The organism is Mesorhizobium sp. WSM4819 (assembly GCF_055811215.1).
The window spans coordinates 1-53,712 of sequence record NZ_JBVVQO010000045.1 but is presented as its reverse complement, the minus strand read 5'-3'; the positions used below and the strand labels follow the sequence as shown (position 1 = coordinate 53,712).

Genomic DNA, 53,712 nt, shown 5'->3' with positions numbered 1-53,712 from the left:
TTACCTGCAATTCGGAAGCCTGAAAAGTAGACTATTCCTATGCGATATCAGCGGCTTCCGTATTCTTCACGGCCGACTAATATAGGTCGTGGGGTACTGGGATGACGACCCGGTTCAGGCTCTTTGTCCAGCCTCCGTTCGAGGACGCTCGAGCGTGCCCTGAAATCGTCACGGTTTCATCGCCGCTCGGAAGCGTCGGTGTCGGCCCGTCGGACGATCGAATGTATGTCGTGGAGCCGGTCGGCAAGACCAGGCCCTATGGCGTGAACCGCGCGCCCTTGGGAACGCCGTTTATCTATCTGCCGCCCTGGACAGGAAATATCCTCGCGCCGGCAGTGCCCGACGAGCGCGGCAATTTCGATCACTACCAGCCATCGATGCCCGGCTTCGAGGCCGCATCTCTTCGGCTCCGTGCGGTTCACGCTCGATGTGTGGGAACGCTATCTCGGCCAGTCGGTTGCATGGCATTTCCGCGATCATCATGAGCGTCTGGAAATCTCGATCCTGCCGACGTGGAACAATGCGCAGTTCGGCTACGGCTATCTCGAAGTGGGCAGCCAGTTCGAGACGGACGGAAGTATCCTCCCTTTCAGCCTCGACTTCGACATCATCGCCCACGAGGTCGGCCACGCTATAGCCTTCGCCGTGCTGGGCGTGCCGGGCCTGGGCAAAGAGTTCCCCGAATATGTCGGCTTCCAGGAAGCCTTCTCCGACTGCGTGTCGCTGATCGCCGCCATGCATTTCCCGTCGGTGATCAACAATGTGCTGGACGAGACGCGCGGCAACCTCTATCTCGCCAACCGTCTCGCGCGCTTTTCGGAATTTTCGCCGCATAGCCAGATAAGGTTGGCAAACAACCAGCGGACGATGGCCGAATTCGTCCACGGTTGGAAGAACGAGCATGACCTGTCGGAGCCGCTCACCGGCGCGATATTCGACATTCTGGTCGATATCTTTCACGAGAGTTTGGTGGCCCGCGGCCTGATCTCGTCCGAGATCGAGAATCTCGCCGATGTCGCCGAAGCCGATCCGGCTGCCCGGGCGCCGCTGCAGGACGCCTTCGACCGCGCTTTCGCCCGCCGGACCGACGGCTTCCGCGAGGCGCTGCTCGATGCGCGCGACGTCGTCGGGATGTATCTCGCCGAAACGCTATGGGCTTTGGGGCCCAATTTTCTGGACTATGGAGATGTCGCGACGGCGATGCTCGCCGTCGATGAGGTCGAGACGGGGGGTGAGTTCGCAAGGCTCATCGATCGCAACTTCAGGCGTCGGGGCATCGGCGAGCTGCACGCTGGCAGGCGGATCAACAATAGGCCGCGCCGCGGCCATTCCCATTCGGCGCGCACCTTGCTGCCGAGAGATATATCCAATTTTCCGAAGATGACTTATCGAGAAAGAGTTATGTTAGCAAGGTCGATGTCTACCTAGATAATAATAAGTGGAGAGGAAAATGTCAGATAATGAAACACTACTTGGCGTATCGTCTGTATATCTGTTTGGTCGGTTGCTTGAAGACGTGATTTTGAGAGGAGGCGGCATATACGATAACTTGCAGGTACCAAGACCAGGAAACAACAATTTTCTGCGGCGTCAGCTCGAACATGTTGTTGGAACTGCTCCGAATCAACGCCCCGATGCGCGTCTGGCACGGATTTTTTCTTTTTCCTTCGAGGGAGCATTTTATGAACTGGCTCCGCCAGCGATTTTTCTCGTCCATGGGGCCGGTCTTGACCCCGACGATCCCTCCCCAACCAATGCCGACGACGTAGTTGAGTACAAAAGACTGTCCCGGGCTCCCGGGTCCAGTGCGCGAACGGGCCTCGGCTTGCAGATCGGGGCTTTCTCCAGGGACATAAAAGTATGGATTTACGACAAGAGCGACCATTCGCTCAGGTTGGACGCAGAGACGGGGTCACTCGAGCAAATCCTGCTATCTGGAGAGGCCTATGGCGGAGGCATGGGCAGGTCGGGCGGCGTGATGGGTAGATCGGGTGGCGGTATGGGCAGATCCGGTGGCGGCATGGGTAGGTCGGGCGGCGTGATGGCAAGATCAGGCGGATGGACGCCACGAAAACCAAATGATCTCGATTGATCTCGTCGAACATGCCGCAGGAACAAGGGAGGAACTTCGTATGGCTGTAGATATCGATTATCTGGAAGTAAGCCCTGTTAAAATCGTCAAGGGGGGCGTTGGATACTTTGACATTGTTGGCGATGAGCTCCTGACGGCCAACTTGGAATTCTACGCCTCATTCGATGAGGCTGGCGCGCAACCGGACGATCAAATTGAAGTCCATGTCGATGATTCGAAGACAGGAAAAGAAACAAGACTGCCGATGATTGCTGAGGCAACTGAAAAAGCGGACAACGATGCGAATAAGGTACGCTGGGTTGTGATCAAATTGGATGGCAATATAGAGGACGCCGCACAAGGTTTAATAGTCATTTAGAGAGGCCTTCGCCGCCTGCAATCCGGCCCGCCAGAAGTCGGCTCCTGGCGCTGTTCCCACTATTTGAGCACACGCATTGCACGGAGCCCGTGCGCAGTTAGTCGACCACACCACTCAAGGTATTAGCACGAGCTTGCCGGTCGAGCGGCGCTCCTCCAGCGAGCGGTGCGCTTCGTTGGCCTGGTCGAGCGGGTAGCGGCCGCCTTGCGTCACGGCAAGCTGGCCGCCGGCGGCCAGCTGGAAAAGCTCCGACAGGCTGGCCCTGAGGCCATCGGCAGAGAGCAGCGGCAGCAGGGCGAAACCTCGCAGGGACTGGTTCCGGGTGATCATCGCTTCCAGTTCCGCAGCGCCGACCGTGTATCTGCCCAGCGCCGCAAAAACCAGCTCTCCGCCAGGCGCGAGCGCTTGCAGCGATGCCGCCGTCATCGAGCCGCCGACAATGTCGTAGACGACATCGACGCCGGCGCCGCCAGCCGCCTCCCGCACTCGCGCGGGCCAATCCGCCGCGCTGTAGTCGACCGCGGCATCGGCGCCAAGTGACAGGGCAAGATCGAGCTTGGCCCTGCTGCCGGCGACCGCGATCACGGCGCTGGCGCCCTGGCGTTTGGCGAGCTGGACCAGCAACGAGCCGACACCGCCCGCGGCTGCAGTGACCAGCACCGGCTTGCCGGCTGGCGGGCTTTGCCGCAGCAGATGAAAGGCCGTCAGTCCCTGCACCATCAGGGCCGTCGCGTCTTCGAATGAGAGCGCGTCGGGCAAAGGCACGGCCAGCGATGCGTCGATCGTCACATAGTCGGCATAGCCGCCAAACGGGCGCTTCGAAGCGAACAGCGGCGCAGCTATGCGTGTCCCGGTCAGCGAGATGTCAACCTCGTGACCAAGCGCCTCCACGGTCCCGGCAGCCTCGACGCCGAGAACCATCGGCAATTGCGGCGTCATCGCGTAGCGATCCCCGCGCATCAACACCTCGAAGAAATTCACGCCGGCCGCATGAACGCGGATCAGCACCTCGCCTGCTTGCGGCTCCGGCTTCGGCATCTCGACGATGTCGAGGACGTCGGGACCGCCGAAACGGTTCAGTTGAATGGCTCTCATGGCATGCACCCATCGCTATGGCATCGGCTGCTGTTTGCCACTATCTGCCTGATCGCGACCACACACTCATTTGTCCCCTGCTGACCAGGAGGTGACCATGGCCATGCCGACCAAAACGGGGCCGACCAAAACGGGGCCGACCAAAAGGCTGCTCAAGAGACTGCCTCTGCTGCCGGCGGAACGCGCGCTGAAAGTGATCTCGGGCCGATGGAAGGCTGTCATTCTCTACCATCTCTTTGACGGCCCCCGGCGGCTGTCGGCGCTGAAGACGCTGGTGCCTGATATCACCCAGAAAGTGCTGATCCAGCAGCTTCGCGAAATGGAGGAACACGGCCTTGTCAGACGCGAGATCTTTGCCGAGATCCCCTCACGCGTCGAATATTCGGCGACGCGCCTCGGCCTCAGCCTCGAGCCTATCCTTCTGGCGCTCTGTGAGTGGGGCCAGCACCATGCGGATGAGTTGAACGAGATGGACCGCCTCGCCGACTGTATCATCAGGCCTCGGCAGGCGCGGCAGCCAGCCATCGCCTGAATCAAAAGGGGCGACGCAAGCGCCGCCCCGGGAACCCTTGGGAGGACTGTCCTGGTCTGCGGTTCAGGCCGCCTTGACTTCCTCGGCCACCGCGTCGGTCTGGCGCGCCGCCTTCAGCACTTTGGCCCACCATGCAACGTCGTTGACCAGCGCGGTCGCCGCCTGGTTCAGGTGCTCGAGCTCCTCGAGCTTCTTTTCACCTTGCCGGACGGCAAGGAAATCGCCCCAGGCGATATGGACTGCCGACTTGACCGGCGCCATCTGCAGCTCGACCGCATGCAGCCTCAGCTGCTCGACGGCACGCGCGCCGCCGACGCTGCCATAGCCGACGAAGCCGGCCGGCTTCTTGTGCCATTCATTAGCGGCGTAGTCGATCGCGTTCTTCAGCACGGCGGTCGGGCCATGATTGTATTCGGCGGCGGTGAAGATGAAGCCATCGAACTCGGCGACCTTCTTCTGCCAGTGCTTTGCCACTTCATTCTGCGACGGCGCCCAGGCGGACGAAGCGACCTCGTCGAAGAACGGCAGCGGGAAGTCGCGCAGGTCGACCACTTCCACGTCGATGTCGGCATGCGACTTGGCGATCTTGGCGATCCACTGGGTCGGAACGTCGGCGAAGCGTGCGGCGCGGGTCGAACCGACGACAATGGCGATTTTGGGTTTGGACATAGAGGGGCTCTCCTTCAGGCGAATTTCTGGTATCGTTTAGATACTTGAGCTATATGAGTGACTGCGCCAACGAGGCGCAAGGAGGCACCTTTTTGATACCAAGGCACCCGCACCGCACCGAGGACTGCCGCGCCATCTCGGAAATCCTGCAGCGCGTCGGCGACAAATGGACCGTGCTCGTCGTCGGCAAGCTCGGTGACGGGCCGCTGCGCTTCAACGAATTGCGCAGCGCCGTCGGCGGCATTTCGCAAAAGATGCTGACCACGACGTTGCGCGGGCTCGAGCGCGACGGCTTCGTCACCCGGACCGTGTTTCCGACCATTCCGCCACGCGTCGACTATGAGCTGACCGACCTTGGCTACGAGCTGCTTGTGCCGGTCGGCGCGCTCGGCGAATGGGCGCGCAAGAACACCGAGCGGGTCAAGGCCGCTCGCGAAAGATTCGATGAGATACATGCCTGAAACCCTTGCGCTGCAAGGGTTCACAGCAGCGAGCGCTCGCCAAGGCAGGGTTCAGGATGTGTTGACGCATTGCGGGCGAGCCGCCCTTACAAGGGGGAGCTTGGCCGTCATCTTTGATTTCGCCAATCGCCAACCTCGAAAAAGAGGCGCTGTCGGCGGAACTGCCAATCTCCCCCCAAGTGGGGGAGATGTCCGGCAGGACAGAGGGGGGCGCCGTAGAGCGCCATCCTCAATAACCACCGAGCGTTGACCAATGCCTCACACGCCACTGCCTCCGCGAAATCGCGCAAACGCCAGGTCAACGCGGAAGGCGATGACCGGTGCTGAACTGAAGCTTTGGAACGAGCTTCGCGCACATCGGCTGATGGGGCTTGGCTTCCGCCGACAATTTCCGATCGCCGGTTACATTGTCGACTTCGCTTGCCCGGACAAGAAGCTCGTCGTCGAAGTCGATGGTTCGCAGCATGCCGACGCCGATGCAGGCGATGAGGCGAGGACAAAGCGTCTAGAACGGGACGGCTGGACCATCCTGCGCTTCTGGAATGACGACGTCATTCGTGACATCGACAACGACTGCCAGCATATTGTGATCGAGGCAGGGCTCGCCGGTACGACTTGATACGCCGGCGGGACAGCGCCCCCTCTGTCCTGCCGGACATCTCCCCCATGCCTCCACCTTGAGCGTCATCGAGGTGCGGCCGACGCGCTCGACATGCGTATAGATGCACAGCGTGTCGCCGATCTTCATCGCCTTGGCGAACGACATTTCCTTCACCGCCGCCGTCACCACGCGGCCCTTGGCACGCTCGGCGGCGCGGATGCCGCAGGCCAGGTCCATTTGCGCCATCACCCAGCCGCCAAAAATGTCGCCCGCCGCATTGGCGTCCGAAGGCATGGCCAAGGTCCTGAGCGTCAGATCGCCAATCGGCCGCCCGTCCGCGTAATGCACCATGCGCCAAATCCCCTCGATATCGATCTTCTCCCGTATCGGGATGGCACCGATGCGTCAACGCGCTGCCAGGTGCTAGACTGCGCACAGCGAGTTGAGAAAGGCAGCTGACATGAAACTTACCTCTCGCCCTCTGACATCAGATCTATGGCCCGCGCTCGAGGAGCTGTTCGGTGAGAGCGCCGTCTGCAGTCGCTGTTGGTGCATGTACGGGCGGATCGGCAGTTCTTATCGAAAGCGACCAGGCGAGGAAAACAAGGCGGCGTTCCGGCAAGCCGTCGAGCATGGCCCCTCCCCAGGCGTACTTGCTTTCGACGCCGTTACTGCTGTCGGCTGGTGCCGGGTGACGCCCAGAGATGCCGTGCCCTGGCTCGATCGGCTGTGGCAATTGAAGCGAGTGGATGACGCGCCGGTCTGGTCCTTGTCCTGCCTCTACGTGCGAAAAAAATACCGCCGGCAAGGCATCACATCCCACCTGATCGCAGCGGCGCTGCAAGCTGCAAGGCGCGCAAACGCCCCTGCACTTGAGGCCTATCCTTTTGATGCCGACGTATCGCCGAGCGCTTCCGGCAGCGGATACGCCTCCACCTTCGCTCGCGCCGGGTTCAGGGTCGTCGCCCGCAGGGTGTCAGCCCGCCCGATCATGCGTTGTGATTTCACGCAAAATGCTGATGATGGCGTGTAATGCTGGACCGCTTGGCGACGCGGCAAAGGCCACTTCGGGCAGGACACCAACTGCAAACGAAGTGCCGGTCGCTTTTTTCACAGGCGATGCCGGAAGCTCCGGTGATCGCGGCGGCTTGCGGCGTCTAGGTTGAGCGAGAATTCGGAGCCGGCCGCAGCCATCATGCAGACCTATGATTTCATCATTGTTGGCTCCGGCTCGGCCGGCTCGGTCGTGGCCGAAAGACTGTCGGCTTCCGGCCGCTTCTCGGTTCTGGTGCTCGAGGCCGGCGGCAGCGACCGGCGTTTCTACGTCCAGATGCCGCTCGGCTACGGCAAGACCTTCTTCGACCCTGCGGTCAACTGGAACTACAAGACCGAGCCGGACTCCGGCCTCGCCGGCAATGTCGACCACTGGCCGCGCGGCAGGCTGCTCGGCGGCTCGAGCTCGATCAACGCCATGGTCTGGATTAGGGGCGCGCGCGAGGATTTCGACGCTTGGGCAGCGGCCGGCAATCCCGGCTGGGGCTTCGACGACCTGCTGCCCGTCTTCAAGGCGCTGGAGGACAATCAGGCCGGCGCCGATCAATGGCGCGGAGTTGGCGGTCCGCTGCATATCACCGACTGCTCGACCTCGGTCCATCCGCTGACCAAGCGCTATCTGGCGGCCGCCAATCAGGCCGGCCTGCCGTTCAACCCGGATTTCAACGGCGCCGCCCAGGAGGGCGCCGGCAACTATCAGATCACCACCAAGAACGGCCGCCGCATGTCGGCCGCCCGCGCCTTCCTGCGCCCGGCGATGAAGCGCAAAAACCTCCGCGTCGAGATCAATGCGCTGGCGACCAGGATCCTGTTCGAGGGCAAGCGCGCCGTTGGCATCGAGTATCTCCAAAATGGTGAGACGAAAACCGCCCGCGCCGGCCGCGAGGTCATCCTGTCGGGCGGCTCGATCAATTCGCCGCAGTTGCTGCAGCTTTCCGGGATCGGTCCCTCGGCGATCCTTGGCGCCCTCGGCATTGCCGTCGTCCACGCCAACGAGAATGTCGGCGCGAACCTGCAGGACCATGTCGGCATCAACTACACCTTCAGGGGCAAGCTGCCGACGCTCAACCAGATCCTGCGCCCGTGGTGGGGCAAGCTCATGGTCGGCATGCAATACATGCTGATGCGCTCCGGCCCGCTGTCGCTGTCGATGAACAATGCCGGCGGCTTCTTCCGCACCGATCCGGCGACGGCACGGCCCAACATGCAGCTCTATTTCCAGGCATTCTCGACCGTCATTCCGAAGAGCGGCGAGCGCCCGATCCTGACGCCCGATCCGTGGCCGGGTTTTTCCATCGGCCTGTCCAACTGCCGTCCCTCGAGCCGTGGCGAGATCATGATCCGCTCCGCCAATCCGCGCGACTATCCGAAGATCGTCGCCAACGCCTTTTCGACCGAGGCTGATGTCGCCGAGATGCTGGCGGCGGTGAAGTTCATCCGGAAGATCGCCGCCATGCCGGCAATGGCGGAGATCATCGAGGAAGAGGTGTTGCCGGGCCCGTCAATCACCTCCGACGCGGATATCATCCAGGATTTCAGAAAGCGCTCGGGCACCGTCTACCACCCGGTCTCGACCTGCCGCATGGGGCCGGACGCTGCGCGCGCCGTCGTCGACCCGCGCCTGCGAGTTCACGGCCTCGAAGGCTTGCGCGTCATCGACGCCTCAATCTTTCCCGATAACATCACCGGCAACACCAACGCCGCCGCGATCATGACCGGATGGAAGGGCGCCGAACTGGTTCTGGAGGATCAAAAATGAAAATCACCTACGTCAAAACCTGGGTTGTCGGCAATCCGCCGCCCGGCATCGGCGGCAAGTATTTCATCTTCGTCAAGCTCACCACCGACGGCGGCGTCGTCGGCTATGGCGAGGCCTACAACGCCACCTTCTCGGCCCATGTCACCGCAAGAATGATCGAGGACATGGCCGAGCGCTATCTGATCGGCCGCGATCCGCACGACATCGAGAACTTCTTCCGCCGCGCCTATTCGTCGGGCTTCACCCAGCGCCCGGACGTGTCCGGCATGGGCTGCTTTTCGGCGCTCGAAATCGCCTGCTGGGACATCCTCGGCAAGGAGGCCGGCAAGCCAGTCTACAAGCTGCTCGGCGGCCAGGTGAACGAAACGCTGCGTTCCTATACCTATCTCTATCCGCACAGCGGCAGCGTCCATTCGGAAGATGCGCGCGGCAAGAACGTCTACAACGACCCCGACCTGGCGGCCGAATGCGCGCTCGAATATATCGAGCAGGGTTTTAATGCCGTCAAGCTCGATCCGGCCGGCCCCTACACCGCCTTTGACGGTCACCAGCCGCGCCTCGTCGACATCGATCTCTCCGCCCGCATGATCAAGGCTATCCGCGAGGCGGTCGGCACAAGGGCCGACATCCTGTTTGGCACGCATGGCCAGTTCACCGCATCGGGCGCGCTGCGCATGGCCCGCGCCATCGAACCCTACGATCCGCTGTGGTTCGAGGAACCGGTGCCGCCCGACATGCCCGAAGTGATGGCGCAGGTGGCGCGCGGCACGTCGATCCCGATCGCCACCGGCGAACGGCTGACGACCAAGTTCGAGTTTGCCCGCGTCATCGAGAACCGCGCCGCGACCATTCTGCAGCCCGACCTCGGCCGCTCCGGCGGCATTCTCGAAACCAAGAAGATCGCCGCTATGGCCGAGGCCTATCACATCCAGGTCGCCCCGCACTGCTATTGCGGGCCGATCGTCGGCGCGGCCAACATCCAGCTTGCCGTGACCTTGCCCAACTTCCTCATCCTGGAATCGCTGAAGCAGTGGGACGGTTTTCACGAAAAACTGCTGAAGAAGAAGATCGAGTGGCAGGACGGCAACGTCATTCCGTCGAAGGAGCCGGGCCTTGGCGTCGAGCTCGACGAAGCCGTCTGCGAAGCGCATCCCTGGACCGGCACGGAGCTGCATTTGCAGATGATGCAGACGCCGTTGACGCCGTGAACGCCCGCAAGAGCTGCGACCGGGCTTCCCGGCCAGGCTCAAGCCCTGCCGTCAGGTAATTGTCACGCGATTCCAGCATGTTGGCCTGGTCGCCTAAATCACGATCGAAGCGACCGGAACCAAGGTCTCAACAGCTTGATTCAATACCTCAGCGTCAGCGCGCCGGGCAGGATCTCGAAGGTCGCCGGTATGCGCCCCGGCGACTCGCCGTCTATGTCGACCAGAGCGCCGTTCTTTTGCACATCGCCGAGTGGTTCGACAACGACTTTCCTGCCGCGCAAAATGGTGATCGCCGGGTGGTTGCGATGCCGGCCGCCATAGAGCAGACGGATATCCCAGATCAGCTTCAGCTTGCCAGCCGCGCGCAGGATGACGATGTCGAACTGACCGTCGTCCAGTTCGGCATCCGGCGCGATCATCATGCCGGCGCCGAAGAATTTTCCGTTGGCCACCGCCACCAGCGCGACGCGCGCCTCGACCGGGACGCCATCGTCGATGGTGATCACGACGTCCTGGAATCGGTAGCGCATGAATTCCCACACGGTGCGCCAATAGAACAGCGCCTTGGCCGACACATTGCCCTTGCGCTTGTCGGCGTTGACCGCGCGGTCGGTGGCGCCCGACAGGCCGAGGCTGGCGATGTTGATGAAATGGCGGCTGGCCAGGGCGCCATGGTCGTCGACGTAAGAGATGCGGCCGGCATCGACCCGGCGGGCCTTGGCCTCGGCGATGCGCTTCAACGTCAGGTCGACCTCGTCCGAAAGGTCGAGCCCGCGGGCGAAATCGATGCCGGCGCCGCAAGGCAGCAGGCCGAGTTCGGCCGTCCGGCCGCTTTCCGCAAACGCCTGCAGCAGCCCGTCGGCGACTTCGCTGGCGGTGCCGTCGCCGCCCGCCGCGATCACCAGGTCGCAGCCGCTGGCGGCAAGGACCAACGCCAGCCTTTCTGCGTCGCCGGTCGCCTGCGTCTCGCGCAGTTCGAAATCGCCGAAATGTTTCCTGAGCGAAGCGCTGACCTCGGGCCAATGCCGCTTGAGCCAGCCGCCACCGGCAATCGGATTGAGAACCACCCCGACCTTCAAGAATGCCTCCCCATAGGATAGCAACGACACTGCTGTCCTAAAATCCTTCGCCGGCATTGAAGCCCGCGCCGCAGTGTCGGGCAAGGGCCGAATGCTCGATCTTGCTGCTCACCGCAGATCAGGGCCGTGTCCCGCCTCCTGCATCTCGGCAAAATAAACGCGCCGATGCAGGCCTTGGTCCCCGATAATCCCGCTATCCACAGGCTCGCAACCGTTTCGCCGAACGCTTATCTCCCGTACATTAATCCCATCTCAGGCGGCTACGATTGCCAAGTCGAAAGGCAAAGCGAAACGGCGGATTTCCTGAGGCCCGTACGGCCCCGAACGCAGGCTTGCCTGTTTTGAGGACCGAGACTACGGGGCCGCGGAAAGCGTGCGAACGCCTACGGCGGACCGATGCTGCCATGAAGGACGGCAAAAACCTTCGATGGCGCGCTGGACGAAGCTTGCAAGGGTGGAGACTGGCGAGGTCCCGAACGGACGCTGCCCTCGGGCGGTGGCTGGCAGGACCGTCAACATCAAGGCCGGCATGGCGCGACGTCTTTACGGAAGTTGCTGCCGCGACCGTGTCCTGATCTGACAGGGAGGCGCTGGGAGAAATCCCGGCGCCGACTGTTTTTTGGGCTTCTCTCGCGATTTGACCGCCTGTCTCACGCGGTTCGCCCGGAGCGAAGCTTCCTGGTGTTGTTTTCAGAAACTGGCAGCAGACCTCAAGTTCGGGCTAACCCGCCGCCGCGTCCGTTGCGCCGATCTTGCGCACCAACGCCGCCGTCGCCAGCATCGCCCCGATGTCGGCGATGATAGGCGCGACATGCTTGGCGTAGTCGAGCGGCACCGAGCTATCGGGCAGCTCGAAAAAATTCCTCGTCTGCGGCAGTAGTAAAAAGCCGTCGCTGCCATTGAGCGCGACCCGCGCCGGATCATCAGGCCACGTCTCCTTGAGCCATGTCAGTGCCTGCGCCAGCCGGCCGCTCACCAGCGGCTGCGCCGCCTCGATGTTGTCGCTGCGGAAGTCGTAGGCGGCATCGAGCTCGGGCACGCCGCATGACAATTCCTGCATCTTGCTGGCGAACATGCCGCGGAAGAACCCGACGGCCAACTCAGTCCGGCGCGCCGCCACCAATATGCCGGGGAACGGCACCATGGTCCCGAAGCCAACGACGATCCCGTTGAATGCTATCGTGCCGCCGGTGCCTTGCCGGAGATCGGCTTCGTAAAGCTCGAACGGAAATCCCTCGTAGCGGCCGGAGACGATGTCGTCGAAGCGTTTGGTGTTGAACGTGCCGATCGTCTCGCGCGGCAGCCGGTCGAACGAATTCGGCGTCACCTCATGCTCGTAGCGCATGTCCCTGATGAAGCCGAAGATGATCGGCAGCAGTGTCTTGCGGTGCTGCAACCTGCTCGTCGGCTTGATCCCCTGGAAATAGAGCAGGATCGCCGCCACCAACCCGACGACATAGAGCAACACATGCGGCGTCGAGAGCCATTGCTCGTAGGGATCGGCGATTCTGTTGAAAAGCCAGGCGACAAGCGCCACGAACACCAACACCAGTCCGATGAACAGCGGCACCCGCCAGCGGACTTGCCGGTAGGCCGAAGCCCTTTCGGCCTCGTAGGCCGCGAGATTGCGCTTGATACCGGCGATGTCAGCTTCATCAGGCATGAAATCCGCTGCTTCCATCGCCATCCCACGCCCCCTAACAAACTCATGATAGCCGATTTTATCGACATCTCGACTACAGCACTGAGAAGCAGCGCTTCTCAAGCAGATGTTTGCGCTGCCCCTCATCCGCCTGCCGGCACCTTCTCCCCGTGAACGGGGAGAAGCCCGCTGTCGCTGCGCTGGCGCTCGTTCGGCGAGGCTGTGATTCGCGAAGTCATCAAATGACGGCGTCTTTCTCCCCGTTTACGGGGAGAAATGTCCGGCAGGACAATGAGGGGCAGCGCCATACTTGTGCGACAAGCAACCTGCGACTAGCCCTCACTTACGGCGCTACGGAAAAATCGCAGTCAACCGGCCTTCGACTTTGCTGCGCATTCGGTCCTCCAGCGCCTCGACGGGAACCAGCCGCTCATGGTCGCCGGCGCGCAGCCGCATCAAGGGATGCAGCCGGTAGGCGGCAATGGCGCCACGCGTGCCGGCGTCGGCGCTGATATCGACGGTCAGGATGCTACCGATGCGGCCGGGCCATGGCTGGCGCGCAAAGGCGGTGCCGAGGAAATCGCCGAGCCCATAGGCGACGAGCGCCTTGCCGATCCGCTCCACCGGCTGCACGACATGGGCATGGTGGCCAGCGATCAGCCCGACGTCCTGCGCGGCCAGACGCCGGGCCAGCGCCCGCGTTTCAGCCTGCGGAAAATGCCGGAATTCCCAATCCCAATGTGGCACGGCGCAGGTAAGGTCGACGGCGTCGCGGCGCGGCCATCGTGCGGGGTCGCCTTGCATCGACACACGGCCGGCGAACGCCGCCGCGCCGGCGTTGCGCCACAGTGTGAAGGCGGCGAAGCCTATTGTCAGCGGACCGACTGCGACGCGTTCGACCGGACCGGCGGCCGCGGTACCGATGCTGCGGATGCCAAGCCGTTCCAGCGCTGCCACGGTCTCGTCAAAACCCTCGACGCCCTGGTCGAGCGCATGGTTGTTGGCGAGCGACAGCACCAGTTTCTCACGCGAGATGCCTACTGACGCCAGCGCCTCGGCAAGGAACCGCTCGGTCATGGCATGACGGGTGCCAAGCTTCGTGCCCATCGCCGCGCTCGGTCGCTCCACCACCGGGCTTTCGCAATTGCCGATCACCAGATCGGCGGAGCCGAGCAGCGTGGCGATCGCCGGGTCGCATTGCGGCGCGCTGCGATTGGCCACCGCCGAGATATCGCCGACAAAGGCGAACCGCACCGTCCGCGCCGGTGGCGGCTCGATCATGATTCCTGCCGCTGGCGCAAAGCCTTGGCGATCGCCGCTGAGCGAAGGCTTCAAGAAGCGTGGCAGCCAGGACAATTTGTAGGAAAGCGGATAGTTCGACACGCGCAGCCCTGCACCGGGATGAACGGCCACGGTAGACGATGCGCCCGATATAGCGAAGCGCCTCCGTTCGCAATCGTGCGGCCAGATGCCCCGCAGTAGGCGCAACACACAAGATGCGTATATGGTTGCCGCCGAACGGCATACCGGAGGACCAAGATGACGCGATTTTCGAGCCTGCTGGCATCCGCCCTTGTTCTGCTGCTGCCGGTTGCTTCCACCGGTGCCGCGGCCCGCGAACCGGCCGCCCTGTTCGAGGCAAAAACCGTAGCCGACCGCGACAGCACGCTTGCTGCGCTGGAAGCCGCTGCGCCCACTGATCCTGCGTCGGCCTACGCCACCGGCGCCGGCCAATTCTTTTCCGCGCTGGAGATTCTGGCCGGCGGTCTGCACCGCCACGGTTTCGAAAGCCCGCAATCCTTCATGCTGCCGCTGATGCGGCTGCCGGTGCCGGACAATCCCAATCCCACGCCACTGACTTACGACGGCTTCCGCGCCATCCTGGTCGCCTTCCGCGATCGGCTGGAAAAGTCCGCAGCCACGCTTGGATCCGTGCCTGCCGATGCCGACATCGGCATCGAGGTCGACCTCACCCGTCTCGGCATCGACCTCAACGAGGACGGCCAGATCGCGCCGGACGAAAGTGCCGCCGCGATCATGGCGTCCCTGTCACGCGGCGGCGGTGCGCCAGACCCGGCCGTACCCGCCCTCACCTTCCACTTCGACCGCGCCGATGGCTACTGGCTGCAGGGCTATGCCGAATTCCTGATGGCGCAGGCGGATTTCTGGCTGGCGCATGACTTCAGCAACGCTTTCGACGGCTCGTTCCACATGCTGTTTCCGCGCGCAAAACTGCCGCTGCAGGACACGCTCGTGCCGCCGGACGGCGGCATGAGCGGCGGCATGTTGTCGGCCGAGTGGCGCATCGCCGACTTCATCTCGCTGGTTCATCTGGTCAATTGGCCGGTGGTCGAGCCGGAGCGCCGCCACGCGGCGCGCCGCCATCTCATGGAAATGATCCGGCTGTCCCGCGAAGACTGGAAGGCAATCCGCGCCGAGACCGACAACGACCGTGAATGGCTGCCCGGCCCGCAACAGAAAGGCGCCAGCCCGCTCACTGGCCTGGAGGTCGGCGAGGAGCAGGTCCAGGCCTGGCACGCCGCGCTTCATATGGCCGAGGACCTGCTCGAAGGCCGCACCTTGCTGCCGCATTTCCGCTTCGCCGACAAAGGCATCAACATGAAGCGCTTCTTCGACGAGCCAAAGCCCTTCGACCTGGTGCTGTCGATCACCGGCCCGGCCGTCGCGCCCTATCTCGACAGCGGAAAGATCCTCACCAGCGAAGAGTTCGACCAGATCCGGCGCCAGTTCGGCGGCGCCGGGTTTTTGACCTTTGCGCTGTGGTTCAACTGAGGGCGCGTTCGACATCGCTCCTGACACCCTTGTGTCAGCAGCCTGGTTTCCTCTCGCGCCCCTGGCCACTCCGCTCTTTCCATTTTGGCCGATACCTCCCATATTCGGGGCATGGCCAAACTTCCTGACAAAAAGACGCCGCCGCCGGCGCGTGACGATCGTGCTTCGCCGCCCAAGCGGCGCAGCCCGTTGACCGATTTCCTCGATGCGTCGGAGCCGCTGCACAAGGGCGGCTTTGCCGAGGCGCCGCAGACCGAATTCTCAGGCACGCCGCTGACCGGCACGATCGCCGATTGGGCCGAGCAGATCGAGCAGGAAGCCGAAAAGGAAGGGCGCCAAGTCTCCCCCCTTGAGGGGGAGATGTCGCCGAAGGCGACAGAGGGGGTCGGCAAAGGAAGCGCTCAACATGAGGGCACGTCGAGCCCGGCCGCACCGACCTCACCCGGCGGCTCCGCCGCCACCCTCCCCTCAAGGGGGAGGGAAGTCGCCAAGGCGAAAAAGATCCCTGAACGCTCCTCTTCCCCTGGCCGCACGGCGCGCGGCACCTCCATGGGCGGCGCGGCTTCGGCGCGGGAGCGAACCGCGGCCGGCCTCAATCCGGTTGCCGGCCTCGATGTTTCGCTGGAGGAAGCCGAGACCATGGCCTCCGGCGGCGTCACCGCCACCGTGGCGGCGCTGTCGGCGCTGATCGAGTCCGGCAACCCGCTGCACAAGGACGGCGTGCTGTGGACGCCGCACCGCCCAGCCCGGCCCGAAAAATCCGAAGGCGGCATTGCCATCAAGATGGTGTCGGATTTCGAGCCGGCCGGCGACCAGCCGACGGCAATCAAGGACCTTGTCGAGGGCGTCAACGACAACGACCGCACCCAGGTGCTGCTCGGCGTCACCGGCTCGGGAAAAACCTTTACCATGGCCAAGGTGATCGAGGAGACGCAGCGCCCTGCCTTGATCCTCGCCCCCAACAAGACGCTGGCCGCGCAGCTTTATTCCGAGTTCAAGAAATTCTTCCCGGAGAATGCCGTCGAGTATTTCGTCTCCTATTACGACTACTACCAGCCGGAAGCCTATGTGCCGCGGACGGATACCTTCATCGAAAAGGAATCGTCGATCAACGAGCAGATCGATCGCATGCGCCATTCGGCGACGCGCTCGCTGCTGGAGCGCGACGACGTCATCATCGTCGCCTCGGTGTCCTGCATCTACGGTATCGGCTCGGTCGAGACCTACACGGCGATGACCTTCCAGATGCAGATCGGCGACCGGCTCGACCAGCGCGCGCTGCTCGCCGATCTCGTCGCCCAGCAGTACAAGCGGCAGGACATCAACTTCGTCCGCGGCTCGTTTCGCGTGCGCGGCGACACGATCGAGATTTTTCCGGCCCACTTGGAAGACCGCGCCTGGCGTATTTCGCTGTTCGGCGACGAGATCGAGGCGATCACCGAGTTCGACCCGCTGACCGGCCAGAAGACCGGCGAATTGAAGAGCGTCAAGATCTACGCCAATTCGCACTATGTGACGCCGCGCCCGACCTTGAATCAGGCTATCAAGTCGATCAAGGAAGAGCTCAAGCAGCGGCTGGTCGAACTCGAGCGCGCCGGACGCCTGCTCGAGGCGCAGCGGCTGGAGCAGCGCAGCCGCTTCGACCTCGAGATGCTGGAAGCCACCGGCTCCTGCGCCGGCATCGAGAACTATTCGCGCTATCTCACCGGCCGCCAGCCGGGCGATCCGCCGCCGACCCTGTTCGAGTACATCCCCGACAATGCGCTGGTCTTCATCGACGAAAGCCACGTCACCATACCGCAGATCGGCGGCATGTATCGCGGCGACTTTCGCCGCAAGGCGACGCTGGCCGAGTACGGTTTCCGTCTGCCGTCCTGCATGGACAACCGGCCGCTGCGTTTCGAGGAATGGGACGCGATGCGCCCGCTTTCGGTCGCGGTTTCGGCGACGCCCGGCGCCTGGGAGATGGAGCAGTCCGGCGGCGTCTTTGCCGAGCAGGTCATCCGCCCGACCGGCCTGATCGATCCGCCGGTCGAGGTGCGCCCGGCCAAGACCCAGGTCGACGACGTCGTCGGCGAAATCCGCGAAACGACAAAAGCCGGCTACCGCACGCTGGTCACCGTGCTGACCAAGCGCATGGCCGAGGACCTGACCGAGTATCTGCACGAGCAGGGCATTCGCGTCCGCTACATGCACTCCGACATCGACACGCTGGAGCGCATCGAGATCCTGCGCGACCTGCGCCTCGGCGCCTTCGACGTGCTGGTCGGCATCAACCTTTTGCGCGAAGGCCTCGACATCCCCGAATGCGGCTTCGTCGCCATTCTCGATGCCGACAAGGAGGGTTTTTTGCGCTCCGAAACCTCGCTGATCCAGACCATCGGCCGTGCCGCCCGAAACGTCGACGGCAAGGTCATCCTCTACGCCGACCAGGTCACCGGCTCGATGGAGCGGGCGATGGCCGAGACCAACCGCCGGCGCGAAAAGCAGATGGAGTGGAACGCGGCCAACGGCATCACCCCGGAATCGGTCAAGTCGCGCATCTCCGACATCCTGGACTCGGTCTACGAAAAGGACCACGTCCGCGCCGACATCTCGCAGTTCACCGACAGCGCCGGCGCAATGATGGGCAACAATCTGAAAGCCCATCTCGACGCGATGGACAAGCAGATGCGCGACGCCGCCGCCAATCTCGACTTCGAGAAGGCGGCCCGCATCCGCGACGAGATCAAGCGGCTGCGCGAGATGGAACTGTCCATCTCCGACGATCCGCTGGCCAAATATGCCGATATGGAAAGCCCGGTTTCGGGCCGCGAAAAGGGCAAGCACAACAAGGGCCGCGCCATCCACCGCACGGTGGATGATGACGGCAAGGGTCTGTTCCGCAAGCCCGCGCTCGACGAGATGGGCGCCGACGGCGCCGTGCCGGTCAGAAAGCCGCTCTTCGCCAAACCCTCGCTCGACGCCATGGGCCCGGGCACTGACATGCCGACTCCCGCCGGTGCGGTGTCGCGCTCGCTGTTCAAGAAACAGTCGGCCGAAGAGGCGCACGGCTCCGATTTCGGCATCCCCGGAGAGCCGACCAAGCCGCTGTTCAAGAAGAACTCGCTCGATGAAATGACGGTGCGACGGACTGAAAAGCCTGTTGAGGGAAAAGTCCCGGCCAAGCCACAGCCGATCTCCCGCCAAGTGGGGGAGATGTCAAGTGGTGGCAAAGAGGGCAGGACAGAGGGGGGCGCCAAGGAACGCAACGAGTCCGGTAAGCCCATCGTCCGCCAGCGCAGTGGCATCGGCTCCTACGAAGACCCCTCCGACGCCCGCCGCGAAAAGCGCCGTCCCGGCAAGACCGGCCGGCCGGGGCGGTAGCGTTCCTTCGCGCCCCCCTCTGTCCTGCCGGACATCTCCCCCACAAGGGGACCACTTGGGGGGGAGATTGGCAACTTCAGCGCTTAGCTCACTTTTACACGCCCCCTTGCCATCGGCCCTACCGTTGGTGTAGCCAGTTTCCATAACTCGAACGTCTTGAAAGGAGGGCTGCGTGTTGTTTTCCCACCACCGTCAGCGCGGCCCTGTCCCTGCCCTGCGAGCTTGCTTGCAGGGCTGACCAAAGACGGTCCGGGTTCCCCCGCTTCGATTTTCTTGGTCTGCCCTTCGTGGTGCTGCAACGCCGAGCCTGCTGGCCTGCCTGCGCACCGTCAAAGTGCATCGAACCGGACCTTTATTCCGGGCAGACCAGAGAAACCAACATGGCCCTGATCAGCCTCAAGTCCCTCGGCGTCACCATGAGTGCGCCGCTCTTTTCCAACCTTGACCTCAGCATCGGCACCGGCGACCGGCTCGGCATCGTCGCCGCCAACGGCCGCGGCAAATCCACTTTGCTGAAGTGCCTCACCGGCGAAATGGAGCCGACATCCGGCGACATCACCCGCACGCGCGGCCTGCGCGTCGGCCATGTCGAGCAAGCCGTTCCCGCAGCACTGGCCGAGCACGGCTTTCAGCAGGTGGTGGCCGACGCCTTGCCGGCCGAGCAGGCCGAAAGCGAGCAATGGCGCGTCGATGTCGTTCTCGATTCACTCGACGTGCCGCAGCCGATGCGCGAGCGGCCGATGCGGGCCTTGAGCGGCGGCTGGCAAAGACTGGCGCTGATCGCCCGCGTCTGGGTCACCGATCCCGATGTCCTGCTTCTCGACGAGCCGACCAACCACCTCGACCTCGCCAAGATCAGCCAGCTCGAAACCTGGCTGAACGCGCTGCCGCGCGAGGTGCCGGTGGTGATCGCCAGCCACGACCGGGCATTCCTCGACGCGACGACCAACCGGACGCTGTTCCTGCGCCCCGAACAGTCGCCGGTATTCTCGCTGCCCTATTCCAGGGCACGCGATGCGTTGAGCGAAGTCGACGCCTCGACCGAGCGCAAGTTCCAGCGCGACATGAAGGTGGCGCAGCAGTTGCGCCGGCAGGCGGCCAAGCTCAACAACATCGGCATCAATTCGGGCAGCGACCTTTTGACGGTCAAGACCAAGCATCTCAACCAGCGCGCCCAGCGCCTCGAAGAGGTCGCAGCACCGGCGCACCGCGAAAAATCGGCGGGCGCGATAAAGCTCGCCAATCGCGGCACCCATGCCAAGGTGCTGATTACGATCGACGACGTGGCGGTCGAAACGCCTGACGGCACGCTGCTGTTCAGGACCGGCAAGCGCCACATCTGCCAAGGCGACCGCATCGTGCTGCTCGGCCGCAACGGCGTCGGCAAGTCGCGGCTGATCAGCCTGATCAGAAATGCCGTCGTCGAGCCGGAGACGGCAACACAAGGCGTGAAGGTGACGCCGTCGACGGTGCTCGGCTACAGCGACCAGGCATTGTCGGGCATCAGCGGCGACGACACGCCGCTGGCGATGCTCTCGCGCAGATTCGATGTCGGCGAGCAGCGCGCCCGCTCGCTGCTCGCCGGTGCAGGCGTCAGCATCGACATGCAGGAGCGCAGGATCGGCGTGCTGTCGGGCGGACAGAAGGCGCGGCTGATGATGCTGGCGCTGAGGCTTGCCAATCCCAACTTCTACCTGCTCGACGAGCCGACCAACCATCTCGACATCGATGGCCAGGAGGCGCTGGAGGCGGAATTGCTCGCGCATCAGGCGAGCTGCGTGCTGGCATCGCACGACCGCTCCTTCATCAGGGCGATCGGCAACCGCTTCTGGCTGATCGAGAAGCGGCGGCTGGCCGAGATCGACAGCCCGGAAGACTTCTTCCGATCGGTGGCAGAAACGGACGGTTGAAGCTTTGCGGCAAAAAAATCTGACGCTCTGTCGGATCATGGCCGCGCGCCACGTCCTTGGGATGCCGACACGGTGATGCCGGCGCCAATCGAGGAGAGAGCATCATGTCCATTCTGTCGTCCGTTGGTCGCATCGCGACCCGTTACTCGGCGGCTCGCGCCCGTTACCGCAGCGAGCGCGCCCTGCTTTCATTGCCGATCGAACTGCGCAAGGACATCGGCTGGCCGGAGATCGTCGTCGACGCGCAAAACAGCCGCCGAATTGCAATCTCCCTGTCTGAGGCAAGATGATCCAAGGCAAGATGAAGAGACCAACCGGCCGCAGCGGCGCCGTCATAAGCCTTGCGCGTCGCCCGGGGTCACGCCAACCGCCGGCGGCCCGGCGCGTCTGGTCCCGGCATTAAAAAAATGCATCTGACGTGTAGGATCGCCGCCGCTTCATTCGTCCTGTGATCCGCAAGGTCAAACCAAACGCAGAGAGGAGCAAAAAGATGAACGACCAGCCCCAAACCCAGCCTAAGGCGAAAGTCCTCGGCGGATTGACGCCCTACCTTCAACTGGACGGCGCCTTCAAGGCTTCGGAATTCTATCAGAAAGCCTTCGGCGCCGAGCAGGTCTTCTTCTACCCGCCGGACGAGCAGGGCCGGACGATGCACATCCATCTCCACATCAACGGTTCGACCCTGATGATTTCCGACTTCTATCCCGAGCACGGAATGGCCCCGGTGAAGCCGCAGGGCTTCACCATGCAGCTGCATCTCGGCAGCGACGACATCGACGCCTGGTGGCAGCGCGCCATCGATGCCGGTTGCACGGTCGGCACGCCGCTGCAGGTGATGTTCTGGGGCGATCGCTGGGGTCAGTTGACTGATCCCTTCGGCGTGGACTGGGCGATGAACGCGCCAGTAAAGGCAGCGTAGCGCCACCGTTTCTTCCTTCTCCCCTTGTGGGAGAAGGAAAATCCAACTCAAGGAGAACCCACAATGTCCTATGTTGATGGTTTCGTTCTCGCCGTACCCAAGGCGAATCTCGATGCCTACAAGAAAATGGCGCAGCTGGGCGGCACCGTCTGGATGGAGCATGGCGCGCTCGCCTATGTCGAGTGCATTGGCGACGACGTGCCTTATGGCGAAATGACCTCGTTCCCGCGCGCCGTGCAGGCCAAGGACGACGAGATCGTCGTCTTCTCGTGGGTCGTCTATGAATCGCGGCAGAGCCGCGATGCGGTGATGGCCAAGGTCATGGCCGATGAGCGGCTGAAGTCCGACTGGTCGGCGATGCCGTTCGACGGCAAGCGCATGATCTTCGGCGGCTTTCAGCCCTTCATTGAGTTGTAGGCCCGCATTACGCCAGCCGGTCGAGCAGCGGCTTGAGCCGGTCGCCATAGCGCTTCCACAGATCGACCGAGCCCTGGTACATCGGCTGGCGCACCTGCGCCGCCGACGCCGTGCGCACCGGCCGGTCGGTCTCGTGGAACGACAGCACTGCATCGTCCCATGGCAGGCCGAGATAGGCGATCAGCGCCCGCGTCTGCCCTTCCTGGTCGGCGACGAAATCCTCGTAGCGCACATCATGCACGACATCAGGCAGAACGGTGCGCCAATGCGCCATGATGTCGGTGTAGAGATTGTGGAAATCGGCAAGCTCGCCGAGGTCGTAGCCGTAGCGGTGGCTGTCGCCGCGGAAATGCACCTTGTAGATCGACAGGCAGGTCGCCGCCGCGTCGCGCGCGCAATGGATGATCTTGGCCTTGGGCAGCATCAGATGGATGAAGCCGACCAAAAGGAAATTGCCGGGCATCTTGTCGGTGACATGCCGGAAACCCGGATAGCGGGCGTGCAGCAGGTCCAGATAGGCCTGGCCTGCCTCGGCAAAGGCTTTGTCGGGCATGTCGGCGATCCCGCTGGGGAAACCGCCCTTCATACCAGGCGGAAACTGTTTTCCCACCGCCGTCTTCAAAATGCCGAGCTCGCCCGCGCCATAGACTTGGCGGTGGCTGGCGATGATCTGCTCGACAAGCGTGGTGCCGGAGCGCGGCATGCCGACGACGAAGATCGGCGTGTCGTCGGCAATCCCGCTCGGTCTGTGCTTGTCGAAAAAGGCCTTGTCGAACACCGCCTTCATCGTTTCGAATTCGGCGCGTGTCTTGTCCGCATCATAGTCGATGCCCATGCGGCGGATGGCATTGCCTTCGGCGAAATAATCGAAGGCACGGCCATAATCCTTGAGATCGTCATTAGCCTTGCCGAGGCCGAACGAAAGCTGCATGCGCGCCAGGCTGCCGTCCGGCGCCTTGGCGTGCTGCGCCTCCATCCCGGCAAGCTCGGCGTCACGCTCCTGCTGGCGCTTGACCTGGGTGAGCATCAGCCAGGCCCTGGCCATGCCGGGATCGACCGCCAGCGCCTGCCGGAAATGCTCCGCTGCCTCTGCGAGGCTGCCCTTCTCCATCAGCCCGACGCCGAGACCGTGCAGCAGGTCGGCGTCCTTCGGCCGAATTGCCAATGCTTCGCGGAAGACGGCGAGCGCCTCGTCGAGCCGCCCAGCCTCCTGCAGCGTCTCGGCAAGCCCGATGCGGGCGCGGACATGGAACGGATTGCGGCCGATGGTGCCGCGATAGATCTCCTCCGCGCCCTCGAACTGGCCGAGTTGCTTCAGCGAGGAGCCGAGATTGTCGCGCGCCGCGAGTTGCTCCGGCCGGATTGCCACCGCGCCACGGAAGAAATCGACGGCTGCACCGACGCGGCCGAGGTCGCGAATCACCGTGCCGAGATTGTTGAGGAAATCTGGATTCTTGGGTTGCAGGCGCACCGACTGTTCGAGGAGATCAAGTCCTTCGGCGCTGCGCCCGGTCTGGTGCAGCAGCAAACCGAGGAAATGTGCTGCCGCCGCATGATTGGCCTTTTGCGCCAGCACCTGCCGGTAGAGCATCTCGGCTTCCTGCCGGCGCCCCGCCTGATGCAATTGCAGGGCCTGCTGCACGCGCTGGTCGAGCCCCAGCGGCGGCTGTCCGCCTGAGCCGAAATTGCCGCCCGCGCCTGCCGGTCTTCTCGGATCTCTGTTGATGGGAAACCTGCCGTGTTTTGTCCGCCTGCCGCGATCTAAGCCATCGGCGCGGCAGGTTCAAGGGTTCGCAGGCCAGCTTGCCGGAAATCCTGGGTTCATGGGCCGGCCGTGTCAGATCAGGCGGTTGGTCTCCGCAACCTGTCTGGCCCGCCGCAGCGTGCCGTCGGTATCGGCGATCCTGCGCCTTGCTGCCTCGTCACTTCGTATCGTCAGCCGTGCCGACACGACTTTCGCAGGCCCGGCGACCTGCTTGACAATCGGCTTGATGGTTACGGTCGAACCATCAGGTGTTTTCACGGAAAACATGATTTTTCCTTTCAGATGTAAATAAAAATCGAAGCCGGGATGAATTTTTCCGGCACAATCTCAAACAATTCTTGTGAAGTTTCCGGACCGTATCACCATTTCCCAAATAGCCCTAGAAAAGTAAATTTACGACAAGGTCGGCGACGGGCTGGAATCTTCTTGAATAAACCGCATTTTGGGATTAGTGAATTGAGATCGTTTTTTGGGCCAAGCTTGGCATCTCGCGGGTCAGAAGTTCTCGACCCGCCAAACTCATTCCAGATCGCCGATACCCAAATTGCCGATACCCAAATTGCCGAACAGGGACCCACGACCTTAGGTCCCGGTGCCGCGAAGCGGGCACCACCCTATCGGATCCAAGACGACACTTCGAGGCACGAGAATGTCTGGCCGAACTACCCATTCCATCGCGCATTTCGAGGCACCCTTCATGATTGGCGGCCTGGAAGGACAATTGCCGGCCGGCGACTACGACATCGACCACGATGAGGAGCTTGTCGATGGCATCTCGTGGCTTGCCTGGCACCGTGTCGCCACATTCATCCACCTGCCGGCAAGGACGGTGAAAAGCCAGACCAGCCAATTGGTCGCCATCGACTTCGCCGAACTCGAAACCGCGCTGAGGCGCGACCAGGAGAATGCCGCATGATCCGCTTCCAGCAGAACGCGCGCCCGCGCACCGACACGCCTGCGCATCTTTTCGCGATCGGCCAGACCGTTCGCATGAAGAGCCGCACCGGCCTTGTTCAGAAGACCGCCGAGCTGTTCCAGATCAAAAGCAGGCTGCCGGTCAAGGACGGCTCGCCGCAATACCGCATCCGCAGCAACGAGGAGACCCATGAGCGGGTCACCACGGAAGACAATCTCGAAGTGGCCGACGATCCAAACGGCTAGCCGCCCATCAACCGTCGCCACCATGTTCATCAATCACGAGGGACCAGGAAATGGCCAAGGGTCAACAGCGCAGCAACCGCGAGACACGCAAGCCCAAGAAGGACAAGACGGCAGCAAAGCCGGCCTCGCCCTTCGGCTCGGCTGTCAAGCAGGCGGAAGCCGGTTTGAAACCGAAGTCCAAGAGCTAGCGGCAAACGGATGAGCAGCCCTGCATTCATCCAGCCACCGCGGGCCGGATTAAAGATCACGTAATTTCGAAGCCCTATAAGGTCCGCTGGAACCAGGCCCGATCACGGTTGGCTGCCTGGCGGGCCGCGCGCGAAATCGTCGCTCGCAGCCGAAGGCAGGGAGGCGCACATGGACAGGTCGCGCATCATCGTGACAGCGGTGGTGCTGGCCCTGCTCGGCGCGATAGTGCCCATCGCGGCGATGTTCCACTTTTCATGGGTCCTGGCGGTTCAAGAAGAACACGAGCGGCTGGAGCTGTTCGCCAACCGCGCGATCGCCAGGGCCAGCATATCCCTCATGGATGCAGCCGGCGCGTTGCGGGAGATCGACCGGTTCACCGGCGACCGCTGTTCGGTGGACCACATTGCCCGCATGCGGCGGCTCACCATCAATACGCGCTCGATCGAAGAGATGGGCTATTTCGAAAACGGCCTGCTCAAATGCACATCCTGGGGACCGACCGAAGGAAGCGTTGCGCAAGCCGCACCGGATTTCACCGCTGCAGACGGCTTTGCCGTCACTGCCCGGATACGGCCCCTGGCCAACCAGGACCATTCGCTGATGGCCCTGCAGTACAAGCGCCATAATGTCCTTATCGACCCCCTGCGCTTTGTCGACGTCGTCGTCGATCCCGACGTTCAGCTTGCCCTGGCGACAAACACGGGCGTCCTGCTCAGCGCGCTGAACGGGCCTGATCCTGCCCGCATCGGCAAGATCATCGCCGACCCGGGCAAAGGCCTGGATGACGGTCATCTGTTTGCCGCGGTGCGCGGGAGGGACTGGATCGCCGTCACCACCGAACCGGAAAGCCAGATTGTCGACAGCGTGCGTAGGCGGCAATTGCTGTTGCTTCCCCGCGGCGCTTTTATCGCCGCCTTCATCATCGGCATGGTTGTCTGGCTGTCACGGCGGCGGCTGTCGCCGCTTGGAGAATTGCAGATTGCCGTGCGCAAGCACGAGTTTATCGTCCACTATCAGCCGATCGTCGCGCTCAGGACAGGCAATTGCGTGGGTGCCGAAGCGCTGGTGCGCTGGAGACGACCCGACGGCTCGCTGGTCCGGCCCGATCTTTTCGTCCCGCTGGCCGAAGAGAGCGGCCTGATCGCGGCAATCACTGACCAGATCATCGCCCTTGTTGTTTTGGACCTGAAAAAACTTCTTGTCGCCAGTCGTTCGCTCACATCGCGATCAATCTCAGCCCGGCCGACGTCAGAACGGCAAGGGTCCTTCCGGTTATCGAAAAGGCCCTGCAGCACACCGGAATTCAGCCTCGGCAGATCTGGCTGGAGGCGACGGAGCGCGGTTTCGTCGACGTCGATTCAGCGCGTTCGACCGTCATTCGCGCCCGCGAGCTTGGCCATGCGGTCGCAATCGACGACTTCGGCACAGGCTATTCGAGCCTGTCCCATCTCGAGGGCCTGCCGCTCGATGCGCTGAAGATCGACAAGTCGTTCATCGACACGATCACTACGGATTCCGCCACCAGTTCCGTCACGCCGCATATCATCGACATGGCCAAGACGCTGATCATTGCCGAGGGCGTGGAGACGCAGGCACAGGTCGACTATCTGATGGAACGCGACGTCGACTATGGTCAGGGTTGGTTGTTTGCCAAACCTATGCCCGCGGCCGAGTTCATCGCCTATTGCCGCAGGGTGGGGCTGCCGGCGTAGAGGCAAGAGCCGCCAGCTGCGCTCGCGCGGCTGCGCCCAGATGATGGATGAGCCTCCCCGCCCGGAGACGGGGAGGAAACCAGCCTCTCAGCAGGGACCGTCGTCGACGATGCGATAGTCGGCGGCGCGAGCCTCGCAGGCGTTGGGGAAGGTGCGCAACGCGCTGCCGCGGCGGGCGCAGACCGGGCGGTATTCGCGCGTGCAGAACGTCTGCTCTCCATCACCGCCACCGTCGCGGCACCGGCCGCCGCTGATGATGCGATATCCGGCCCGCTCGGCAAGGCAGGCATTGGCGAAGGTCTGACGGTCGCCACCGCGCCGGGCGCAGACCGGATCATATTGTCTGGTGCAAAATTGCGGCTCGGGCCGAGGCGGGCGGTACCCGGGTCCGTCCTCCTCCACCACCACCGCGGTACAGGCTGCAAGAATCGCCGACAACAACAGGATGGCAAAACCCTGTCGCGAGAAGATTGCCGCAGGAAATTTCATCACCAGACCTCCCTCGAGCCCCCGCTCCAATGCATGTCACCCAAAGCATGCCCACGGGACTCTGACCCGAGGGTGCGAAGCGGTTTGGGACAACGGCATGCCAAAAATGAAGCCGATCCTCGCCATTCCACCCGCCGAATGCAACCCCTGTTTGCAGGCCCCCAGCCGGCTGGACCATGCGTGGCCGGGCTATGGCTTATGACCACCGGGCGAGCAACCCCCGCTTTGTCGATGCCATGTGTGCGAAGGCGTCCATGAGCGGCCGTTGGCGCTACCTTGCAACCACCGCGTTTCCGTGCGATAAATTTTGTGTTCGGGCATTTGCGACCCGGAGAGCGGAACGTTTTGGACGACCTTTCCCCGATACTGTGAATCTCTGACGGCCCCGTTTTTCGGCGGGGGGTTTTGACCATGCGCCAATGCATGACTGCCGAAGCAACCACCGGGACTTGCCCACGGCGTCAGGCGGCGGGCAAACCACAAAGACTGACACGGGTGAAGGAGTTTCCCCAATGGCCCAGACCGGCACCGTTAAATTCTTCAACGCTACCAAAGGCTTCGGCTTCATCACGCCAGATGACGGCGCCAAGGATGTGTTCGTTCACATCTCCGCGATCGAGGCTTCGGGCCTGCGCACGCTCGTCGATGGCCAGAAGGTCACGTTCGATGTCGAGCCCGACCGCATGGGCAAGGGACCGAAGGCGGTCAATCTCCGCGCGGACTGAATCGTCGGCGCGCGCACCTCCGCGCGGACGTGCCAGGAACGAGCCCGAGGCCGCTCCAAAGACCTTAAACCGGCTTTCAGCGCCGGACCCGAGTTTCGAAGGCGCGGCGGTTTCGTCGCGCCTTTTTTCGTGGCAGGGCGGCAAGCCACTGCTCGCAAAAGTTTCTCTTGCCGATGGCGCTAAAATAAACGACAAATTTCCACTCGGGCATTTGCCGGCCCGAGACTGGACTTGATGGGATCAAAGGAGCTTCCCATGCCGCAGACCGGCACCGTCAAATTCTTCAATCATGCCAAAGGCTTCGGCTTCATCACGCCGGATGATGGCGCGAAGGATGTCTTCGTCCATATTTCGGCCGTGCAGGCGTCGGGTCTTCCCGGTCTTGAGGATGGGCAGAAGGTAACATTCGACACCGAGCCGGACAAGCGCGGCAAGGGTCCGAAAGCCGTCAACCTGTCGATCGGCTGAGCCGAGTTCGAGACAGCGTCGGACGATCCGCTGACGCAGCTCCGCTCCTTGTTGAGCATACGATATTTGTGCCTTGCGCCATGCCTAATCGATGAATCGACTGGTCCCAGCCCGCCAATTTCGTTCAGCCCCCGTTCAGCCACGGTCACCTATTAATCTTCGGTAAAGCCGGACCGCATCCCGCAGATTACCCGGGCCGCAGATTACCCGGGCCGGCACGAAGGAGACCGAGATGAACCGAATTTTCAAGACCGCCGTCCTGTCCGCCGCAATTGTTGCAAGCACGCTCGCGACCTTGCCGGCGGCCAGCGCTGGTGACTGGCGCCACCGGCACCATCATCGTGGCAATGGCGATGCGATCGCGGCAGGCGTCCTTGGCCTCGCGGCCGGCGCCCTGATCGTTGGTGCGCTCAACAACCCGCAGCCCAGCTATTACGACCCCGGCTATGACGATTATGGTCGTTATTCACGGCCCGCCCCGGTGCGCCGCTACTACGCGGAACCGCGGGTCGTCTACAATGACGGCTATGCCGAGCCATGGACCCGTGGCTGGTATGAATATTGTTCGGATCGCTATCGGTCTTTCAACGCCCGCACCGGCACGTTCACCGGCTATGACGGCGAACAGCATTTCTGCACCGCGAACTGAGGCTTCCCTGCCCCCCAAAAAGCGCTGTCCGCAAGGCCAGCGCTTTTTTTTCGGCGTCATAAGGAAAGGAGAGACCGACGCGCGCCGCGTGAGGCTCCGCAGCCACGACGCGTTTAAATCAGGAAGGGGTTGCTCCGGCGCTCCTCGCCGAAGCGGCCGCCGGGACCATGGCCGCAGATGAAGCCGATGTCGTCGCCGAGCGGCAGAAGCTTGTCCTTGATCGAGGCGATCAGCGCGGCGTGGTCGCCGCCCGGCAGATCGGTGCGCCCGACCGAGCCGCGGAACAACACGTCGCCGACATGGGCGAACTTCGCAGCACGATTGTAGAAGACGACATGGCCGGGCGCGTGGCCCGGGCAATGAAAGACTTCGAACGCGTGCTGGCCGAACGAGACGGTATCGCCTTCGCCGAGAAAGCGGTCGGGCACGCAGTTGCGCACCGGATCGGTGATGCCGTAGTGTTTCGCCTGGTTCTCGAGATTGGCAAGCAACGGACGGTCGGCCTCATGCGGGCCGATGATCTCGATGCCGAGCGCATCCTTCAGCTCCATGGCGCCGCCGGCGTGGTCGATGTGACCATGCGTTATCCAGATCGCGCCGGCGTTGATCGCATTGTCCTTGAGCACTGCCAGCACCTTGTCGATGTCGCCGCCGGGATCGACGACGACGCCTTGCCTGTCGTCCATGTCGAAGAGGATGGTGCAGTTTTGCTGGAAGGCCGTGACCGGCACGATGCCGGCGTTGAGCTGACCCATGATCGTCCTTTCGCTGTGTCGCTTCTGATTTAGAGACACATGCGAACGTCGTCCACCGCATCCGGCTGTCGCGACAACGCCAAAATGAAATGGGCGGCCGAAGCCGCCCACGCAAAAGCCCGAAACCGCTAAAGCGCGTCGCGGCTGAATGGATTTATGCGACGCGCTTTAAGTTATTGTTTTTATGCATGTCGTTATCGCAAAACCGCTGCGCAACTCGGGTCAGGCCCTGGAGGGCATGCTTTTGCGCGACATGCATTAAGCTTACTTCTTCGTCGCGTTCATGACCGCGCCGATGATGGCCGTCAGGATGGCGCCACCACCAGCACCGCCGAGGATGTTCTGCACATTCAGCGCGCTGCCCAATCCGCCCGTTGCCGCTGCGGCCGCAGCCGGATCGATCGTGCCGCCGCCGAGCAGGCTGCCGAGGATGGCCGCACCGCCGACGCCGCCAAGGGCGCCGCCGAGGATTTTGGTAAGCTGCCCCATTGCCGCTGTCTTGAGCGCGGCGCCCACCGCCTGACCACCAATGACACCCATAATCACCTGAACAATGATCTGAAGAAGCGTGTTCATGTCCATATTACCAGTCCCTCCATAGCTGCCAGCCTCCCTGGCGACAGCATCATGAGACGCCGAACTGGACGAAAGTCAAATGCCGAGGTGCTTAAATAAAAGGGGCAGTCCGAAAAACGCCCCTACTTGTTAAAAAAGTTGTGACTTTCGTTATTCTGCGGCAATCGCATGCTTGGGTTGAACGGCTGCAGAATAGTCGTTCATCAGAGTCTTGGCAATTTCGCCCACCTCGAATCGGTATGGACCGATTTCTGAAACGGGCGTCACCTCGGCCGCCGTTCCGGTGAGGAAGCACTGCTGGAAGCCTTCGAGTTCTTCCGGCATGATGGTGCGCTCGATCACCTCGAAGCCGCGATCCTTGGCAAGACCAATGACTGTACGGCGGGTGATGCCGTCGAGGAAGCAATCGGGGGTGGGTGTGTGGATCTTGCCGTCCTTGACGAAGAAGATGTTGGCGCCGGTTGCTTCCGCAACCTGGCCGCGCCAGTCGAGCATCATGGCGTCGGCATAGCCTTTGGCTTCGGCGGCATGCTTGGACATGGTGCAGATCATGTAGAGGCCGGCAGCCTTCGATTTCGACGGCGCGGTGCGCGGATCGGGGCGGCGCCATTCGGCCAGATCGAGTCGGATGCCCTTCAGCTTCTGTGCCGGATCGAAATAGCTGGGCCACTGCCAGATGGCGATGGCGCAGTTGATCCGGCTGTTTTGCGCCGAGACGCCCATCTGTTCGCTGCCGCGCCAGGCGATCGGCCGGACATAGGCATCTTGAAAACCCTGCTTCTTCAACAGCGTGCGGCAGGCGTCGTCGATCTCGGCAACCGAATAGGGAATCTTGAAGCCGAGCAGGCGTGCCGATTCGTGCAGGCGCTCGCTGTGGTCGGTCAGCTTGAAAATCTCGCCGCCATAGGCGCGTTCGCCCTCGAACACCGCGCTGGCGTAGTGCAGGCCATGGGTCAGCACGTGGATCTTGGCGTCGGCCCATTGGACGAACTCGCCGTTCATCCAGATAAAGCCGTCCATTTGGTCAAAGGGAGCGGATGCCATGGTAACCTCCCGCGGGCGGCCGCCCGCACATTATCGTTGCGCGTTTCATGTCAGCCGCATCGGGCGGCCGGCATCTCGAAGCGTAGGCGGATATATAAGGTCTGGCAAACACAGGAAGTTCCGGAAAAACGGCTTTCCCTTGCCTTTTCGTTCGCAATCCGCCGAAAAGCTTGTCAAAAATTACCATTGCCGGGAAATTACGTCAATAGTACTGACGTAATTTCCCTTTCGCACGGAGAAGAGATGACGGATCGCAGCCACCCAGCCGGAAAACCGATCAGGACGGCGATCACCGACGAGGACGGCATCGACTTTGCCATCATCGAACTGTTCTTCTTCGCCTATCGCGATTTTACCTCCGATCCGGACCAGATCCTGTCCGACTATGGTTTCGGCCGCGCCCATCACCGGGTCCTGCATTTCGTCAATCGCAGGCCGGGCCTGACGGTCGCCGAACTCCTCGACGTGCTGAAGATCACCAAGCAGAGCCTGGCGCGCGTGCTCAAGCAACTGATCGACACCGACCACATCGTCCAGTTGCAGGGTCCGCGCGACCGCCGCCAGCGCGAGCTCTATCCGACAGCCAAGGGCCGCGCCCTGGCGCTGGCGCTGGCACGGCCACAGTCACGCCGCATCCATGCTGCATTGGAAGATTCCGGAGCCACCGAACGCGCCTTGATCGAGCGCTTCCTGGAAGCGATGGTCAATCCGGAACTAAGGGCGCAGATCGACATTGTGCCCGCAAAAACGTCAGGGAAAAGCCATGGAGACCATTGAAAGGGTTGATCAACCGGCAGCACCGGACGACGATGCGCCGCATCTGCTGGTGATTGATGACGATACCCGTATCCGCAATCTTCTCAAACAATATCTGACCGAAAACGGCTTTCGTGTCACCGTTGCCGGAAATTCCGGCGAAGCGCGGCGCAAGCTCGCCGGCCTCGATTTCGATCTGCTGGTGCTCGATATCATGATGCCGGGCGAAACCGGCGTCGATCTCGCCAAGGCGTTGCGGGCAACCAAGAACGTGCCGATCCTGATGCTTACCGCGCTGTCCGAGACCGACAGCCGGATCACCGGGCTCGAGGCCGGCGCCGACGACTATCTGCCGAAGCCTTTCGATCCCCGCGAATTGATCCTGCGCATCAACAACATCCTGCGCCGCGGCGGTCCTGCAACGACGCCCAAGGTCGAGCAGCTGGTTTTCGGGCCTTATACGTTCCAGATCGCCAGGCGGGAGCTCAAGCGCGGCGGCGAGGCTTTGAAGCTGACCGACCGCGAGCAGGAGATCCTGGCGATCTTCGCGGCCCGGGCCGGCGAAACGATACCGCGTCATGAACTTGTCGGCGACGAATCCGAAGTCGGCGAGCGCACCATCGACGTCCAGATCAACAGGCTGCGCCGCAAGATCGAGCGCGATCCGTCCAATCCGGTCTGGCTGCAGACCGTGCGCGGTATTGGGTATCGGCTCAGCGTGGAATAGACTGCCGCCCGCAGCCCCTTGTCGAGCGGCTGCGGATGAGCAAAAAGGGCGAATGGCGACCACAGAACTGGAACGGCCGGGAGATCGCGGCTTGAGCGCTCGCGCCAGGCGGGCGCTGAAGGCCGTGCCGCTTGCCTGGAAACGGTTCTGGCGCCTCGTTTCGCTTTACATGCCGAAGCGGCTCTATGCCCGCTCGCTGATCATCGTCATCGCGCCGATGATCCTGCTGCAATCGGTCCTCGCCTTTGTCTTCATGGAACGCCACTGGCAGACCGTGACGCAGCGCCTGTCGCAGGCCACGGTCCGCGACATTGCCGCGATCGTCGACCTGGTGGAAACCTATCCGCACGACGCCGACTACGCCAACATCATCCGCATCGCGCAGGATCGCATGCAGCTGAAGATCGACTTGCTGCCGCCCGATCCGCTGCCGGCGCCCGGTCCAAAGCCGTTCTTCTCGATCCTCGACGAAATTCTCTCGTCCGAGATCACCCATCAGATCAACCGTCCGTTCTGGATCGATACGGTCGGCAATTCCAATATCATTGAGGTCCGCGTCCAGCTCGAAGGCAAGGTGCTGCGCGCCTTCGTGCGCCGCAGCCAGGCCTATGCCTCGAACACGCACATTTTCCTGATCTGGATGGTCGGCACCTCGCTGGTGCTGCTGATGATTGCCATCCCGTTCCTGCGCAACCAGATCCGGCCGATCCTGACGCTGGCCGAGGCCGCCGAAAGTTTCGGCAAGGGCCGGCCGATGCCGCTCGATTTCCGTCCGCGCGGCGCCGAGGAGGTTCGCCGCGCCGGCTTTGCCTTCATCCAAATGCGCGAACGCATCGAACGCCAGCTCGAACAGCGCACCGCCATGCTGAGCGGCGTCAGTCACGACTTGAGGACCATCCTCACGCGCTTCAAGCTGCAGCTTGCGCTGACCGGGACCAAGGCCGACACCGAGGCACTCGGCCAGGACATCGACGATATGCAGTCCATGCTAGAAGGCTATCTCGCCTTTGCCCGCGGCGAGGCAACGGAAGACGCCGGCCGTTTCAACCTTGAAGCCTATTTCGACAAGCTCGGCGAGGAGGCGACGCTGCGCAAGCGCAAACTGTCCACCTCGCTCGCCGGCGATCCAAATGTGCATGTGCGGCCCCACGCCTTTGCCCGGCTGTTGTCCAACGTCGTCGGCAACGCCTTCCGTTATGCCAAGACGGTTGAGATCAACGCCAACCACGGCCGCGGCTCGCTGCTCGTCACCATCGACGACGACGGTCCGGGCATTCCGCCTGAAAAGCGCGAGCACGTGTTCAAGCCTTTCGTGCGGCTTGATGAAGCCCGCAACCTCGATGCCAGCGGCACCGGCCTTGGCCTTGCCATCGCACGCGACATTGCCCGCAGCCATGGCGGCGACATCATGCTTGACAAGAGCCCGCTCGGCGGCTTGCGCGCCGTCATCAAGGTTCCGGCCTGAATTAGAGCGACGTGCGTCCTTGGACGCACAAAGTGCGCTCTACACATAGAACCCACGCGACGTGCGTCCAATTGGACGTACTGCCTTCATCGGCCCGTCATGAAACCATGCTGAAGAGCGCGCATGAAGCGCGTGATCCTGATTGATTCGGCCTTGCGGCCCCGCATCAAGGAAACCGACGACCTTTCAAGCAAAGGCCTGCTATGCGCATCCTGATGGTGACCGACGCCTGGCGCCCGCAAGTCAACGGCGTTGTCCATACGCTGGAACGGCTTTCAGAAACCCTGAAATCCTTCGACGTCGAGACGGACTTCCTGACCCCGAATATCTTTCGCACCTTGCCGCTGCCGACCTACCCGGACATCCGGCTGGCGCTGACGACGCCAGGCCGCGTGGCGCGCCTGATAGAAGCGCGCAATGCCGATCATATCCATATCGTCACCGAGGGCCCGCTCGGCATCATGGCGCGGCGCTATTGCCGCAAGGCCGGCCGGCCGTTCACCACAAGCTATCACACGCGCTTTCCGGAATATCTGAGCGCGCGGCTGCCAATACCGGAAGCCTGGGCCTATCGCTGGCTTCGCGATTTCCACAATTCCGGACAAGGCACGCTGGTCGCCACCCAGTCGCTGGCGGACGATCTGGCGGCGCGCGGCTTCACCAAGCTCAGGCCATGGACGCGCGGCGTCGATACCGACCATTTCCGGCCGGACAAGAAAAAGGATATGGGGCTCAAGCGACCGATCTTCCTCTGCGTCGGCCGCGTCGCGATCGAAAAGAACCTGGCCGCCTTCCTCGACCTGGATTTGCCCGGCAGCAAGGTGGTCGTCGGCGAGGGACCGGAGTTGGCCAGGCTCAAGGCGAGATACCCCGATGCCCATTTCCTTGGCCACCGCCCGAACGACGAACTGGCCGAAATCTATGCCTCGGCCGATGTCTTCATTTTTCCCAGCCGCACCGACACGTTCGGCAATGTCATCATCGAGGCGCTGGCCAGCGGCACGCCGGTCGCAGCCTATCCGGTGACCGGGCCGATCGACATTGTCGGCGACGGCGTCGGCGGAGCCGTATCGAACGATTTGCGTGAGGCCGCGCTCGCCGCGCTCGATGTCGACCGCGCCGAAGCGCGCCAACGGGCGATGCGCTATAGCTGGAAGGCCTGCGCGGAGATGTTCCTGGAAACGGTTGGAGAGGCGCTGGGCACCCAGCGAAAACTGACACCACCTTTCGTCATCCACGGGCGAAGCGGCGGCAACGCCGGCGCGCAGACCCGAGGATCCATTTCGTGACCTGCGAGCGGCCCCTTCGGTGAAGAACTTGTTGGGTTGAGGCGGCGGCGGGCCGCACTTGCTCCACAGGTTCATCCGGAACGCTTTGCCGAAAACAGGGAAGCGGAGGCGCTGATCGATTTCAATTACTTGCGCCAGGGTGCAGCTCTTGGCGTCCGTCTGGATCGTGACCGCGCTAGCTGGGGCAGCGACCCGGTAACGGACCCCTCCCGTCGGAAGCAGAGAACGCCGTTGATCAGTTGAAGGTGTGCAGCCGGAGTTTCAGACTGCCATCTGCCTGCTTTTCGAAGACGTGGGTTGCCACCCCGGCCCACGGCTGATCCGCACCATTGGCGTCTTTACCCTTGGCCGACCATTTCGCCGTGCCAAACAGCAGGTCGCCGTCACCTCCTGCTTCGATCAGTTCGAGCTTGTGGCCTGTCACTCCCATGCCGAAGAGGCCGCCAAAGAATTTCTCGACCCCGACCGGTGCCTTGATGACGTCATGGGTGGCGGGCAAGAAGATCGCGTCGTCGGTGTAGAACGCCGCAACCGCCTTTGCGTCTGCTTTGTTGAACGCAGCGTCCCAGGCCACGTAAGCGGCTTTCACCTGATCGTCGACGGGGTCAGCGTTGGCGGACGACCACGAAAAGAGGCAAAGGGAAAGCACAGCGAAATCGCAGTCAGCAGTCGAACCATCGTATCCTCCCGAGAATTGGCGGCACAGCCCGACAGATGCCGCGTCAAAACAATAAGCCTGGACTGTTGGACTGTCGACTAATCCGTTTGGGGTGGCCGCCCACAACGGAAACTCAATCGATGTTGCGCCGAGAACGGCAATCACGTGCAGGTCAAGACTGTGGGCACCCTTGGTTCATTCGCGGGCATTCGGCGTGGTCGCGATACTGCGGCCCAGTTTCTGGTGATCACGACTTTTGGGGAAACCACGCGCTTCTTGAGATCAAACCCTGGAGCGGCCAAGGAAAGTCTGCGCGTCGGCTTCGGTGACGAAGCTAGAACAGTCGGCCGCCGTCAGGCACCCTGCGTTCGATCGCACCGAGGACGACCGCACCCTCCTCGTCGGGAAAGCCAAGCGTCAGCACTTCCGACATGAAGGGGCCGATCTGCCGCGGCGGAAAATTGACCACCGCGAACACCTGCCGGCCGATCAGCGTCTCGGGCGCATAGTATTTGGTGATCTGCGCCGACGATTTCTTCACTCCGATGTCAGCGCCGAAATCGATCTTCAGCTTGATCGACGGCTTGCGCGCCTCGGGAAACGGCTCGGCCTCGACGATCGTGCCGGCGCGAATGTCGACACGGTCGAAATCGGCGAAGCTGATCTCTGGCTTGCGCTGGCTGCTCGAACTCATGGAGGATCAGGACCTGGCTCAGGCGTTTCCGTAGGTCTCGAAAAGGACGCCGGCCAGCGCATCCTTGGCCGAGGTTCCCGACCAGACGACGAACTGGAACGCCTGGAAATAGCATTCGCAGGCTTCCAGGGCCGACGACAGCAGCACCTCGACCTGCTGACTCGACGGCTCGACCCCGCCGGCGAGCAGCAGCGACTGGCGGAACATGATCGCGCCCTCCTGCTCCCAGAGGTCGAAATGGCCGAACAGCATCTGCTCGTTGATCAGCGAAAGCAGCCGCATCACTTCGAGCGCGCGCGCCTCCGGCACCTTGATGTCGAAAGCGCAGGCCAGGTGCAGCGCCTCGAAATCCTCCATCCAGGAAAATGAGACGTGGTAGTCGGTCCAGCTTCCGGCAACCGAAATCGAAATCTCGTCGTCGCCGGCCCGTTCGAAGGACCAGTCGTTGTTGTGCGCCACCTGCTCGATAACATCCACCGGATGGATTTCGCGCGAGAATTCGAGTTCGAGAAGTTCCATGAATGCTTCCTGTCGTTCCTTCGCCTCGGCCGGCGGGGCACCCACAACGAACAATTTTGTCTAGAACTCGGACGGCCGGGACTTCGTCAACGCACAAAGACCCCAGACCGGACCCCACCGCCCGGCGCATGACCCTGCTCCGAATCATGCAACAAATTCAGTCTATTGATCGGGAGTCGCGTGACCAGCCCAATTTTTCGCACTGCGTCATTCGCATGTGGAAAGCCGCTGTCACAAAGATTCACGCAATGCCGGTAAGCGATTCACGACAAAGCGCTTTTTGCGATTGTGCTTTGTGGAAAAGTTTAACGTTATTTTTTTGGTCTGGGCTTTGCCGCAGCCGCAGGCGTGGCCTGCCCGGTCAGTTCGGCGAGCTTTGCCTCGAGCGTCTCGATGCGCGCAGCGAGACGGGTGTTTTCTTCCCTGGCTTTTACCGCCATGTCGCGGGCGGCCTCGAATTCTTCGCGCTGCACCAGGTCCATCGAGTTGAGAACACGCTCGGCCTGCCCCTTGAAGGCGGTTTCCACTTCGCGGCGCACGCCTTGCGCGGCACCGGCAGCGTCGGTCATCAGCTTTGCGAATTCATCGAGAATGCGGTTCGGTCCGGTCGACATGGCAAATCCTCGCTTGCTCGATTTGACGTAGTGGCGCGCGACGCGGAATGCAAGAACGTTTGAGACCGATGGGCATCGACTATCGGTGCACTTTGGTCAACTGAACACTGGCTGAGCGGATCAATAACTATTATTATCACCCGAAAGGCATCTTCGAGGAGCACTCCATGGCCATCAGCGCAGATTTGGGCAACCGTCTGGAGGACGTTGTAAACCAGCTTGTCAGCACCGGCCGCTACAATTCGAAGAGCGAAGTGCTGCGCGAAGGCGTTCGCCTCGTCGAAGAGCGGGAGAAGCGCCTGGCTGCACTCGACGCCGCGCTCGCCAAAGGCATCGGCGATGCCGACGCCGGGCGAGTGAAGCCTGCGGAAGAGGTGCTTGACCGCCTGGAGGGCAAATACAAGGCGATGGCCGACAAGGCCAGGTGAAGCGGCTGATCTTTACCCATCAGGCTGAGGCAGATCTTGAAGCCATTGGCGATCACATCGCGTCCGACAGCCCGCTTCGCGCGGTGACTTTCGGGAAGTGCGGGCATCCGGGAATTGCGTGCCGACTGCCTGGAACTGCGGATCATGCCGGAGCGATATCCGCTGCTGCTGCGTCATCGATCTTCCGGCGTCCGCCGCCGCGTTCACGGCAACTATCTGATCTTCTACCGCACCACCACCGAAGCAGTAGAGATACTGCACGTCTTGCACGGCGCGATGGATCTTGATGCCATCCTTTTCCCTCGGAAGTGATAGCATCCACGTCGCCTTGACCCCGTCAAAACCCTGCCGCATGGTCCGCGCCCGAACGTGATCGCAACCGGGAGATCCTGTTGAGCGAATATCTTATGCTGCCGCTGGCCGCCCTGCCCTTCCCCAACATCGACCCGGTCATCGTCCAGATCGGGCCGCTGGCGGTGCATTGGTATGGCGTCGGCTATATCGTCGGCATTCTCTTCGCCTGGTGGTATGCCAAGCGGCTCGTCGCCAATGCAAGGCTCTGGCCCGACGGCACCGTGCCCATGAAGCCCGAGGATCTCGACGACTTCATCGTCTGGGCGGCTATCGGCGTGGTGCTTGGCGGGCGTGTCGGCTACGTGCTGTTCTACGACCTGCCGCGCTACATCGATCAACCCTTTGATATCCTTGCCGTCTGGCAGGGCGGCATGTCCTTCCATGGCGGGCTGCTCGGCGTCATTCTCGCCATGACGCTGTTTTCCTGGTCGCGCGGCATCCGCACATGGTCGCTGTTCGACGTGGTGGCGGCCGGCGTGCCGGTCGGCCTTGGCCTCGTCCGCATGGCGAATTTCATCAACTCCGAACTCTGGGGCCGGCCGACCGACGTGCCATGGGCGGTCGAATTCCCAAATGGAGGGCCCTTTGCGCGCCATCCGAGCCAGCTCTACGAGGCGCTGCTCGAAGGCCTGGTGCTGTTCCTGGTCCTGCGCTTCCTCACCCATTCCAGGCTCAAGCTGAAGACGCCGCGCTTCGTCGGCGGCGCCTTCATCGCCGGCTACGGTCTCTCGCGCATCCTTGTCGAATTCTTCCGCGAGCCCGACCAGCAGCTCGGCTACCTCCTCGGCACCGGCTGGCTGACGATGGGCATGGTGCTGTCGCTGCCGATGCTGCTGGCCGGCATCTGGGCGATGGCGACCGCTACCGCTTCGGGCCAAAAATCGGAATCGATTTTGGGGAAGCACGATGCGTAGAATCAAAGTGCCAGGGCGTACTTTGTGCGTCCAAATGGACGCACGTCGCCCTAGGGCGGTAACACAGCCACAGCCGGTATGACCCGGCTGAAAACCCGCATCGTCGAGCTGATCGGTGCGGCGGGGCCAATCCCCGTCAACCACTACATGGCGCTTTGCCTGTTCGATCCGCTGGACGGCTACTATACGACGCGCGAGCCGTTCGGGGCTGCCGGCGACTTCGTCACCGCACCGGAGATCAGCCAGATGTTCGGCGAGCTGATCGCAGTCTGGCTCTACGAAGCCTGGCTGGCGACCGGCCGGCCGATGCCGGCCACCATCGCCGAGATCGGCCCCGGCCGCGGCACGCTGATGAAGGACATGCTGCGCACGCTTGCGCGGCTCGATCCGGCGCTGACCGCCGGTGCATCGTTCGCCATGATCGAGACCAGCCCGCGGCTGGCCGATGTCCAGAAGCAAACGCTTGCCGCCACTCCTGCCGCGATCGGCTGGCACGAAAGCATCGACACGCTGCCGCAGACCCCGCTTTTCATCGTCGGCAACGAATTGTTCGACGCGGTGCCGATCCGCCAGTTCGTCCGCGCCGGAACAGGCTGGCGCGAACGGATGATCGGCCTCGACGGCGCCGACGAATTGCACGTCTTCGCCGGCGCCGGCTCGGTCGATCCAACGCTGTTGCCGGACGATGCCGAAAACGCGCCACAGGGCGCGATCGTCGAGGTCGCGCCGGCCCGAGCCGCGCTGATGGCGACCATCGCCGAGCGATTGGCCGGGCTCGGCGGCGCCGGCCTGTTTCTCGACTATGGCTACCTCCAGCCAGGCATCGGCGACACGTTGCAGGCCTTGCGCAGGCACGATCACGAAGATGTGCTGGGCAATCCGGGCGAAGCCGACCTCACCGCCCATGTCGATTTCGCCGCCCTTGCCGCGATAGTGCGGGCGCATGGCCTCGATGCCCATCTCTCCACGCAAGGCGAATTCCTGGTGGAAATGGGGCTTCTCGAACGCGCCGGCCAGCTCGGCGCCAATGCCAATGAGGCGGCGCGCGAAAAGATTGCGGGCGAGGTCGAACGCCTCGCCGGCCCGCAAGCCATGGGCGACCTGTTCAAGGTGCTTGCTGTCCTGCCTGCCGGCATCGCCGTTCCGCCCTTTGCAACGGCGGATTGACTTTTCACTGCCGCCTCTCCCACTCTCCCGCCTTCCGACTGTCGCCGTTGGACTGTCGCCATCTTTCGACTGTCGCTTGACGAAATCGCTCTCACGGACAACAACGCAGCCATGCTGAATCAGACCAAACCGGATCCCGTTCGGTCGCCCTTGCTGGAGAAAGCGCGGGCGCAAGGCATTCGCCACGGCTATTTCACCCGCGTCGGCGGCGTCTCCAGCGGCATCTATCAGGGCCTCAACATCGGCACCGGCTCGAGCGATGACCAGACGCAGGTCGCCGAGAACCGCCGCCGCGTCGCCGACTGGATGGGCGTGCCATCAAGCCATCTGTTGACTGCCCACCAGATCCATTCGCCCGACGTCGTCATCGCCAGGGAGCCTTTTTCCGGCGAGCGGCCGAAGGCCGACGCCGTCGTCACCGACCGGCCGGGGATTGCGGTGGGCGCCTCGACGGCCGATTGCGGACCGGTGCTGTTCGCCGATGCCGGGGCGCGAATCGTCGGCGCAGCCCATGCCGGCTGGAAGGGCGCCTTGTCAGGCGTGCTGGAAAACACCATTGCGGCAATGGAAAGCCTCGGCGCCCGGCGCGAGCGCATCGTTGCGGTTCTCGGCCCGTCCATCGGCCCGGAAAACTATGAAGTCGGCCCGGAATTCATCGTTCGTTTCGTCGAGGTCGATGCCAACAATATCGGCTATTTCGCGCCCTCGGCGAAGCCGGAACATGCAATGTTCGACCTCAACCGCTATACGGTCGATCGGCTGACGCGGGCCGGCGTCACCGCCGATGGGCTCGGCCGCTGCACCTACGCCGAGGAGGATCTGTTCTATTCCTACCGGCGCAGCACCCATCGCAAGGAGCCGGATTACGGGCGGCAGATTTCGGCAATCGTTTTGGAGACAGAATAATGGCGCTGCATTTCGAACGGTCGGAATTTGACGCGCGGCGCGATCGGCTGATGATCGAGATCGCCGAGAAGAAGCTCGACGCCGTCCTTTTGTTTGCGCAGGAGAGCATGTACTGGCTGACCGGCTACGATACGTTCGGCTTCTGCTTCTTCCAGTGCCTGGTGGTGAAGGCAGACGGCTCGATGATCCTGCTCACGCGCTCGGCCGATCTGCGCCAGGCGCGCCACACCTCGATCATCGACAACATCGTGCTGTGGACCGACCGCGACGGCGCCAATCCGGCGATCGACCTGCGCAATTTGCTCAACGACCTCGACCTGCTCGGCGCCCGCATCGGCGTCGAATACGACACCCACGGCCTGACCGCCTACAATGGCCGGCGCCTGGACGAGCAATTGCAGACCTTTGGCCAGATCGCCGACGCGTCCGGCATCGTCAGTCGGCTGCGCCTGTTCAAGAGCCCGGCCGAGATCGCCAAGGTGGAAAAGGCCGCAAATCTCGCCGACGACGCTCTGGACGCGGCGCTGCCGCTGATCAAGCAGGGTGGCGACGAAGCCTTGATCCTCGCCGCCATGCAGGGCGCGATCTTTGCCGGCGGCGGCGACTATCCGGCCAACGAGTTCATCATCGGCTCCGGCGTGGACGCACTGCTTTGCCGTTACAAGGCTGGCCGCCGCAAGCTGAGCAAGAACGACCAGCTGACGCTCGAATGGGCCGGCGTCTTCCACCATTACCATGCGGCGATGATGCGCACGGTGCTGACCGGCAAGGTGTCGAAACGTCACCAGGAACTGTTCGATGCTGCGCGCGCCGCACTTCTGGCGGTCGAAAAGGCGATGACGCCCGGAAATACCTTCGGCGACGTGTTCGACGCGCATGCCCGCACGCTCGAGGCGCACAATTTGACCAAGCACCGGCTCAACGCCTGCGGCTATTCGCTCGGCGCCCGCTTCACCCCATCATGGATGGACATGCCGATGTTCTATCAGGGCAATCCCGAACCGATCGCGCCGAACATGACGCTGTTCGCCCATATGATCATCATGGACTCCGAAACCGAGACGGCAATGACGCTTGGCCGCACCTACCTGACGACTGAATCGCAGCCGAAGCCGCTGTCCCGCCATGATCTCGACTTGATTGTGCAATGAATCCATAATGGTAAGAATGCAAGAGGCGTTCATCGCCAGGGAGTTTTGACGGAAATGAGGCGATCGCATGCGACGACCGTGTCATTGCTCGCGGCGCTGACGCTGGCCGCCTGCACCAACGCGAGGGACGTTCTCGAACCCTCGGCCATCGCCCCGCAGTCGACGCAGGCCGTGGCAACGCCCGGAAGCGGCACGGCTGCAACGCCGACCGCACCTGCAGCCACCGCCCAGCCTTCCGCGACAACACAGCCTTCCGCGACGGCACAGCCCGCAACCGAGCTGCCGGCAAAAAGCGCCGCCGTCATCGCACGCACCCGCCTGCAGGTGGCGCCGATCGTCGGCGCCTCGGTGGAAGCCGCGACACCATTGACCGCGCAGCTTCAGACGCGAGCCAAGCAGCGCGGCATCACCTTGGCAGGAAGCGCCGGACAGACCCCGACGCATGTGCTGAAAGGCTATTTCTCGACGATGTCGGAAGGCAAGGATACCACCGTCATCTATGTCTGGGACGTCTATGACCCGGCAGGCAACCGGCTGCATCGCATCAACGGCCAGCAGAAGGCGCCCTCGGTCAATGATGGCGAAGGCTGGGCTGCAGTCGCGCCGGAGACCATGCAATCGATCGCCGACCAGACGATAGACCAGTTTGCCACATGGCTTGGCGGGCAAGCGGGCTGACCGGCGGGCTGACATGTTGCCGGCTTCCCTCGCCGTCGACGTTTATTGAGATTAGCCGGCAGATTCCGATCACGACGCTTGCAATACCGGCACGGGCCGCTAAAAGCCCCGACTAAGGGGCTCAAGAGAGTCTGCCAGTGTCTCCATCCTTCACCAGGAACGGTGCATGAAGCTTTTCGCGGGCAATTCCAACAGGGTGCTGGCCGAAGCGGTCGCCCGCTATCTCAACATTCCTCTGGGCAAAGCCAGCGTCAGGCGCTTCGCCGATCAGGAAATCTTCGTCGAAATACAGGAGAATGTGCGTGGCGAGGATGTCTTCATCCTGCAGTCCACCTCGTTCCCGACCAACGATCACCTGATGGAACTGCTCATCATGATCGATGCCTTCATGCGCTCGTCGGCCAAGCGCATCACGGCGGTCATTCCCTATTTCGGCTATGCAAGGCAAGACCGCCGCGCCTCGGGCCGCACGCCGATCTCGGCCAAGCTGGTCGCCAACATGATCACGCGGGCCGGGGTCGATCGCGTCTTGACGCTGGATCTCCACGCCGGCCAGATCCAGGGCTTTTTCGACATCCCGACCGACAATCTGTTCTCGGTGCCGGTCATGGCCCGCGATGTGAAGGCGAAATACAAGCGCCTTGCCAATGTCATGGTCGTGTCGCCGGATGTCGGCGGCGTGGTCCGTGCCCGCGCGCTCGCCAAGCGCATCGACGCCCAGCTTGCCATTGTCGACAAGCGTCGCGAGCGCCCTGGCGAATCGGAAGTCATGAACGTCATCGGCGACGTGCGCGGCAAGGATTGCCTGCTGATCGACGACATCATCGATTCTGGCGGTACCTTGTGCAATGCGGCCGATGCGCTGCTTGCCGCCGGCGCCACCAGCGTCACCGCCTACACCACCCATGGCGTTCTGTCCGGCGGCGCCATCGCACGCATCGGCGCCTCGAAGCTGCAGGAACTGGTCATCACCGATTCCATCCAGCCGACCCAGGCGGTGCTCGACGCCAGCAACATCCGCGTCGTCTCCATCGCCGACCTGATGGGTGAGGCGATCTCGCGCACGGCGACCGAAGAGTCGGTGTCGAGCCTGTTCGACTGAAATCTGCCCGCGATACAGCGCCGCGCGTCCAGAGACGCGCAAAGGACGCTGTAGCACCTTGATTTTGCGATGATCCTCTCGGGGTCATGCGCTTCCGTTCGACACCCTGATGTTGTCCCTTGAGCCGCGCATATAGCCGCGCGGCGACGCCCCCAGCATGCGCTTGAACATGGTGATGAAGGCCGGCACGCTGTCATAGCCGAGATCGAGCGCTACCCTTGTGATCGGCTCGCCGTCCGCCAGCCTCGGCAAGGCCGCGAACAGGCAGGCCTGCTGGCGCCATGTCGACAACGACAATCCGGTCTGGCGATGAAAGGCGCGGGTGAAGGAACGCCTGCTCATGCCGACAATATCGGCCCATTCGTCGATCGTCGCATGCGGCGAGGGTGCTGCGACGAAGCGCCGGCACAGTGCCGCAAGCCTTGGATCCGAAGGAAAAGGCAGCCCGAGCGGCCGTTCCGGCAGATTCGGGATTTCGTGCAGCAGGAGGCTCATGATCAGCCCGCCGCGCCCCTCAAGCTCGGCGCCCTGCGGCAGCTTTTCCGATTCCACGATCAGGCTGTGCATCAGATCGGTGACGCCGACGACGCGTAAGCCATCCGGCAGCCCGGCAATGGCGTCCGGCATCACATAGACCGATCGCATGCTGACGTCGCCAAGCATCTCGACGGAATGCTCGGTGCCGGCGGGTATCCACATCGCATGATCGGGCGGCACCATCCAGCGCCCATGCCGCGTCGTCACCAGCACGACGCCGACAAGCGCATGCAGCAATTGACTGCGGCTGTGACGGTGCTGCGGAACGTGGTAGCCGTCGGGAAATTCGGTCGGCAGGGCCACCGCCGGCCCGACAGCCTGCTCCAGCCATTGCCAGCGGCGCAACAGCCCGAGATCGGTGAACTGGCCGAGATCGGTGTCGCCCGCTTTGAAGATTTCTTTGCCATGCGGCATTGGCTATTGGCCCACTCGCGAAACTATTGGACCAAACCACGAAAGAAGTCGCCCGGCAAGTAACTTATAAGGCAGCGGGGCCATAAGGGCCGCCTGCGGGAGCGTCCGCCAAAAAGACCATGGAGCCTGCGTTGACTGATACGACAGCCACCTCCGCCGCCACGCCGGCGACGGCCAGCCACACTTCGGCGCAAGCGACGGCCTTCACCGTCATCCTTGCGGTGAGCTTCTGCCATTGTGTCAACGACATCATGCAGTCGCTGCTGTCGGCCATCTATCCGCTGCTGAAGGACAATTACCGTCTCGATTTCTGGCAGATCGGTCTTTTGACCTTCACCTTCCAGGTGACGGCGTCATTGCTGCAGCCGCTGATCGGCATGGTCACCGACAAGCGGCCGATGCCCTATTCGCTGCCCTACGGCATGGCGTCCTCGCTGATCGGCCTGATCGTGCTGGCCTATGCCGGACACTATTGGCTGCTGCTGATCGGCGCGTCGCTGATCGGCATCGGCTCGGCGATCTTCCACCCGGAATCCTCGCGCATCGCCCGCTTCGCCTCGGGCGGCAGGTTCGGCCTGGCGCAATCGCTGTTCCAGGTCGGCGGCAATCTCGGCCAGGCCATCGGGCCGCTGCTCGCCGCCTTCATCGTCGTGCCGTTCGGCCAGACCAGCATAGCGTGGTTCGCCGCCGGATCGCTGATCGGCATCGTCGTGCTGTGGCGGGTCGGCGGCTGGTACAGCCGGCTGCGCGCCTCGCTCGCCAACCGCAAGGCGGCAGGCTTCGTCTCGCCCTTCCCGCGCCGCAAGGTGATGAGCGCGCTGGCGGTGCTGACCCTGCTGGTGCTGACCAAGAACGCCTACGTTGCCAGCCTCGCCAGTTACTACACTTTCTACGCCATCGATAAATTCGGCGTTTCGGTGCAGATGTCGCAGGTCATGCTGTTCCTGTTCCTCGGCGCCTCGGCGCTGGGCATCCTGCTCGGCGGCCCGTTCGGCGACCGCTACGGACAGAAGCCGATGATCTGGTTCTCGATCGTCGGCGTGCTGCCGTTTACGCTGGCCCTGCCCTACGCCAATTTCGAATGGACCATGATCCTGACCGTGCTGATCGGCCTGATCCTGTCCTCGGCCTTCTCGAACATCGTCGTCTTCGCCCAGGAACTGGTGCCCGGCCGCGTCGGCATGATCGCCGGCATCTTCTTCGGTTTCGCCTTCGGCATGGGCGGTATCGCCGCCGCCGTGCTCGGCGTCGTCGCCGATATGAAAGGCATCGACTTCGTCTTTCAGGTCTGCTCGTATCTGCCGCTGCTCGGGCTGCTGACGGTTTTTTTGCCGAACATGAGGCAAGCCAGGAAGATCGAGGAGGAGACCCCGATCGGGTGAGGCTTGGGTTGGATTTCGGCCTTAAGCTGGGCTGTCAGTTGGAAGCGAGCGCTACGAGTGGGTAGACTTCAGCGACACGAACCCGCGAGGCTCCAAAATGTGCTCTCGGACTGCCTCATGTTCCTGCGGCCAGTTGAGTATTGAAGTTCAGGGCGAACCTCTCGGCAACGGCATCTGCCACTGCTTTGCCTGCCAACGCCGGACGGGCAGCGTCTTTGCGGCACTGGCCGGCTTTGCGGTTCCATACAAGGTTTCTGGTACCGCGACCGAGTATGTTCGTGTCGGCGACCAGGGAGCCCGGTTCAGGTTCCGTTTCTGCCCTGTCTGCGGAACGAACCTGTTCCACACCGAGGAAGGTCACGAACAATCGCATGTTGCGGTCGCCATCGGCGCTTTCGCCGATCCAAGCTTTCCTCCGCCACAGGATTCGGTATATGACTGCCGAAGACATTCCTGGGTTCAGCTGCCGCCGGGGACAACGGCGCACGACAGAGATCCCAGTTGATCGCTTGGCTTGCACCCCGCCCCACCTTCCGCTATAGAGCCGCCACCCGCGTAGACACCCTTGGAGGCAACGCGGCGGAAGGCTGTCCGGCCTCACGTGATCCCAAAAAGATTTTGGACCAGATCATGTAAGGCCATGACGGCTTTCGACGTTTACGGCCCAGGCATCTCGCCGGCCGCGAACGCTCCAGAACAACGCGAAAGGAAATGCCATGAGCCAAGCTTCTTACGAGCTCAAGGCCGAAGCGCGCGAACAGGTCGGTAAGGGGTCCGCCCGTGCAGTTCGCCGCAACGGTAAAGTGCCTGCAGTAATCTACGGCGACAAGCAGCCTCCCCTGGCGATTGCGCTGACCTACAAGGACATCTACTACAAGATCCATGGCGGCGGGTTCCTGACCACGATCGCCACGATCGATGTCGACGGCAAGAAGATCCAGGTCCTGCCGAAGGACTACCAGCTCGACCCGGTCAAGGATTTTCCGGTCCATGTCGACTTCCTGCGCATCGGCAAGGACACCGAAGTCAATGTCGACGTGCCGGTCCACTTCATCAATGAGGACAAGTCGCCCGGCATCAAGCGCGGCGGCGTGCTCAACATCGTGCGTCACGAGGTCGAGTTCCACTGCCCGGCCAATGCGATCCCGGAATTCATCACCGTCGATCTCACCGGCACCGATATCGGCGATTCGATCCACATCTCGGCGGTCAAGCTGCCGGCCGGCGTCAAGCCGGTGATCTCCGACCGGGACTTCACCGTCGCGACCATTGCCGGCTCCGCGGCGATGAAGCCGGAGGCTGAAGAGACGGTCGAATCGGCTGAACCCGAAGCGGCTCCTGCCGACGAAGAGAAGTAATCCTTTCCGCCCGGAGGTGACGATGCTGCTGTTTGCAGGCCTCGGCAATCCGGGCGCGAAATACACCAACAATCGGCACAATGTCGGCTTCATGGCGGCGGACGCAATCGCCCGCCGCCATTCCTTTTCGCCCTGGTCGAAAAAGTTCCAGGGCCTGATCGCCGAAGGCACGCTTGCCGGCGAAAAAATCATCCTGATCAAGCCGCAGACCTTCATGAACCTGTCCGGCCAGTCGGTCGGCGAGGCCCTGCGCTTTTACAAGCTCGACGCTTCGGCGCTGACCGTCTTTTATGACGAGATCGACCTTGCCGCCGGCAAGGTGCGGGTCAAGGTCGGCGGCGGTTCCGGTGGCCACAACGGTATCCGCTCGCTCGAGCAGCATGTCGGCAAGGATTTCCGCCGTGTGCGCATCGGCGTCAGCCACCCCGGCGTCAAGGAAATGGTGCATGGCCATGTGCTTGGCGATTTCGCCAAAGCCGACCGCGAGTGGCTGGACGTGCTGCTCGACACCATCGCCGACGATGCCGGACTGCTTGCCAAGGGCGACGACAATTCCTTCATGAATCGCGTGACGCTGGCCTTGCGCGACAAGCTCACGCCGACGGGCGACGACGACCGCCCACCACCCAAAGCACCGAAAGCACAAAGCCACGTTCGCCAGGCGCGGCCGCAGCAGCCGGCAGCCAAGCTGCCCGAAACCGGCCCGATGGCTGCCATGCTGAAGAAGCTGTTTGGCGGCAAGGATTGAGCCTGGCCACGGATCGGGGCTGCAGGGCTTGACGTTCGTCACCCGTTTCGCCCATAGCCCTCATCAAATTACGATTTCCCGATAGGACCGGATAAAAATGGGTTTCAAATGCGGCATCGTTGGCTTGCCCAACGTCGGCAAGTCGACGCTTTTCAACGCGCTGACCAGGACGGCGGCGGCGCAGGCCGCCAACTATCCGTTCTGCACCATCGAACCGAACACCGGCGAAGTCGCGGTGCCCGACCCGCGCCTGCAAAAAATCGCGGCGATCGGCAAGTCGAAGGAGATCATCCCGACCCGCATCTCGTTCGTCGACATCGCCGGCCTGGTGCGCGGCGCCTCGAAAGGCGAAGGGCTGGGCAACCAGTTCCTGGCCAACATCCGCGAGGTCGACGCCATCGTCCATGTGCTGCGCTGCTTCGAGGATGACGACATCACCCATGTCGAGGGCCGCATCGATCCCGTCGCCGACGCCGAGACCGTCGAGACCGAGCTGATGCTCGCCGATCTCGACAGCCTCGAGCGCCGCATCGTGCAGTTCCGCAAGCGCGCTTCCGGCAAGGACAAGGAGGCGCTGACCGTGCTTCCGATGATGGAAGCCGCCCTTGAACTCCTGCAGGCCGGCAAGCCGGCCCGCATCCTGCTCAAAAATATCTCCGCGGAGGATCTGCGCATCCTGCAGGGGCTGAACCTGCTGACATCGCACCCCGTGCTCTATGTCTGCAATGTCGCCGAGGCCGATGCTGCCACCGGCAACGCACACACCAAAGCGGTCGAACAGATGGCTGCCGCGCAGGGCGCCCGCACCGTGGTGATTTCGGCGGCGATCGAAGCCGAGGTCGCGCAGCTCAGCGACGAAGAGGAAATGGAATTTTTGGCGACCCTGGGCCTCGACGAACCCGGCCTCAACAAGGTCATCCGCGCCGGCTACGAGCTGTTGCAGCTCATCACCTATTTCACCGTCGGGCCGAAGGAGACGCGTGCCTGGACCGTACACAAGGGCGCCAAGGCGCCACAGGCGGCAGGCGTCATCCACACCGATTTCGAGCGCGGCTTCATCCGCGCCCAGACCATCGCCTACAACGACTTCGTCACGCTGGGCGGCGAAGTGGCGGCCAAGGAAGCCGGCAAGGCGCGCGACGAAGGCAAGGAGTATGTCGTCCAGGACGGCGACATCATGCTGTTCAAGTTCAACACCTGAGCTGCGCCTTCTTCCTTCTCTGGTGCCAAGCTGGAACACCCCTCATCCGACCTCGCTTCGCGAGGCCACCTTCTCCCACAAGGGGAGAAGGAAGAGCCTTTCCACCCGGCTTGACTGCCCGCAATGCCCGGTCTAAGGGGCGTCTGCACCGGCCCTGCTTTCGTCGAAAGCGCGTGCAATCCGAAACGACGCGCCCGCTCCAACCTATCCTTTTGGCCACAGCAAGGGAGACCCGGCGATGATCAAGGCATTCGTCGTCGACAATGATCGCCTGCGCCTTGCCGACGATCTCCTGGCAAACAGCGACCAGGTCGTCTGGGCCGATCTTGTCAGCCCGACAAAGGAAGAGGAAGCGGCCATCGAGGCCTGGCTCGGCGTTGCCATTCCGACGCGCGAGGAGATGGAGGAGATCGAGATTTCGAGCCGCCTCTATGTCGAGGACGGCGCCTATTTCATGACCGCCATTCTGCCGGCCCAGACCGAGGCCGACGATCCCCTGATGTCGCCGGTCACCTTCGTGCTGGCCGGCAACAGGCTGATCACCGTGCGCTACCACGAACCGAAGGCCTTCAAGACGTTTCCGCAGCGTGCCGAGAAGGTTGCGACCGGCTGCACCAGCGGCGACACCATCCTGATCGGTCTGCTGGAGGCGATCGTCGACCGCCTCGCCGACATTCTGGAGCGTGCCGGCCGCGATATCGAGACGATCTCGCGCGACATCTTCCAGCCAAGCTCGACCAAGGCTTCGAAGCGCAATCGCGATTTTCAGGAATTGCTGAAAGCCATCGGCCGCAAGGAGGACATCGCCTCCTCGATCCGCGACAGCCTGATCTCGCTGCAGCGGCTCGCCGGCTTCCTCACCCACGCCTCGACCCAGACCAAAATGAGCAAGGACATCCGCGCGCGCATCAAGACCTTGTCGCGCGATGTGCTGTCGCTCGCCGACCACGCCACCTTCCTGTCGCAGAAGATCAACTTCCTGCTCGACGCGACGCTCGGCATGATCTCGATCGAGCAGAACGCCATCATCAAGATCTTCTCCGTCGCCGCGGTCATCTTCCTGCCGCCGACGCTGGTCGCCTCGATCTACGGCATGAATTTCAATGTCATGCCCGAACTGACCTGGAGCTTCGGCTATCCTTTCGCCATCGGCTTGATGATCCTCTCGGCGATCCTGCCCTTCTGGTATTTCCGCCGCCGCGGCTGGTTGTAGAGGCTTCGCAGCTTCCATTCCCGTTGAGCGTGATGGCCTGGCGTACCAGAAATGACTTGACCGCCCCGCCTGCATCCGGGAAACCCGATCCGTGGCGATCGTACAATCTTGAACCGGATTCCAGCCATGACCGGAAAGAACGAAAAGACCTGGGCCTATGAGGATTTCGTCGAGGGCGCCTCGCTCGACCTCGGCACGAAGCTGGTGAGTGCGGCCGAGATCATCGAATTCGCGCAAGAGTTCGATGCGCAGCCGATGCATCTCGACGAGGCAGCGGGCAGGGCCAGCATCCTTGGCGGGCTGGCGGCCTCCGGCTGGCACACCTGCGCGATGTTCATGCGCATGCTGTGCGACGCCTTCCTGCTGGACTCGACCTCGCAAGGTGCCCCCGGGGTCGACCAAGTCCGGTGGAAGAGGCCGGTGCTGGCCGGCGACATCTTGAGCGGCAGCACCACCGTCCTTGCCAAGCGCCTGTCCAGGTCCAAGCCGCAGCTCGGTCTCGTCACTTTGCGCAGCGAGCTTTTCAACCAGCGTGGCGAAGGCGTCTTCGAACTCGAGAACACGGTCATGTTCCTCGCCCGTGATGCCGCACAGGACCGCTCATGACATTGGACGAGTTCTTCTGCATCGGCGTCACCGTCACCCTCGGCTCGCACAGGTTCGAACCCGAGGCGATCAAGGCGTTCGCCAGGAAATACGATCCGCAGATATTCCATCTCGACGAAGGGGCGGCGAAGAACAGCGTGTTCGGCGGCCTGTGCGCCTCCGGCTGGCACACAGCTGCAACCTGGATGAAGCTGAACCTCGAGACCGGCGTGGCGGCCGAAGGCGCCCGCTGGGCCGGCGCTGGGCCCGCCCCCGAATTCGGCCCCTCGCCCGGCTTCAAGAACCTCAAATGGCTAAAACCCGTCTATGCCGGAGAAACCGTGACCTTCACCCGCACCGCGCTTGCCCACCGCCCCATCGCATCGCGGCCGGGCTGGCGAGTGCTGACGCTGCGCTCGGAAGCTTTCGATTCGACCGGCGACAAGGTCATCGAGTTCGAAAGCGCCGTGCTGGTGAAGGTGGGGTGAGGCGCCGTTTCCCTTCTCCCCTTGTGGGAGAAGGTGGATTGTCGCGAAGCGACAAGACGGATGAGGGGTGCTGGCCGGAGCGCGGGGTGCCAAGCTGGAACACCCCTCATCCGACCTCGCTTCGCGAGGCCACCTTCTCCCACAAGGGGAGAAGGAAAGAGCACTTCAATGCCCTTCGAACCCGATCAGCGTCCTGACCGGCACGCCGAGCGCCTCGAGTTTGTCGCGACCACCAAGGTCCGGCAGGTCGATGACGAAGCAGGCGGCGAGGATGTCGGCGCCGATCTGCCGCAGCAGCTTGACCGCTGCCTCTGCCGTGCCGCCGGTGGCGATCAAATCGTCGACGAGGATCACCTTCTCACCCGGAGACACGCCATCCCTGTGCATCTCCATCTCGTCCAGCCCGTATTCGAGGCTGTAGGCGACGCGCACCGTCTCGTAAGACAGCTTGCCCTTCTTGCGGATCGGCACGAAGCCGGCCGAGAGCTGGTGGGCGACGGCGCCGCCAAGGATGAAACCGCGCGCCTCGATGCCGGCGATCTTGTCGACCTTCTGGCCGGCATAGGGATGCACCAGCTCGTCGATGGCGCGGCGGAAGGCGCGCGCATTGCTTAGCAGCGTGGTGATGTCGCGAAACAGGATGCCCGGCTTCGGATAGTCCGGAATGGTGCGGATCGCGGCAACCAGCGTGTCTTCGAGCGAAGGTTTCATGGGGCGGCTCTCCGGGCGTTCGTCCGACTTGAAGACGTGAGGGGAATTTCGGCCGATAGTGTCCTGAAGGTTCTGCAAAAAGCTCTGGAGAGAGAGAGCAGCCCTTACTCTGAGGCGAGGGGCGGCCATGGCACGCTGGTGACGTTGCGATCACCGATTCCCGTGG

General features: G+C 62.7%; 57 protein-coding genes and 3 pseudogenes. 42 read left to right on the top strand and 18 right to left on the bottom strand.

The annotated features are described in order from the left end of the window. Positions 1–101: 101 nt before the first annotated feature. From AC0L18_RS28585 to AC0L18_RS28575, 3 genes and pseudogenes are all read left to right on the top strand, one after another. Positions 102–1,428: pseudogene (locus AC0L18_RS28585) on the top strand (gluzincin family metallopeptidase). Between the two features lie 22 nt (positions 1,429–1,450). Next, the gene (locus tag AC0L18_RS28580) at positions 1,451–2,092 is read left to right on the top strand and encodes a hypothetical protein (protein WP_473495159.1); all 642 of its coding nucleotides are present in this window, start codon (positions 1,451–1,453) and stop codon (positions 2,090–2,092) included. After that, a complete protein-coding gene (locus tag AC0L18_RS28575) occupies positions 2,079–2,450 on the top strand; it encodes a hypothetical protein (RefSeq protein ID WP_473495158.1) in 372 nt (123 codons plus the stop codon). The genes AC0L18_RS28580 and AC0L18_RS28575 overlap by 14 nt, the downstream gene beginning before the upstream one ends. A gap of 114 nt (positions 2,451–2,564) precedes the next feature. Here AC0L18_RS28575 and AC0L18_RS28570 read toward each other — a convergent pair whose 3' ends face one another. Beyond that, positions 2,565–3,545 carry a quinone oxidoreductase family protein gene (locus AC0L18_RS28570; RefSeq protein ID WP_473495157.1) on the bottom strand — a complete coding sequence of 327 codons (981 nt, stop codon included), beginning with the start codon at positions 3,543–3,545 and terminating at the stop codon, positions 2,565–2,567. Positions 3,546–3,642: 97 nt separating this feature from the next. Here AC0L18_RS28570 and AC0L18_RS28565 point away from each other — a divergent pair, with 97 nt between their 5' ends. Further along, positions 3,643–4,077, top strand: coding sequence for a winged helix-turn-helix transcriptional regulator (locus AC0L18_RS28565; protein ID WP_473495156.1), 435 nt, complete (start codon positions 3,643–3,645; stop codon positions 4,075–4,077). A gap of 63 nt (positions 4,078–4,140) precedes the next feature. On the opposite strand, the gene AC0L18_RS28560 is transcribed toward AC0L18_RS28565, so the two are convergent. Beyond that, on the bottom strand, positions 4,141–4,746 hold the full coding sequence (locus tag AC0L18_RS28560; RefSeq protein WP_473495155.1) for an NADPH-dependent FMN reductase: 606 nt from the start codon (positions 4,744–4,746) through the stop codon (positions 4,141–4,143). Between the two features lie 92 nt (positions 4,747–4,838). Here AC0L18_RS28560 and AC0L18_RS28555 point away from each other — a divergent pair, with 92 nt between their 5' ends. Continuing rightward, the gene (locus tag AC0L18_RS28555) at positions 4,839–5,207 is read left to right on the top strand and encodes a winged helix-turn-helix transcriptional regulator (protein WP_254021305.1); all 369 of its coding nucleotides are present in this window, start codon (positions 4,839–4,841) and stop codon (positions 5,205–5,207) included. Between the two features lie 253 nt (positions 5,208–5,460). Beyond that, positions 5,461–5,826, top strand: a complete 366-nt coding sequence (locus AC0L18_RS28550) for an endonuclease domain-containing protein (RefSeq protein WP_473495154.1) — start codon at positions 5,461–5,463, stop codon at positions 5,824–5,826. Here AC0L18_RS28550 and AC0L18_RS28545 read toward each other — a convergent pair. Further along, complete coding sequence (locus tag AC0L18_RS28545; RefSeq protein ID WP_473495153.1) at positions 5,713–6,159, bottom strand: acyl-CoA thioesterase; 447 nt, start codon at positions 6,157–6,159, stop codon at positions 5,713–5,715. The two genes, AC0L18_RS28550 and AC0L18_RS28545, sit on opposite strands and share 114 nt — an antisense overlap. Before the next feature lie 202 nt (positions 6,160–6,361). Here AC0L18_RS28545 and AC0L18_RS28540 point away from each other — a divergent pair, with 202 nt between their 5' ends. The 3 genes from AC0L18_RS28540 to AC0L18_RS28530 all read left to right on the top strand — a co-directional run bounded on the left by AC0L18_RS28540 (position 6,362) and on the right by AC0L18_RS28530 (position 9,828). Further along, on the top strand, positions 6,362–6,841 hold the full coding sequence (locus AC0L18_RS28540) for a GNAT family N-acetyltransferase (protein WP_473495152.1): 480 nt from the start codon (positions 6,362–6,364) through the stop codon (positions 6,839–6,841). A 162-nt stretch (positions 6,842–7,003) separates the two neighbouring features. Next, positions 7,004–8,620: a GMC family oxidoreductase gene (locus AC0L18_RS28535; RefSeq protein ID WP_473495162.1), complete on the top strand. Its 1,617-nt coding sequence runs from the start codon at positions 7,004–7,006 to the stop codon at positions 8,618–8,620. Further along, positions 8,617–9,828 (top strand): mandelate racemase/muconate lactonizing enzyme family protein, encoded by a 1,212-nt coding sequence (locus AC0L18_RS28530; RefSeq protein WP_473495151.1) that lies wholly within the window; start codon positions 8,617–8,619, stop codon positions 9,826–9,828. Before AC0L18_RS28535 ends, AC0L18_RS28530 begins: the two co-directional genes overlap by 4 nt. Positions 9,829–9,968: 140 nt before the next feature. Here the strand turns inward: AC0L18_RS28530 and AC0L18_RS28525 are convergent, their stop codons facing one another. The 3 genes from AC0L18_RS28525 to AC0L18_RS28515 form a co-directional block, all read right to left on the bottom strand. Then, a complete protein-coding gene (locus AC0L18_RS28525) occupies positions 9,969–10,907 on the bottom strand; it encodes a diacylglycerol/lipid kinase family protein (protein ID WP_473495150.1) in 939 nt (312 codons plus the stop codon). 721 nt (positions 10,908–11,628) lie between these two features. Then, entirely contained in the window at positions 11,629–12,588 is a 960-nt protein-coding gene (locus tag AC0L18_RS28520) for a hypothetical protein (protein ID WP_473495161.1), read from the bottom strand. Positions 12,589–12,900: 312 nt separating this feature from the next. Continuing rightward, positions 12,901–13,932 (bottom strand): CapA family protein, encoded by a 1,032-nt coding sequence (locus AC0L18_RS28515; RefSeq protein ID WP_473495160.1) that lies wholly within the window; start codon positions 13,930–13,932, stop codon positions 12,901–12,903. Between the two features lie 156 nt (positions 13,933–14,088). Here AC0L18_RS28515 and AC0L18_RS28510 point away from each other — a divergent pair, with 156 nt between their 5' ends. From AC0L18_RS28510 to AC0L18_RS28485, 6 genes are all read left to right on the top strand, one after another. After that, positions 14,089–15,342: a hypothetical protein gene (locus tag AC0L18_RS28510; RefSeq protein WP_473495149.1), complete on the top strand. Its 1,254-nt coding sequence runs from the start codon at positions 14,089–14,091 to the stop codon at positions 15,340–15,342. A 111-nt stretch (positions 15,343–15,453) separates the two neighbouring features. Continuing rightward, positions 15,454–18,708 (top strand): excinuclease ABC subunit UvrB, encoded by a 3,255-nt coding sequence (gene uvrB, locus AC0L18_RS28505; protein WP_473495148.1) that lies wholly within the window; start codon positions 15,454–15,456, stop codon positions 18,706–18,708. Positions 18,709–19,088: 380 nt separating this feature from the next. Next, the gene (locus AC0L18_RS28500; RefSeq protein ID WP_473495147.1) at positions 19,089–20,618 is read left to right on the top strand and encodes an ABC-F family ATP-binding cassette domain-containing protein; all 1,530 of its coding nucleotides are present in this window, start codon (positions 19,089–19,091) and stop codon (positions 20,616–20,618) included. A 104-nt stretch (positions 20,619–20,722) separates the two neighbouring features. Continuing rightward, a complete protein-coding gene (locus tag AC0L18_RS28495; RefSeq protein ID WP_023799860.1) occupies positions 20,723–20,908 on the top strand; it encodes a hypothetical protein in 186 nt (61 codons plus the stop codon). A 200-nt stretch (positions 20,909–21,108) separates the two neighbouring features. Further along, complete coding sequence (locus AC0L18_RS28490; protein ID WP_473495146.1) at positions 21,109–21,537, top strand: VOC family protein; 429 nt, start codon at positions 21,109–21,111, stop codon at positions 21,535–21,537. A gap of 63 nt (positions 21,538–21,600) precedes the next feature. Further along, positions 21,601–21,954 (top strand): DUF1428 domain-containing protein, encoded by a 354-nt coding sequence (locus AC0L18_RS28485; RefSeq protein WP_023799862.1) that lies wholly within the window; start codon positions 21,601–21,603, stop codon positions 21,952–21,954. Between the two features lie 7 nt (positions 21,955–21,961). On the opposite strand, the gene AC0L18_RS28480 is transcribed toward AC0L18_RS28485, so the two are convergent. Together AC0L18_RS28480 and AC0L18_RS28475 are read right to left on the bottom strand one after the other, a co-directional pair. After that, entirely contained in the window at positions 21,962–23,596 is a 1,635-nt protein-coding gene (locus AC0L18_RS28480; protein ID WP_473495145.1) for a tetratricopeptide repeat-containing sulfotransferase family protein, read from the bottom strand. 195 nt (positions 23,597–23,791) lie between these two features. Continuing rightward, entirely contained in the window at positions 23,792–23,986 is a 195-nt protein-coding gene (locus tag AC0L18_RS28475) for a hypothetical protein (RefSeq protein ID WP_287171604.1), read from the bottom strand. 382 nt (positions 23,987–24,368) lie between these two features. Here AC0L18_RS28475 and AC0L18_RS28470 point away from each other — a divergent pair, with 382 nt between their 5' ends. From AC0L18_RS28470 to AC0L18_RS28455, 4 genes and pseudogenes are all read left to right on the top strand, one after another. Further along, on the top strand, positions 24,369–24,635 hold the full coding sequence (locus AC0L18_RS28470; protein ID WP_473495144.1) for a hypothetical protein: 267 nt from the start codon (positions 24,369–24,371) through the stop codon (positions 24,633–24,635). Next, on the top strand, positions 24,632–24,880 hold the full coding sequence (locus AC0L18_RS28465; protein ID WP_128169625.1) for a hypothetical protein: 249 nt from the start codon (positions 24,632–24,634) through the stop codon (positions 24,878–24,880). Before AC0L18_RS28470 ends, AC0L18_RS28465 begins: the two co-directional genes overlap by 4 nt. 50 nt (positions 24,881–24,930) lie before the next feature. Then, on the top strand, positions 24,931–25,068 hold the full coding sequence (locus AC0L18_RS28460) for a hypothetical protein (RefSeq protein WP_473495143.1): 138 nt from the start codon (positions 24,931–24,933) through the stop codon (positions 25,066–25,068). A 169-nt stretch (positions 25,069–25,237) separates the two neighbouring features. Continuing rightward, a pseudogene (locus tag AC0L18_RS28455) lies at positions 25,238–26,781 on the top strand (EAL domain-containing protein). 87 nt (positions 26,782–26,868) lie between these two features. Here the strand turns inward: AC0L18_RS28455 and AC0L18_RS28450 are convergent. Further along, the gene (locus tag AC0L18_RS28450) at positions 26,869–27,270 is read right to left on the bottom strand and encodes a Kazal-type serine protease inhibitor family protein (RefSeq protein WP_473495142.1); all 402 of its coding nucleotides are present in this window, start codon (positions 27,268–27,270) and stop codon (positions 26,869–26,871) included. A 512-nt stretch (positions 27,271–27,782) separates the two neighbouring features. Between AC0L18_RS28450 and AC0L18_RS28445 the strand changes: the two genes are divergently transcribed. The 3 genes from AC0L18_RS28445 (at position 27,783) to AC0L18_RS28435 (ending at position 29,112) form a co-directional block, all read left to right on the top strand. Then, complete coding sequence (locus AC0L18_RS28445) at positions 27,783–27,995, top strand: cold-shock protein (protein WP_023799871.1); 213 nt, start codon at positions 27,783–27,785, stop codon at positions 27,993–27,995. A gap of 255 nt (positions 27,996–28,250) precedes the next feature. Further along, positions 28,251–28,463: a cold-shock protein gene (locus AC0L18_RS28440; RefSeq protein WP_006202521.1), complete on the top strand. Its 213-nt coding sequence runs from the start codon at positions 28,251–28,253 to the stop codon at positions 28,461–28,463. Between the two features lie 232 nt (positions 28,464–28,695). Beyond that, positions 28,696–29,112, top strand: a complete 417-nt coding sequence (locus AC0L18_RS28435) for a BA14K family protein (protein WP_473495141.1) — start codon at positions 28,696–28,698, stop codon at positions 29,110–29,112. A 113-nt stretch (positions 29,113–29,225) separates the two neighbouring features. On the opposite strand, the gene AC0L18_RS28430 is transcribed toward AC0L18_RS28435, so the two are convergent. From AC0L18_RS28430 to AC0L18_RS28420, 3 genes are all read right to left on the bottom strand, one after another. Then, positions 29,226–29,867, bottom strand: coding sequence for an MBL fold metallo-hydrolase (locus tag AC0L18_RS28430; RefSeq protein WP_128169738.1), 642 nt, complete (start codon positions 29,865–29,867; stop codon positions 29,226–29,228). 264 nt (positions 29,868–30,131) lie between these two features. After that, positions 30,132–30,449, bottom strand: a complete 318-nt coding sequence (locus AC0L18_RS28425; protein WP_027151066.1) for a hypothetical protein — start codon at positions 30,447–30,449, stop codon at positions 30,132–30,134. 144 nt (positions 30,450–30,593) lie between these two features. Continuing rightward, positions 30,594–31,487, bottom strand: coding sequence for a branched-chain amino acid aminotransferase (locus AC0L18_RS28420; protein ID WP_473495139.1), 894 nt, complete (start codon positions 31,485–31,487; stop codon positions 30,594–30,596). 243 nt (positions 31,488–31,730) lie between these two features. Here AC0L18_RS28420 and AC0L18_RS28415 point away from each other — a divergent pair, with 243 nt between their 5' ends. The 4 genes from AC0L18_RS28415 to AC0L18_RS28400 all read left to right on the top strand — a co-directional run bounded on the left by AC0L18_RS28415 (position 31,731) and on the right by AC0L18_RS28400 (position 35,724). Continuing rightward, on the top strand, positions 31,731–32,264 hold the full coding sequence (locus AC0L18_RS28415) for a MarR family winged helix-turn-helix transcriptional regulator (protein WP_031255243.1): 534 nt from the start codon (positions 31,731–31,733) through the stop codon (positions 32,262–32,264). Further along, positions 32,251–32,970 carry a response regulator gene (locus tag AC0L18_RS28410; RefSeq protein ID WP_036261013.1) on the top strand — a complete coding sequence of 240 codons (720 nt, stop codon included), beginning with the start codon at positions 32,251–32,253 and terminating at the stop codon, positions 32,968–32,970. Before AC0L18_RS28415 ends, AC0L18_RS28410 begins: the two co-directional genes overlap by 14 nt. A 52-nt stretch (positions 32,971–33,022) precedes the next feature. After that, positions 33,023–34,435, top strand: coding sequence for an ATP-binding protein (locus AC0L18_RS28405; RefSeq protein WP_473495138.1), 1,413 nt, complete (start codon positions 33,023–33,025; stop codon positions 34,433–34,435). Between the two features lie 203 nt (positions 34,436–34,638). Further along, on the top strand, positions 34,639–35,724 hold the full coding sequence (locus AC0L18_RS28400; RefSeq protein ID WP_287233135.1) for a glycosyltransferase family 4 protein: 1,086 nt from the start codon (positions 34,639–34,641) through the stop codon (positions 35,722–35,724). Between the two features lie 235 nt (positions 35,725–35,959). Here AC0L18_RS28400 and AC0L18_RS28395 read toward each other — a convergent pair. The 4 genes and pseudogenes from AC0L18_RS28395 to AC0L18_RS28380 form a co-directional block, all read right to left on the bottom strand. Then, positions 35,960–36,402 (bottom strand): annotated as a pseudogene (locus AC0L18_RS28395) (YybH family protein). A gap of 314 nt (positions 36,403–36,716) precedes the next feature. Then, the gene (locus tag AC0L18_RS28390) at positions 36,717–37,076 is read right to left on the bottom strand and encodes a tRNA-binding protein (protein ID WP_027151061.1); all 360 of its coding nucleotides are present in this window, start codon (positions 37,074–37,076) and stop codon (positions 36,717–36,719) included. Between the two features lie 18 nt (positions 37,077–37,094). Continuing rightward, the gene (locus tag AC0L18_RS28385; protein ID WP_006202532.1) at positions 37,095–37,595 is read right to left on the bottom strand and encodes a type III secretion system chaperone family protein; all 501 of its coding nucleotides are present in this window, start codon (positions 37,593–37,595) and stop codon (positions 37,095–37,097) included. Between the two features lie 311 nt (positions 37,596–37,906). Further along, complete coding sequence (locus tag AC0L18_RS28380; RefSeq protein ID WP_473495137.1) at positions 37,907–38,209, bottom strand: accessory factor UbiK family protein; 303 nt, start codon at positions 38,207–38,209, stop codon at positions 37,907–37,909. Between the two features lie 167 nt (positions 38,210–38,376). On the opposite strand from AC0L18_RS28380, the gene AC0L18_RS28375 reads away from it, so the two are divergent. From AC0L18_RS28375 to AC0L18_RS28340, 8 genes are all read left to right on the top strand, one after another. After that, positions 38,377–38,637: a type II toxin-antitoxin system ParD family antitoxin gene (locus AC0L18_RS28375; protein WP_473495135.1), complete on the top strand. Its 261-nt coding sequence runs from the start codon at positions 38,377–38,379 to the stop codon at positions 38,635–38,637. Between the two features lie 114 nt (positions 38,638–38,751). Next, on the top strand, positions 38,752–38,949 hold the full coding sequence (locus AC0L18_RS28370; RefSeq protein ID WP_473495134.1) for a type II toxin-antitoxin system RelE/ParE family toxin: 198 nt from the start codon (positions 38,752–38,754) through the stop codon (positions 38,947–38,949). 80 nt (positions 38,950–39,029) lie between these two features. Then, positions 39,030–39,905 carry a prolipoprotein diacylglyceryl transferase gene (gene lgt, locus AC0L18_RS28365; protein WP_473495133.1) on the top strand — a complete coding sequence of 292 codons (876 nt, stop codon included), beginning with the start codon at positions 39,030–39,032 and terminating at the stop codon, positions 39,903–39,905. A gap of 78 nt (positions 39,906–39,983) precedes the next feature. Then, positions 39,984–41,072, top strand: coding sequence for a class I SAM-dependent methyltransferase (locus tag AC0L18_RS28360; protein WP_473495132.1), 1,089 nt, complete (start codon positions 39,984–39,986; stop codon positions 41,070–41,072). Positions 41,073–41,183: 111 nt separating this feature from the next. Next, positions 41,184–41,978 (top strand): peptidoglycan editing factor PgeF, encoded by a 795-nt coding sequence (gene pgeF, locus AC0L18_RS28355; RefSeq protein ID WP_473495131.1) that lies wholly within the window; start codon positions 41,184–41,186, stop codon positions 41,976–41,978. Further along, entirely contained in the window at positions 41,978–43,129 is a 1,152-nt protein-coding gene (locus tag AC0L18_RS28350) for a M24 family metallopeptidase (protein WP_091598395.1), read from the top strand. The genes pgeF and AC0L18_RS28350 overlap by 1 nt, the downstream gene beginning before the upstream one ends. A 54-nt stretch (positions 43,130–43,183) precedes the next feature. After that, positions 43,184–43,807, top strand: a complete 624-nt coding sequence (locus AC0L18_RS28345) for a hypothetical protein (protein ID WP_473495130.1) — start codon at positions 43,184–43,186, stop codon at positions 43,805–43,807. Between the two features lie 166 nt (positions 43,808–43,973). After that, positions 43,974–44,909 carry a ribose-phosphate pyrophosphokinase gene (locus tag AC0L18_RS28340; RefSeq protein ID WP_023799890.1) on the top strand — a complete coding sequence of 312 codons (936 nt, stop codon included), beginning with the start codon at positions 43,974–43,976 and terminating at the stop codon, positions 44,907–44,909. Positions 44,910–44,993: 84 nt separating this feature from the next. Here AC0L18_RS28340 and AC0L18_RS28335 read toward each other — a convergent pair whose 3' ends face one another. Then, positions 44,994–45,860 carry an AraC family transcriptional regulator gene (locus tag AC0L18_RS28335; RefSeq protein WP_473495129.1) on the bottom strand — a complete coding sequence of 289 codons (867 nt, stop codon included), beginning with the start codon at positions 45,858–45,860 and terminating at the stop codon, positions 44,994–44,996. Positions 45,861–45,991: 131 nt separating this feature from the next. Between AC0L18_RS28335 and AC0L18_RS28330 the strand changes: the two genes are divergently transcribed. The 8 genes from AC0L18_RS28330 to AC0L18_RS28295 all read left to right on the top strand — a co-directional run bounded on the left by AC0L18_RS28330 (position 45,992) and on the right by AC0L18_RS28295 (position 52,835). Next, complete coding sequence (locus tag AC0L18_RS28330) at positions 45,992–47,242, top strand: MFS transporter (protein ID WP_473495128.1); 1,251 nt, start codon at positions 45,992–45,994, stop codon at positions 47,240–47,242. A 97-nt stretch (positions 47,243–47,339) separates the two neighbouring features. Further along, positions 47,340–47,747, top strand: coding sequence for a GFA family protein (locus AC0L18_RS28325; protein WP_287073462.1), 408 nt, complete (start codon positions 47,340–47,342; stop codon positions 47,745–47,747). Positions 47,748–47,958: 211 nt separating this feature from the next. Continuing rightward, positions 47,959–48,600 (top strand): 50S ribosomal protein L25/general stress protein Ctc, encoded by a 642-nt coding sequence (locus tag AC0L18_RS28320; protein WP_473495127.1) that lies wholly within the window; start codon positions 47,959–47,961, stop codon positions 48,598–48,600. Positions 48,601–48,622: 22 nt separating this feature from the next. After that, positions 48,623–49,348 carry an aminoacyl-tRNA hydrolase gene (gene pth, locus AC0L18_RS28315; RefSeq protein ID WP_473495126.1) on the top strand — a complete coding sequence of 242 codons (726 nt, stop codon included), beginning with the start codon at positions 48,623–48,625 and terminating at the stop codon, positions 49,346–49,348. Between the two features lie 97 nt (positions 49,349–49,445). After that, positions 49,446–50,549, top strand: coding sequence for a redox-regulated ATPase YchF (ychF, locus tag AC0L18_RS28310; RefSeq protein WP_091598417.1), 1,104 nt, complete (start codon positions 49,446–49,448; stop codon positions 50,547–50,549). A gap of 238 nt (positions 50,550–50,787) precedes the next feature. Further along, complete coding sequence (gene corA, locus AC0L18_RS28305; protein WP_091598420.1) at positions 50,788–51,762, top strand: magnesium/cobalt transporter CorA; 975 nt, start codon at positions 50,788–50,790, stop codon at positions 51,760–51,762. Between the two features lie 126 nt (positions 51,763–51,888). After that, positions 51,889–52,368: a MaoC family dehydratase gene (locus AC0L18_RS28300; RefSeq protein WP_473495125.1), complete on the top strand. Its 480-nt coding sequence runs from the start codon at positions 51,889–51,891 to the stop codon at positions 52,366–52,368. Further along, positions 52,365–52,835, top strand: coding sequence for a MaoC family dehydratase (locus AC0L18_RS28295; protein WP_473495124.1), 471 nt, complete (start codon positions 52,365–52,367; stop codon positions 52,833–52,835). The genes AC0L18_RS28300 and AC0L18_RS28295 overlap by 4 nt, the downstream gene beginning before the upstream one ends. Before the next feature lie 165 nt (positions 52,836–53,000). Here AC0L18_RS28295 and AC0L18_RS28290 read toward each other — a convergent pair whose 3' ends face one another. Continuing rightward, positions 53,001–53,546, bottom strand: a complete 546-nt coding sequence (locus tag AC0L18_RS28290) for an adenine phosphoribosyltransferase (RefSeq protein WP_473495123.1) — start codon at positions 53,544–53,546, stop codon at positions 53,001–53,003. Positions 53,547–53,712 lie beyond the last annotated feature (166 nt).

What these genes read in the sequence shown, in the direction of transcription:
- pgeF (WP_473495131.1), top strand. Translation starts at nt 41,184, where the DNA reads ATGCTGAATCAGACCAAACCGGATCCCGTTCGGTCGCCCTTGCTGGAG.
- AC0L18_RS28570 (WP_473495157.1), bottom strand. Translation starts at nt 3,545, where the DNA reads ATGAGAGCCATTCAACTGAACCGTTTCGGCGGTCCCGACGTCCTCGAC.
- AC0L18_RS28530 (WP_473495151.1), top strand. Translation starts at nt 8,617, where the DNA reads ATGAAAATCACCTACGTCAAAACCTGGGTTGTCGGCAATCCGCCGCCC.
- AC0L18_RS28350 (WP_091598395.1), top strand. Translation starts at nt 41,978, where the DNA reads ATGGCGCTGCATTTCGAACGGTCGGAATTTGACGCGCGGCGCGATCGG.
- AC0L18_RS28580 (WP_473495159.1), top strand. Translation starts at nt 1,451, where the DNA reads ATGTCAGATAATGAAACACTACTTGGCGTATCGTCTGTATATCTGTTT.
- AC0L18_RS28495 (WP_023799860.1), top strand. Translation starts at nt 20,723, where the DNA reads ATGTCCATTCTGTCGTCCGTTGGTCGCATCGCGACCCGTTACTCGGCG.
- AC0L18_RS28465 (WP_128169625.1), top strand. Translation starts at nt 24,632, where the DNA reads ATGATCCGCTTCCAGCAGAACGCGCGCCCGCGCACCGACACGCCTGCG.
- AC0L18_RS28490 (WP_473495146.1), top strand. Translation starts at nt 21,109, where the DNA reads ATGAACGACCAGCCCCAAACCCAGCCTAAGGCGAAAGTCCTCGGCGGA.
- AC0L18_RS28430 (WP_128169738.1), bottom strand. Translation starts at nt 29,867, where the DNA reads ATGGGTCAGCTCAACGCCGGCATCGTGCCGGTCACGGCCTTCCAGCAA.
- AC0L18_RS28410 (WP_036261013.1), top strand. Translation starts at nt 32,251, where the DNA reads ATGGAGACCATTGAAAGGGTTGATCAACCGGCAGCACCGGACGACGAT.
- AC0L18_RS28485 (WP_023799862.1), top strand. Translation starts at nt 21,601, where the DNA reads ATGTCCTATGTTGATGGTTTCGTTCTCGCCGTACCCAAGGCGAATCTC.
- AC0L18_RS28475 (WP_287171604.1), bottom strand. Translation starts at nt 23,986, where the DNA reads ATGTTTTCCGTGAAAACACCTGATGGTTCGACCGTAACCATCAAGCCG.
- AC0L18_RS28560 (WP_473495155.1), bottom strand. Translation starts at nt 4,746, where the DNA reads ATGTCCAAACCCAAAATCGCCATTGTCGTCGGTTCGACCCGCGCCGCA.
- AC0L18_RS28510 (WP_473495149.1), top strand. Translation starts at nt 14,089, where the DNA reads ATGACGCGATTTTCGAGCCTGCTGGCATCCGCCCTTGTTCTGCTGCTG.
- AC0L18_RS28425 (WP_027151066.1), bottom strand. Translation starts at nt 30,449, where the DNA reads ATGGACATGAACACGCTTCTTCAGATCATTGTTCAGGTGATTATGGGT.
- AC0L18_RS28550 (WP_473495154.1), top strand. Translation starts at nt 5,461, where the DNA reads ATGCCTCACACGCCACTGCCTCCGCGAAATCGCGCAAACGCCAGGTCA.
- AC0L18_RS28470 (WP_473495144.1), top strand. Translation starts at nt 24,369, where the DNA reads ATGTCTGGCCGAACTACCCATTCCATCGCGCATTTCGAGGCACCCTTC.
- AC0L18_RS28520 (WP_473495161.1), bottom strand. Translation starts at nt 12,588, where the DNA reads ATGGAAGCAGCGGATTTCATGCCTGATGAAGCTGACATCGCCGGTATC.
- AC0L18_RS28460 (WP_473495143.1), top strand. Translation starts at nt 24,931, where the DNA reads ATGGCCAAGGGTCAACAGCGCAGCAACCGCGAGACACGCAAGCCCAAG.
- AC0L18_RS28375 (WP_473495135.1), top strand. Translation starts at nt 38,377, where the DNA reads ATGGCCATCAGCGCAGATTTGGGCAACCGTCTGGAGGACGTTGTAAAC.
- AC0L18_RS28400 (WP_287233135.1), top strand. Translation starts at nt 34,639, where the DNA reads ATGCGCATCCTGATGGTGACCGACGCCTGGCGCCCGCAAGTCAACGGC.
- corA (WP_091598420.1), top strand. Translation starts at nt 50,788, where the DNA reads ATGATCAAGGCATTCGTCGTCGACAATGATCGCCTGCGCCTTGCCGAC.
- AC0L18_RS28565 (WP_473495156.1), top strand. Translation starts at nt 3,643, where the DNA reads ATGGCCATGCCGACCAAAACGGGGCCGACCAAAACGGGGCCGACCAAA.
- AC0L18_RS28575 (WP_473495158.1), top strand. Translation starts at nt 2,079, where the DNA reads ATGATCTCGATTGATCTCGTCGAACATGCCGCAGGAACAAGGGAGGAA.
- AC0L18_RS28545 (WP_473495153.1), bottom strand. Translation starts at nt 6,159, where the DNA reads ATGGTGCATTACGCGGACGGGCGGCCGATTGGCGATCTGACGCTCAGG.
- AC0L18_RS28380 (WP_473495137.1), bottom strand. Translation starts at nt 38,209, where the DNA reads ATGTCGACCGGACCGAACCGCATTCTCGATGAATTCGCAAAGCTGATG.
- AC0L18_RS28435 (WP_473495141.1), top strand. Translation starts at nt 28,696, where the DNA reads ATGAACCGAATTTTCAAGACCGCCGTCCTGTCCGCCGCAATTGTTGCA.
- AC0L18_RS28450 (WP_473495142.1), bottom strand. Translation starts at nt 27,270, where the DNA reads ATGAAATTTCCTGCGGCAATCTTCTCGCGACAGGGTTTTGCCATCCTG.
- AC0L18_RS28290 (WP_473495123.1), bottom strand. Translation starts at nt 53,546, where the DNA reads ATGAAACCTTCGCTCGAAGACACGCTGGTTGCCGCGATCCGCACCATT.
- AC0L18_RS28420 (WP_473495139.1), bottom strand. Translation starts at nt 31,487, where the DNA reads ATGGCATCCGCTCCCTTTGACCAAATGGACGGCTTTATCTGGATGAAC.
- AC0L18_RS28440 (WP_006202521.1), top strand. Translation starts at nt 28,251, where the DNA reads ATGCCGCAGACCGGCACCGTCAAATTCTTCAATCATGCCAAAGGCTTC.
- AC0L18_RS28540 (WP_473495152.1), top strand. Translation starts at nt 6,362, where the DNA reads ATGTACGGGCGGATCGGCAGTTCTTATCGAAAGCGACCAGGCGAGGAA.
- pth (WP_473495126.1), top strand. Translation starts at nt 48,623, where the DNA reads ATGCTGCTGTTTGCAGGCCTCGGCAATCCGGGCGCGAAATACACCAAC.
- AC0L18_RS28385 (WP_006202532.1), bottom strand. Translation starts at nt 37,595, where the DNA reads ATGGAACTTCTCGAACTCGAATTCTCGCGCGAAATCCATCCGGTGGAT.
- AC0L18_RS28295 (WP_473495124.1), top strand. Translation starts at nt 52,365, where the DNA reads ATGACATTGGACGAGTTCTTCTGCATCGGCGTCACCGTCACCCTCGGC.
- AC0L18_RS28300 (WP_473495125.1), top strand. Translation starts at nt 51,889, where the DNA reads ATGACCGGAAAGAACGAAAAGACCTGGGCCTATGAGGATTTCGTCGAG.
- AC0L18_RS28390 (WP_027151061.1), bottom strand. Translation starts at nt 37,076, where the DNA reads ATGAGTTCGAGCAGCCAGCGCAAGCCAGAGATCAGCTTCGCCGATTTC.
- ychF (WP_091598417.1), top strand. Translation starts at nt 49,446, where the DNA reads ATGGGTTTCAAATGCGGCATCGTTGGCTTGCCCAACGTCGGCAAGTCG.
- AC0L18_RS28445 (WP_023799871.1), top strand. Translation starts at nt 27,783, where the DNA reads ATGGCCCAGACCGGCACCGTTAAATTCTTCAACGCTACCAAAGGCTTC.
- uvrB (WP_473495148.1), top strand. Translation starts at nt 15,454, where the DNA reads ATGGCCAAACTTCCTGACAAAAAGACGCCGCCGCCGGCGCGTGACGAT.
- AC0L18_RS28320 (WP_473495127.1), top strand. Translation starts at nt 47,959, where the DNA reads ATGAGCCAAGCTTCTTACGAGCTCAAGGCCGAAGCGCGCGAACAGGTC.
- AC0L18_RS28335 (WP_473495129.1), bottom strand. Translation starts at nt 45,860, where the DNA reads ATGCCGCATGGCAAAGAAATCTTCAAAGCGGGCGACACCGATCTCGGC.
- AC0L18_RS28500 (WP_473495147.1), top strand. Translation starts at nt 19,089, where the DNA reads ATGGCCCTGATCAGCCTCAAGTCCCTCGGCGTCACCATGAGTGCGCCG.
- AC0L18_RS28535 (WP_473495162.1), top strand. Translation starts at nt 7,004, where the DNA reads ATGCAGACCTATGATTTCATCATTGTTGGCTCCGGCTCGGCCGGCTCG.
- AC0L18_RS28325 (WP_287073462.1), top strand. Translation starts at nt 47,340, where the DNA reads ATGTGCTCTCGGACTGCCTCATGTTCCTGCGGCCAGTTGAGTATTGAA.
- AC0L18_RS28360 (WP_473495132.1), top strand. Translation starts at nt 39,984, where the DNA reads ATGACCCGGCTGAAAACCCGCATCGTCGAGCTGATCGGTGCGGCGGGG.
- AC0L18_RS28345 (WP_473495130.1), top strand. Translation starts at nt 43,184, where the DNA reads ATGAGGCGATCGCATGCGACGACCGTGTCATTGCTCGCGGCGCTGACG.
- AC0L18_RS28415 (WP_031255243.1), top strand. Translation starts at nt 31,731, where the DNA reads ATGACGGATCGCAGCCACCCAGCCGGAAAACCGATCAGGACGGCGATC.
- AC0L18_RS28405 (WP_473495138.1), top strand. Translation starts at nt 33,023, where the DNA reads ATGGCGACCACAGAACTGGAACGGCCGGGAGATCGCGGCTTGAGCGCT.
- AC0L18_RS28340 (WP_023799890.1), top strand. Translation starts at nt 43,974, where the DNA reads ATGAAGCTTTTCGCGGGCAATTCCAACAGGGTGCTGGCCGAAGCGGTC.